Here is a 56,301-nt window from a genome sequence, read left to right on the forward strand (position 1 = left end):
TGTCGCGGACGATCAGCAGCGCTCCGGCCGGGGCTCCGTTGTGATCGGTGAGATGGCGCCCAGCGAAGGCGAACGCGCGTCGGCGGCCGTCGGCGAGCGCGAACCACAGGACGACGTCGTCGAACGACTCGTGGCGCTGCAGACGCACCAGCGGATGCTGCTGAGGATCGAGCGGCACCAGCTTCTCGTCGGTGACGGCATCCTCACCGCCGCTGCCGGGAAGGAATCCGGGGATGCGGCCGAAGCGGAGGAGCGCATCGTTCTCGAGGACGACCTCACCCGCGGCGGAGAGGCGAATGACTCCGAAGTCGACCGTGTCGAGCACCTCGCTGACCAGCTGCTCCTGACGCAGCGCCTCGCGGTGCGCCGCCGACACGCGCACCGCCTGACGGTCCAGCAGCATCCGTTGCGCGCGGAAGCGACGGGAGGACGTGTAGCTGGCGACGGCGACGGCGACGATGACGACCGGAAGGAGGACCACCGCGTACGTCCCCGCCGGCGAAGCGCCGGTCGCAAGGATGAACCAGTATGTGAGCGGGATGCCGACCACCGAGATCGCGAACCCCGCCCGCCCGATGGCCGACAGCCACATCGCCGGAAACACCCACAGCAACCCGAACGCGGCGTTCGGCTCGGCGATGCGCATCAGGGCGATCGCCACGATGTCGACAATCGGGATGACCGTCACCGCGTACAGCGGCAAGCGGGACCAGGGCACTGCGAGGCCCGCCACTCCCCCGAGGACGACGAGCAGCACCGCGATGCCGAAGAGGCCGCCGTCGGTGAGGGATGCCGTGGCGATGCCGAGGAAGAACAGCACGCCGACCACGGCGCACAGCACGAGCTGATTACTGGCCGCGGCGCGGTCGCGCAGCTGGCCGCGGATGCGGCCGTCTGCGGGCGCGGTGGGGCTCGGGGGGCTCGCCATGGGACGACGTTACAGCCGGGGAGCCCGCGACGGCAGGAGGTGACGGCACAGGGCCGCCGCCCGGACGAATCCGGGGCGACGGCCCTGTGCGAACGCGGTGCGGCTCAGCGGCCCGACAGCTTCTCGCGGAGAGCCGCGAGAGCCTCGTCGTCGGCGAGGGTTCCGCCGCCGTTCGAGGAGTCGGACGAGAACGACGACGTGCCGGTCTCGATCGGAGCGGCGGCCTCGGCCTCGAGCGTCTTGGCGACGGCGAGCTTGTGCGCCTCCCAGCGCGCCTGGGCAGCGGCGTACTCCTGCTCCCACTTCTCGCGCTGAGCGTCGAAGCCCTCGAGCCAGGCACCCGACTCGGGGTCGAAGCCCTCGGGGTACTTGTACTCGCCGTTCTCGTCGTACTCGGTCGCCATGCCGTACAGCGCCGGGTCGAACTCGGTGCCGTTGGGGTCGACCGACTCGTTCGCCTGCTTGAGCGAGAGCGAGATGCGACGACGCTCGAGGTCGATGTCGATGATCTTGACGAAGACTTCCTCGCCGACCGACACGACCTGCTCGGCGAGCTCGACGTGCTTGCCCGACAGCTCGGAGATGTGCACGAGACCCTCGATGCCGTCCGCGACGCGGACGAAGGCACCGAACGGAACCAGCTTGGTGACCTTGCCCGGCGCGACCTGACCGATCGCGTGCGTGCGGGCGAAGACCTGCCACGGGTCCTCCTGCGTCGCCTTCAGCGACAGGGAGACGCGCTCGCGGTCGAGGTCGACCTCGAGGATCTCGACGGTGACCTCCTGGCCCACCTCGACGACCTCGGAGGCGTGCTCGATGTGCTTCCAGGACAGCTCCGAGACGTGGACGAGACCGTCGACACCGCCGAGGTCGACGAACGCACCGAAGTTGACGATCGACGAGACGACGCCCTTGCGGACCTGGCCCTTGTGCAGGTTGTTGAGGAACGTGGTGCGCGACTCGGACTGCGTCTGCTCGAGCAGGGCGCGGCGCGAGAGAACGACGTTGTTGCGGTTCTTGTCGAGCTCGAGGATCTTGGCCTCGATCTCCTGGCCGAGGTACGGCGTGAGGTCGCGGACGCGGCGCAGCTCGATGAGCGATGCGGGCAGGAAGCCACGCAGGCCGATGTCGACGATGAGACCACCCTTGACGACCTCGATCACGGAACCGGTGACGACACCGTCGTTCTCCTTGATCTTCTCGACGTCACCCCAGGCACGCTCGTACTGCGCGCGCTTCTTGGAGAGGATGAGGCGTCCTTCCTTGTCCTCCTTCTGGAGAACGAGGGCTTCGACCTCGTCGCCGACCTTGACGACCTCGTTGGGGTCGACGTCGTGCTTGATGGAGAGCTCGCGCGAGGGGATGACGCCCTCGGTCTTGTACCCGACGTCGAGGAGGACCTCGTCGCGGTCGATCTTCACCACGGTGCCTTCGATGAGGTCGCCGTCGTTGAAGAACTTGAGGGTCTTCTCGACCGCGGCCAGGAAGTCCTCAGCAGATCCGATGTCGTTGATGGCGACCTGCTTGGTGGCCGGGGCGGTCGTTGCGGTAGTCATGTAGTGGGTTGTCCTTGTTGGGTTGGATATCGGGCTCCGGCGCGAGATGATCGCGCAGCGGCAGACGGACGAAGACGAACGAATGCCCCGCCGGAGCGGTCGGTCAGGGATTGCGTGCCATGAGAGCGCGGCGTGGCGCCACACGAATGACACTCCAGGGTATCAGAATCACCGGCTCGCCGTCAGGGGCATCCCGCGCGGCGGCGGGCCCGCCGGCTAGCCCCGCAGCGGATCGGCGGGGTCGGCCGGATCCAACGCCGGAGCCCCAGGCCGCGAGAGCGTGAGCACCGCCCACGCGACGCGGGCGCTCGCGGCGAGTCGGTCTTCGACGGCGTTCAGTTGAGCGGCGACCGCATGCTCGGGGATGTCGCCGACGAGATCGACGGCGGCGACCACGAACACCCGCCCCGGTCCGACGTACTCGATGTGCAGATACGTGATCTGTGCGATCTCGGTCTGCTCGAGGAGGCGCTGCAGCGCGGCGGCCCGCACGCGGGGCTCGACCGCGACGCCCACCAGGAAGCGGCGGTTCTGGCGGATCAGCACGATCGCGACGACGGCCAAGAGCACGCCGACCAGAATCGATCCGATCGCGTCCGGGGCCGCAGATCCAGTGAGCTGATGCAGCAGGATGCCGAGGAAGGCGATCACCAGACCGATCAACGCCGCGGCATCCTCGAAGAAGACCGCACGCAGCGTGGGGTCAGACGTGTCCATGACGTACTCGAGCACGTCCTTCGCGCTCTCCCGTGCGCGACGACGCGACTGGCGCAGCGCCTGGAGGAACGAAACGCCCTCCAGGACGAACGCGACACCCAGGACGGCGTAGGAGACGCCGAACAGACCGGCCGGCTCAGGCGCGAACAGCTCCTGCACCCCGTGCATGATCGAGACGCCGGCGCCGACGGCGAACAGACCGAACGCCGCGAAGAGCGACCACACGTACGCTTCCCGTCCGTACCCGGTGGGATGCCGCGCATCGCGCGGACGTGCTGACCGGCGGGTCGCGACGAAGAGGAAGATCTCGTTGCCGGTGTCCGCCCACGAGTGCGCGGCCTCGGCGAGCATGCTCGCCGCACCGGTGAGCATCGCCGCGACGGTCTTCGCGACGGCGATGAGGAGGTTCGCTCCGAGCGCGACGAGAACCGTCAGCAGCGACTCCGCATCGCCGGCTGCGCCGTCCGGCGCAGGGAGCGCCGCGCGGCGGGACGATCGGGAGGGCGCCATGCTCACACGCTACGCGGGGTCGACGACGCCGTCGACGTACAGCCAGCGACCGTCGAGACGGCGGAAGCGACTGCGCTCGGTGAGCACGCCGCACGCGCCGGTGCCGCGCTCCCGCCACGACGCCCGGAAGGTGACCGTGGCGCGGACGTCGTCCACCCCTCCGTGGGTCTCATCGATATCGAGGCGCTCCCAGCACAGGTCGTCGTCGAGCTCCAGTCGATCGGGGCGGGTGGCCGGGTGCCACGACGCCAGAAGATGAGAGGCGTCGCCCAGCGCGAACGCCGTGAACCGTGAGCGCATGAGCTTCTCCGCCGTCGCGGCCGCGAGACCGTCGAGAACAGGACCGCAGCATGCGGCGAACGCGCCGCCGCCGCACGGGCACGGCGATGCCGCAGCAGGACGGCGGCCTCGTGGTGGGGAGGCGGCGCCGAAGGACATTCCCCGACTCTACGACGCGCCCACGCTCGCGCGCGCCGCGTGTGCGGCTGTGGAGAACCGCGGTGAGCGCACGGCGCGGTGGCTACCGTGAGGGACATGACGAGGCGAAGACACGTGCTGTCGGCAGTGGTGGCGTTCGCGCTGGCCGGGAGCATCGTCGGATGCACACCGCAGAGCACGCCGTCTCCCGCGCCGAGCTCCAGCTCTTCGACGTTCTCCTCGGATGCCGAGGCCTTCGCCGCCGCCGAGGCGACCTACCGCGCCTACGTCGACGCTACGAATGCGAGGCGAGCGGATCCGACATCCGTGCCCGACCCCAACGATTTTCTGAGCGGGCAGGCACTCGATGACGAGATTTCTACTGCCAGCACACTAAGCGAACGGGGTTGGCGCATTACCGGCAATACGGAGATCGCGTCGATCAGATATATCGCAAAGGAGTCGGACTCGCATCTGCTGCAGATCTGCCTGGATGCATCAGCTACGAGGGTGCTGGACAGTTCAGGCGCGGACGTCACGCCCACGAATAGAACGACCGTGCAGTCGCTCGCTGTGAGATTCGCGCCGCGAACTGCGGGTGTTCAGATCATCGACTCGGTGACAAGCACAGAACCATGTTGACGATACTTCTCCTCGCGGTCCTCACGAGCGCGACAGCCTGTAACTCGAATGCTCAGGCTGCCGGACTGTGCTCCATCTCCAACACCGGATCGTCGGTCGAGATCGGCGCGACGCGTCCGGGCGGATCTGGCGGTTCCGGGGGTTCCCGCGGCGATGGCGGCGATGCCGAGGCCGCACCGGCGCCACCCCCGCCGGCATGCACCGACAGCCTGTGCCGCGGCAATTACTCGGTCGTGGTGCTGCAGCCGACCCTCAGCGACGTGGCGTCGTTCGCTCCGGCATCCGCACCCTTCGTCGATGAACCCGATGGGGTCGGCATCGTCGGCATGCCGATGAACTTCGTCGCGACGGCCGGGGTCCATGAACAGGCGGGGACGCTCTTCGATCTTCCGGTCACGGTCCGCTTCACGCCGACGTCGTACCGCTTCATCTACGGCGACGGCACGTCGCGCGACAGTCCCACGGGCGGCCGGACCTGGGCCGCGCTCGGACGCGCGCAGTTCAGCGCCACCGACACCAGCCACGCCTATGCCGCACGCGGCACCTACACGGCGACGGCGACCGTGCGCTATGCGGCGCAGGCCAACTTCGGCAACGGATGGATCGCTGTGCCCGGCCTCCTCGACATCCCCGCCGGCACGACGACGCTGCAGATCGTCGACGTCAAGACCGCCCTGGTCGACAAGACCTGTCTCGAGAATCCGCGCGGGCCCGGCTGCTGACCCCGCGCCGTCGCACCGTCGTGACAGGATGAGCGCGTGGCCGATCGCCTGATGCTCCTCGACACCGCGTCCCTCTACTTCCGTGCGTTCTACGGCGTGCCGGACACGGTCACAGCGCCCGACGGCACCTCGGTCAACGCAGCACGCGGACTGCTCGACATGATCGCCAAGCTCGTGTCGACCTACGAGCCGACCCACGTGATCGCCTGTTGGGATGACGACTGGCGTCCGCAGTGGCGGGTCGACCTCATCCCCACGTACAAGACCCACCGCGTCGCCGAGGTCGTCGCCGACGACACCGACATCGAAGAGGTCCCCGATCCGCTTACGGCCCAGATCCCTGTCATCCGTGACGAGTTGGCAGTTCTCGGCATCCCCGTGGTCGGTCGGGCCGATCACGAAGCCGACGATGTCATCGCCAGCTACGCGACTCAGCACGCCGGTGCCGTCGATGTCGTGACGGGCGACCGCGACCTGTTCCAACTCGTCGACGACGCCCGGTCGGTGCGCGTGATCTACACCGGACGCGGCATGAGCAAGCTCGAAGTCCTCGACGAAGCTGCCGTCATCGAGAAGTACGGAGTGCGGGCCAGCCAGTACTCCGACTTCGCCGTCCTGCGCGGTGACGCCTCGGACGGGCTGCCCGGCGTCGCCGGGATCGGCGAGAAGACGGCTGCGGCCCTGCTCGCCAGTCACGGCGACCTCGCCGGCATCATCGCCGAGGCAGCCCGCGGGGGCCTCGCGGCGGGCGTTCGGGCGAAGATCGTCGCCGCGACCGACTACCTCGCCGTCGCCCCGCGGGTCGTCGAGGTCGTCCGCACGCTCGACCTTCCCGCCGTCGACGCACCGCTGCGTTCCCCCGACCCCGACGCGGCCGCCCGGCTGGATGCCGAGTGGAACCTCGGGGCACCGCTCGCCCGCGCGATCGCCGCCATCACCGCCCGCGCCTGACGATCAGCGCGCGAGCCAATCGCGCAAGCGGTCCAGCGGCCACGTGGTGATGATCCGCTCCGGCGGGACGCCGGTTCGCTCCGCACGCGCCGCCCCCTCATCGATCAGACCGAGTTGACCGGGAGCGTGCGCATCGGAGTCGAGGGAGAAGAGGCACCCCTCCGCCAGCGCGAGAGCGATGAGCCCCGACGGCGGATCCTCACGCTCGGGTCGCGCGTTGATCTCGACGGCCACGTCATGAGCCGCGCAGGCCGCGAACACGGCGCGCGCATCGAAGGTGGAAGCCGGCCGGGTGCCCCGCTCGCCCCGCACGAGCTGGCCCGTCACGTGGCCGAGCACGTGCGCCTGACCCGAAGAGACCGCCGCCACCAGACGGCGGGTCATCGCCGAGGATTCCATTCGCAGCTTCGAGTGCACCGAGGCGACGACCACGTCCAGCCGCGCCAGCAGCATCCGCTCCTGATCGAGACGCCCGTCGTCGAGGATGTCCACCTCGATACCGCTGAGCAGTGTGAAGCGATCGTCGCTGAACGACGGTACTTCGTCGAGCTGCGCACGCAGTCGTTGCGCGCTCAGACCGTTGGCCACGCGCAGACGCGGCGAGTGATCCGTCAGCGCGAGGTATTCGTGACCAAGGGCGCGCCCCGCGTCGACCATCTCGCCGATCGAGGTCGTGCCGTCCGACCAGTTCGAGTGACAGTGCAGGTCGCCGCGCAGCTTCGCTCGCAGCGTCGAACGTGCAGGGGCGAATCGGTCACGCAGCTCCGCGAGATACGCGGGCACCTCGCCGGCCAGCGCCTCGTGGATCACACGGAACGACGAGTCCCCGATGCCCGCGCGCCTGCGGAGGCTCGCGTCATCACGCAGCTCGTTGTCCGAGAGATCCTCGATCGCTGCCGCCGCCCTGCGGAAGGCGGCAGAGCGGTATCGCGACGCCCGCTCGCGCTCGAGCAGCGTCGCGATCTCCCGCAGCGCGTCGATCGGCTTCATCTGCACGCCATCATGACAGCGAAACGGGCCCGCGCGGCGCGCGAGCCCGTTCCCGGGGGGACGATGTGCGGGACGTCAGGACCGGATCACGGCCGACCGTCGCACGACGACCGGCACCGAGGCCAGCCGCGTGAGAGCCGCGCCGAAGAGGATGGACAGGATTCCCATGCCCATCGCGAAGGCCGCGACCCCGAAGGAGACGACGGAGGTGAACAGCGAGGCGCGCAGGAACGACGCGTTCATCATCGTCGCGCGCACCGGGTCGTCCTTGTCGAGCTCGGCGTAGGTCTTGCCGCCCGACGCCTTCAGCGCGTGGTGCTGGATGATGTCGGCCTGCACGTACGCGGTGAACGGGCCCTGGACGGTCTGCCCCTGGAACGCCATCGCATCGTCGGGCACGGTGATGTTCTCTGCACGCAGCTGGCTGGAGACCGTGAGCCAGACGACCAGACCCACCACGATGAGCGCGATGCCGCCGAGGATGCCGAGAATGCCGGCGATCTTGACGAAGCCGACCTTCTTCTGCGGGGGTTCAAGGGTGTCGGCGGTGGCGATGTTCTCTGACATGGCGGGTCCTCTCTTCGGTGCCGTGCTGTTGCCTCACGGTATCGCTCTCACGAGAGCGGGGACCAGGGGAACGGGCCGGAGAAAACCCTGTGGTCAGTCCACAGTGCGAGTCGTTGCCTCGACCCAACGGTCGAGGACACCGCGAGCCGAGCCGTCGTCGATCGCCGCCGCTGCCCTGTCGCGAGCGTCGGCGAGACGCTCGACGATCGGCAGCTGCACCTGCGTGGCATCGCGGAACAGGTCATACGAGACGACCCCCGCGGCCGCGTTGAGCAGGACGATGTCGCGTACGGCGCCCTTTTCGCCGTCGAGCACCCGTCGCACGACCTCGGCGTTGTGCTGCGCATCGCCGCCGAGCAGGTCGTCGATCTCCGCCAGAGGGATGCCGAGGTCTCGCGGATCGAGGTCGTGCTCGTGGATGTCACCTCGGCTGATCTCCCAGACACGGCTGTGGCCGGTGGTCGTGAGCTCGTCCAGGCCGTCATCGCCGCGGAACACCAACGCCGTGGCTCCGCGTGTCTGGAAGACGCCGGTGATCAGAGGAACGCGATCGAGAGCGGCGACCCCCACGGCGTTGGCTTCTGCACGAGCAGGATTGCAGAGCGGCCCGAGGAAGTTGAAGACGGTGGGCACACCCAGTTCCGCTCGCGTCGGCCCCGCGTGACGAAAGCCCGGATGGAACGCGGACGCGAAGGCGAAGGTGATGCCGGCCTCGGCGAGCACCTCGGCGACTCGCTCCGGCGGCAGCGCCAGATCGATGCCGAGCGCACCGAGCACGTCGGAGGATCCTGAGGCGGAGCTGGCGGCGCGGTTGCCGTGCTTGACGACCGGGATTCCGGTCGCCGCGGCCACGATCGCCGACATCGTCGAGATGTTGACGGTGCCGAAGCGGTCTCCCCCGGTGCCGACGATGTCGAGCACATCGGCGGAGACGGGCAGCGGCAGCGCGGCCTCGAGGATCGCGTCGCGGAAGCCCACGATCTCGTCGACGGTCTCGCCTTTCGCGCGCAGTGCGAGGAGGAATCCGCCCAGCTGCGACGGCGTTGCCGTGCCCCGCATCACCTGCCGCATGGCCCAGGTCGACTCGGACACGCTGAGGTCGCGCCGCTCGAGCACCGCAGTGAGGATTTCGGGCCAGGAATAGAGCTCCGCCATGAGCCCCGATCCTATCGGCACTCTGCCAGCCAACTCCCGGCGCGCCCGAAGGGCCCTCCAATCCCCCCGAAAGTCGAACGCACCTTCAGTGATGCGAAAACCGGCTGTGAAATCAGCCATAATGGGGAGCGTGACGACCACTCCAGCGACCTATTCCCAAGCCTTGCGTTCCGTCAAGCGGCCGGATCCGGTCGCCGTCGGCACCATCGTGTGGCTCGGCAGCGAGGTCATGTTCTTCGCGGGTCTCTTCGCGATCTACTTCACGCTGCGCAACGCCTCCCCTGACCTGTGGGCTGCCAGCACCGGCGACTTGAACGTGCCGTTCGCAGCCGTGAACACCGGCATCCTGGTGCTCTCCTCGTTCACCGCCCAGGCCGGTGTGTTCGCCGCCGAGCGCTTCCAGCCGTATCGTCGCGGCTCCATCTGGCAGTTCCGCCAGTGGGGAATGGTGGAGTGGTTCTTCCTCACGTTCGTGATGGGCGCCGTCTTCGTCTCCGGCCAGGTGTGGGAGTACGCGACGCTCGTCGCAGAGGGCATGCCGATCAGCGCGAGCTCGTACGCGTCGGCCTTCTACATCACCACCGGTTTCCACGCGCTGCACGTGACGGGCGGCCTCCTGGCCTTCCTTCTCGTGATCGGCCGCGCCTACGCCGTCAAGAACTTCGGACGCAAGGAGATGACGTCCGCGATCGTCGTCTCGTACTACTGGCACTTCGTCGACGTGGTGTGGATCGTCCTGTTCTTCGTCATCTACGTCGTCAAGTAAGAAGCGGAGCTGAGTTCCTCCATGGCAACCAAGACCACCCGGCAGAAGACCGGTCGTCGCAGCAAGTGGGCTGCCGCCGCGCTCATCGGCATCGGCCTTCTCGTCACCGGCGGCGTCTACGCCGGCGCGTCGGCGGCGATGGCCGCGACGGAGCCCGCGTCCGCCTCGTCCACCACGCTGACCGTCGAAGACGGCAAGAAGCTCTTCCAGGCCAACTGCGCCACGTGCCACGGCCTCAACATGGAGGGCACCGCTGACGGGCCCTCGCTCTACGGGGTCGGAGAGCTGGCCGTCGAGTTCCAGATGTCGACGGGACGCATGCCACTGCAGATGCAGGGGCCGCAGGCACCTCAGAAGCCGGTGCAGTTCACCGAGGACCAGATCCGTGCGATCGCGGCCTGGGCACAGTCGGTCGCGCCCGGCCCGACCTACCCGGATGCGCGCATCCTCGACGGCAAGGGCGATGTCGCCAACGGCGCCGAGCTCTTCCGCGTCAACTGCGCCATGTGCCACAACGTCGCCGCCGCCGGTGGTGCACTCACCGAGGGCAAGTACGCCCCGGCACTGACCAAGACCAGCCCCCTGCACATCTACGCGGCGATGGTCACCGGCCCGCAGAACATGCCGGTCTTCAACAACATGACCATCACTCCGGACGAGAAGCGCGACATCATCTCGTCGCTGATGTACCTGCAGGAGAACGAGTCCGCCGGCGGTTTCAACCTCGGCTCGCTCGGCCCGGTCTCGGAGGGTCTGTTCATCTGGATCTTCGGCATCGGCGCGCTCATCGGCATCACCGTGTGGATCACGGCGAAGTCGAACTGATCGGGCACACGTGGACAACGGCACTGACGTAGGGAACGGACGAGACATGGCACACGAGGAAGACGCACTCGAGCACGAGAGGGCTTCATGGAAGCCCTCCCCCGGGCTCGCCGTCGCCGTCCCCGACCCCGTGCAGAACCCGGGCCTCCCGCCCCACCGGGAGCGCATCACCGACAAGGACCCGGCGGCCATGCAGCGCGCCGTTCGCACGGTCTACACGCTGTTCTACCTCTCCCTCGCGGGCAGCATCTGGGCCGTCGCCGCCTACATGCTCTTCCCGATCGAGAGCGGTCAGATCGTCGACATCCGCCACAACAACCTGTTCATCGGGTTGGGCATCGCGCTCGCGCTCCTCGCAATCGGCATCGGTGCGATCCACTGGTCCAAGGCCGTGATGAGCGACAAGGAGCACATCGAGCCGCGTCACGCCACGCGCGGACGCGACGTGACGCGAGAGGGCGCCGTCGCCGTCTTCCGCGAGGCGAACGAGGAGTCCGGGTTCGGACGCCGCACCGCCATCCGCGGATCGCTGATCGCCGCTCTTGTCGCCTCGGTGCTTCCCGGCATCACCCTGTTCCGCGGTCTGGCTCCCGAGTCCAGCCCCGAGAACCCGATCGCCGGCGACCCGGTCGCCCTCCTCAGCCACACGATGTGGAAGAAGGGTGAGCGTCTCGCGCACGACCCCACCGGCGAGCCGATCCGTGCCGCCGACCTCACTCTGGGCTCCGCGGTGCACGTGATCCCCCAGTCTCTCGCCGAGCTCAGCCACAGCGATGGCTACCTCGAGGAGAAGGCGAAGGCGATCGTCCTGCTGATGAGGATGCTGCCCGAGCAGATCGTCGAAGCCGAAGACCGCAAGAGCTGGTCGTACAACGGCATCGTGGCGTACTCGAAGGTCTGCACGCACGTCGGCTGCCCGGTCGCGCTGTACGAGCAGCAGACCCACCACCTGCTCTGCCCCTGCCACCAGTCGCAGTTCGACGTGACCCACGGCGCCGCGGTGATCTTCGGACCGGCCGCTCGTCCGCTGCCGCAGCTGCCGATCACCGTTGACTCCGAGGGGTACCTGATCGCGCAGAGCGACTTCACCGAACCCGTCGGCCCGAGCTTCTGGGAGCGCCATTGAGCACCGCGACTGTCACCGAGACAGGCCCTGACACCACGCCTCAGACCTCCCGCGACGAGAAGCCGCTGGGCGGCCGCTTCGTCGCCGGCGCGGCGAACTACCTCGACGAGCGCACCAGCATCTCCGGTCTGGTCAAGGAGCTCGGTCGCAAGATCTTCCCGGACCACTGGTCCTTCATGCTCGGCGAGATCGCGCTGTGGAGTTTCGTCGTCGTCCTGCTGTCGGGAACGTTCCTGACGTTCTTCTTCCAGGCATCCATGGTCGAAACGCACTACGACGGGGCGTTCGTCCCGCTGCGCGGCGTCGAGATGTCTGCGGCTCTCGACTCGGCGCTGCGCCTGTCGTTCGACATCCGCGGCGGCCTGCTGGTGCGTCAGATCCACCACTGGGCTGCGCTGGTGTTCGTTGCCGGCATCGGTGTGCACATGCTCCGCGTGTTCTTCACGGGTGCGTTCCGCAAGCCGCGCGAGCTCAACTGGGTGATCGGCTTCATCCTCTTCATCCTCGCCATGGCCGAAGGCTTCACCGGCTACTCGCTGCCGGACGACCTGCTCTCGGGCAATGGCCTGCGCATCATCGACGGCATGGTCAAGGGCATTCCGGTGATCGGAACGTGGACCTCCTTCCTGCTGTTCGGCGGCGAGTTCCCGGGGACTCAGATCGTCGGGCGCCTCTACACGCTGCACATCCTGCTGCTTCCGGCCATCCTGGTGGCGCTGCTCGCAGTGCACCTCATGCTCATGATCGTGAACAAGCACACCCAGTTCGCCGGTCCCGGCCGCACGAACAGCAATGTCGTGGGCTTCCCCATGGTCCCGGTCTACATGTCGAAGATGGGCGGCTTCTTCTTCATCACGTTCGGCGTGATCGTCCTGATCGCCTCCCTGTTCACGATCAACCCGATCTGGAACTACGGTCCGTACGACCCGTCGCCGGTCTCGGCCGGTACGCAGCCCGACTGGTACATCGGGTTCGCCGACGGCGCGCTGCGTCTCGTGCCGCCGCACCTCGAGTTCGTCCTGTGGGACCGCACGTGGTCGTTCAACATCCTCATCCCGCTGACGGCTCTGGGCCTGTTCATCGTGATCGTGATGCTGTACCCGTTCATCGAGGCCTGGATCACGGGCGACAAGCGCGAGCACCACATCGCCCAGCGTCCGCGCAACGCCGCGACGCGCACCGCGATCGGTGCCGCCGGTGTGACGTTCTACGCGGTGCTGTGGGCCGCGGCATCCTCGGACATCATCGCCACCCACTTCTGGCTCACGATGGAAGGCGTCATCCACACGCTGCAGGCGCTGTTGTTCGTCGGACCGGTTCTCGCGTACTTCATCACGAAGCGTCTGTGCATCGCGCTCCAGAAGAAGGACCGCGAGATCGCCCTGCACGGCTACGAGTCCGGCCGCATCGTCCGTCTTCCGGGCGGCGAGTACATCGAGGTCCATCAGCCGGTCGACCAGTACGAGATCGTCAAGCTCGTCGACTTCGAGACCAACCAGCCTCTCGTGGTGCGTCCGAACGATCAGGGTCGCATCCCCTGGCACGAGAACTTCCGCGCCTCGCTGTCGCGCTGGTTCTTCGAGGACCGCCTCGCTCCGGTCACTCAGGCGGAGCTGGAGGAAGCGCGTGCCCACCAGCATCACACGCTGGATCACATCGCCGCTGAGGAAGATGCCGAGATCCAGGGCATGCACGAGCGGGCGGGAGTCGGCGACGCGCCGCACCACCCGATCGACGATGGTCACCAGAGCGAGACCGCCGTCCGCCCGTCGAATGTGATCGTCCCGGATGGCGACACGAAGGACGCGAAAGACAAGGACTGACAACCCGCTCAGGCTGGCAGTCAAGCGGCGAGGAGTGACCGTCCCGGTCCTCCTCGCCGCTTCGTCGTTCGCGTAGCGTCGAGCCATGACTGACGCCCTCTCCTACTTCACCGGCAAACTCGCACACGAGACCGACGCCTCAGACGTGTACGCGGCTCAGCGCGACGGACAAGCCTTCGTACTCGTCGACGTGCGCGGCGCCGACGCCTGGGCCCAGGGCCACCCGGTGGGCGCCGTCCACATCCCCTACCGCGAGATCGCTGAGCGGGCTCCGACGGAGATCCCCCTGACGACGCCGGTGGTCGTGTACTGCTGGAGCCCCGGCTGCAATGCCGGCGCGAAGGGCGCCGTAGAGTTCGCTCGCCTGGGCTACTCCGTGAAGGAGATGATCGGAGGATACGAGTACTGGGTGCGCGAAGGGCTGCCCACCGAGAACGCTCAGGGTGCGCTCCCCCGCGTGTTCGACCCTCAGGTCATGTATGTGCGCCCGTGATCACTCCGCCTGCGCGGCAGCGTGACACCGGGGCTTCAGCCGGCGATCGGTTGCGCGCCTTCGCTGAAGCGCTCGGTGGCCGCTCCCGCGAAGACAACCCCACCGGCCGACGGAACCCCCGCGGCGACGTCTGCGACGACGGCGGTCACATTGTCGCGTGAGCCGGCCTGCAGGGCCGCCGCGACGATGATCTCCGCGGCATCCTGTTGCCCGTCGACGTCTCGCAGGATCTCACCGATCGCGTCGTCCGGCAGGTAGTCGCTGACACCGTCGCTGCACAGCAGCCAGCGATCCCCGGCCACCGGCGTGTGCGCGGTCACGCTGACCGTATCGGACGGCTCGCCGCGAAGCGAGGCGGTGATGATGTTGCGGCGCGGATGCGTCATCGCGTGGATTCCGTCACCAGCCCCTGATCGACGAGCACCTGGACGAACGAGTCGTCACGGGTCTGACGCAGCAGTCGTCCCGAACGAAGAAGATAGCCTCGAGAGTCTCCGGTGTGCGCAAGAAGCACGGTCCCGCCATCACCGAACCAGATCCCCGTGAACGTGGTCGCCATACCCGCCAGCGAGGGATCCCGCCGCACGTGCGCGCCCAGATCCCAGTTGGCCACCCGCAGCCGAGTGGTCAGCTCTGCGGCATCGCCCGCTCGCCAGCCTCCTGCGACCAACCGATGGACGAGAGCCGCCGATGCGAGATCGCCAGCGGGGCCGCCGCCGACACCGTCCGCCACGCCCGCGCCCCACGATGCGATGAACGCCGCATCCTGATTGACATCGCGAAACGGGCCGACGTCGCTGGAGACGCCGGCCCGAATCGAATGAGCCATCACCGCAGAACCGGCACCGCTCAGCGCGCGAAGTACCCGCGGTAGTACTCGAAGACCCACCCGACGATGGCGACGACGAACACGCCGAGGCCGATCGGCAGCAGGAAGGTGCCGACCGCGAGACCCAGGATGCCGAGAGCCGCGGAGAACGCGAGCACCAGCGGCCACCACGACCACGGGCTGAACTCGCCCATCTCGGGATCGCCGTCATCGATGTCGGCCGTCAGGGAGTCCTCCGGCAGCTCGCCGCCCTGGGCGCGGTGCACGCGGTCGACGTAGAAGCCGATCATCGCGGCCATGAACACCGTGAACAGCAGCGCGACGCTGCCGACCCACTCGATCGCGTGGAACCACTGCCGGTCGGAGTGCTCGATGATGTTCCACCCCGTGTACAGGGCGAAGCAGAGGAAGAAGAACCCGGACAGGATCCACCAGAGGTTGACGTTGGTCTTCACTTACTTGACCTTCCCCTCGGCCGTGTCCATGACGGGAGCATCGGGAGCGTCCTTCGCCGGACCGACACCGACCGGGAGCGCTGCTTCGGGGTGGTTGAGGTCGAAGGCAGGGCGCTCACTGCGAATGCGCGGAATCGAGGTGAAGTTGTGACGCGGGGGCGGGCAGCTGGTGGCCCACTCGAGCGATCCGCCATAGCCCCAGGGGTCGTTGACCGTGACCCGCGGCGCCTTGCGCGAGGTGATCCAGACGTTCAGGAAGAACGGGATCATCGAGGCGCCCAGGATCATCGCTCCGATCGTGGACACCTGGTTCTGCCAGGTCCAGCCGTCCGCGGCCGAGTAGTCGGCGTAGCGGCGCACCATGCCGTCGACGCCCAACCAGTGCTGGATGAGGAACGTCATGTGGAAGCCGATGAACAGCATCCAGAAGTGCACCATGCCGAGGCGCTCGTTGAGCATGCGCCCGGTCCACTTGGGCCACCAGAAGTAGAAGCCCGCGAACATCGCGAACACGACCGTGCCGAAGACCACGTAGTGGAAGTGGGCGACGACGAAGTACGAGTCGGAGAGATGGAAGTCCAGCGGCGGCGACGCGAGGATGACACCGGTCAGACCACCGAAGACGAACGAGACCAGGAAGCCGAGCGAGAACACCATCGGGGTCTCGAACGTGACCGACCCGCGCCACAGGGTTCCGATCCAGTTGAAGATCTTCACACCCGTCGGCACAGCGATGAGCATCGTCATGAGGGCGAAGAACGGCAACAGTACCGAGCCCGTCACGTACATGTGGTGAGCCCACACCGACACCGACAACGCCGCGATGGCGATGGTCGCGTAGACGAGCGTCTTGTATCCGAAGATCGGCTTGCGGCTGAACACCGGGAAGATCTCGGAGACGATGCCGAAGAACGGCAGCGCGATGATGTAGACCTCCGGGTGTCCGAAGAACCAGAAGAGGTGCTGCCACAGGAGCACACCGCCGTTGGCGGGGTCGTAGATGTGGGCACCGAGAACGCGATCGGCGGCGGCGGCCAGGATGGCCGCGGCGAGCACGGGGAACGCCATCAGGATCAGGATGCTGGTGACGAGCGTGTTCCACGAGAAGATCGGGAGGCGCCACATCGTCATGCCCGGCGCACGCATCGTGATGATCGTGGTGATGAAGTTCACCGCGCCGAGGATGGTGCCGAAACCGGACATGCCGAGTCCCAGCATCCAGAGGTTGCCACCGGCGCCGGGCGAGAACGACGCTCCCGCCAGGGGCTGATAGGCGAACCAACCGAACGCGGCCGCGCCCTGAGGAGTCAGGAAGCCGGCGACCGCGATCACCGATCCGAAGATGAACAGCCACAGCGCGAACGCGTTCAGACGCGGGAACGCGACGTCCGGCGCGCCGATCTGCAACGGAAGGATCGCGTTGGCGAAGCCGGCGAACAGCGGAGTCGCGAACATCAGCAGCATGATCGTGCCGTGCATCGTGAAGAGCTGGTTGTACTGCTCCTTCGTCGGAAGGATCTGCATTCCCGGCTCGAACAGCTCGGCGCGAATGATCAGCGCCATGACGCCGCCGAGCAGGAAGAAGATCACCGACGCGATGAGGTACATGTACCCGATCGTCTTGTGGTCCGTGGAGGTGATCCACTTGACGATGATGTTGCCCTTCTGTCCCACGCGCGTCGAGCTCATGAGAGCCGCCTGACGCGGGGGCAGCGTGGTCGGGCGCGCGGAAGTCTCGCCCTGGAGAGGAAGCGTGGTCGCCATCAGTGTTGTCCCTCAGATTCGACGGGGGCTCCCGTGCCCGGGAAGTTCTGCAGCCGGTCGTAGGCCTTGTTGATGTCACCGGTCTGACCGGCGGCGCGCAGGCCTGCGAGGTACTGCTGGTACTCGGCCGGCTCGACGACCTTGACCTTGAAGAGCATCATCGAGTGGTACTGGCCGCAGAGCTCGGCGCACTTGCCGTCGTATTCACCCACGCGTGTCGGGATGAACGACCAGTAGTTGTCCTTCCCGATGTACATGTCCTTCTTGTAGAGGAAGTCGACGATCCAGAAGGAGTGGATGACATCGCGGGAGGTCAGCTTGATCTTGACCTTCTCGTTGACCGGCAGAACCAGCGTCGGCAGGTCGCTGGTGATGTTTCCCTGGGCGTCGGTCTGGGCCTGAACACCCATGGTCCAGACGGCGTTGTCGCCGGCCTGGCAGTCGGCCTGGTCGTCGTTGTACTGGAAGTCCCAAGCCCACTGCTTGCCGATCGCCGTCACGCAGACGTCGGGGTTGTCGTACTGGGTCTCGAGCACCGCCTGATCGCGCGCCGTGAAGGCGAAGAAACCGAGCACCAGGATCAACGGGACAACCGTGTAGAAGATCTCGACGGGCATGTTGTAACGAAGCTGCACCGGCAGGCCGCGCTGGCCGCGACGACGACGGTAGGCGATGGCAGCCCAGCCCATGAGCGCCCACGTGATCACACCGACGGCGAGCAGGACGATCCAGGAGTTGACCCAGAGACCCGACACCATCTCGGTGTGGTTGGTAGCCTGCGTGCCGTCGTCGGTGAAGCCCGGCAAGAAGCCGTTCAGCTCGGTGGGAGTGCATCCCGCGAGGGTGATCGCCGAGGCGATCCCGATCGGGATGACGGCGAGCCGGAGTCGGCGTTTGACGCGCACGGTGCACCTTTCGGGGTCATGAAGGTCGAACACCGTTCAGTCTAAGGCAAGCTCCCACCCGATTCAGGCCATCCGCCCAGGATGTCTGCCACTATCGGAGGGGTTTTTCCCGCCTGATCAGCGACGCCCGTCTCAGTGGAAGCTGTCGCCGCACGCGCAGCTGCCCGCGGCGTTCGGGTTGTCGATCGTGAAGCCCTGCTCGGAGATCGTGTCCTTGAAGTCGATCGTCGCGCCATCCAGGTACGGCACCGACATGTCGTCGACGATGACCTCGACGCCGTCGAAGTCCACGGCCTGATCGCCGTCGAGGAAGCGCTCGTCGAAGTACAGCTGGTAGATCAGGCCCGAGCACCCACCGGGCTGCACCGCGACACGGAGGCGCAGGTCGTCGCGCCCCTCCTGCTGGAGCAGGTTCTTCACCTTCTCGGCCGCAGCGTCCGTGAGGAGAACGCCGTGCGCAGCCGTGGTGGCCTCGACGGGGGTGTTGGTGGCGATGTCGGTCATGGCACTCTCCGGAACCTCGTTGCGATCGAAGCCGTTATCAGACGGCGGGTCGTGCTCGATTCTACGCGGCAGCGGGCGCCCCGGGCCGATGACGCCCGCGCGCCGACACGGCGGCGAGCCGTGTCACCCGCGATCGAGCTCCTCGAGCAGCAGAGCTTCGGACACGAGTGCGCGGCGGAACGTGTCCAGGTGGAGCGACTCGTTCGGGCTGTGCGCCCGCGCATGCGGATCCTCCACGCCGGTCACCAGGATCTGCGCCCCCGGGAACTCGCGCACGAGATCCGCGATGAATGGGATAGATCCTCCGACGCCGATGTCGACCGGTTCGACGCCGTATCCCTCGCGCAGCGCGTCGCGCGCCGACGTCACCGCGGCCCCGGTGGTGTCGACCAGGAACGCATCGCCGCAGTCGACATCGCGGAAGGTCAGCTCCGCGCCGAACGGGGCGTGTGCGCGAAGGTGAGCCTCCAGCGCGGCGTAGGCCTCGCGGGCGGGCTGGCCGGGGGCCACCCGCATGCTGATCACGACGGAGACCTCGGGAGAGAGCGTGTTCGAGGCGTTCTTCACGCTTGGCGCATCGATGCCGGTGACGGTGATGGAGGGCTTGTTCCAGATGCGGCTGAGGATCGAGCCGCGTCCGATCGGGCTCACACCCTCGGGAAGTCCGGCCTCATCACGCAGGGTCTCCTCGGAGTAGTCGGGAGTCGATGCCTCGCGCTCGGTGAGCCCGGCGACGCAGACCGCACCATCGTCGTCCCACATCGTGGCGAGCAGCTTCACGGTCGCCATCATCGCATCGGGCACGGCACCGCCGAACATGCCGGAGTGGGAGGCGTGCTCCAGTGTGCGCACGGTCATCGTGAAGCGTGCGTTGCCGCGCAGCGACACCGTGAGGGCCGGAGTTGTCGCATCCCAGTTGCCGGAATCGGCGACGACGATGACGTCCGCGCGCAGCGCGTCGGCGTTGTCGCTGAGGAACTGCGCGAAGGATGCCGAACCGGCTTCCTCTTCACCCTCGATGAAGAGGTTCACACCGAGGTCGACGTCGCCGCCGCACGCGTGGACGAGAGCGCGGAGGGCGCCGATGTGCGCCATGATCCCGGCCTTGTCGTCGGCGGCTCCGCGTCCGTAGAGGCGTCCACCGCGCACCGTCGGCTCGAAGGGCGGCGTCTCCCAGAGCGACTCGTCACCGACGGGCTGAACGTCGTGGTGGGCGTACAGCAGAATCGTCGGACGCCCGTTGCGCGCTGCGCGCGTGGCGAGCACCGCGGGCATCCCCTCCGCTCCCGTCTCGGGCACGATCGCGGTCTTCACCTCGACGCGCTCGAAGATGCCGAGCTGCTCGAGAAGCTCAGCCACCGTATCGGCGCTGCGTGCGACCTCGGCCCGATCGAAGCCGGGGAACGCCACCGACGGAATGCGCACGAGTCGCCCCAGATCGGCGAGGGCGGCGGGGACGGCCGCTTCGGCGGCATCGCGGACGGCGGTACGACGGGACAGCTCCGAGCTCATGCGGGTAATCTTAGAGCGCAGCTGCCGCGCGTTCCCGCGCGTGCGCACCACCCGTGATGACAACGAGGATCCACACCGTGGCCAAGAACCCCGCCGCTCCCGACGCCGACGCCACCGTCCCGACCGGACCCGGCAAGCACCGTCCGACGCCGTCGCGAGCCGAGCAGGAGGCCGCCCGCAAGCGTCCTCTCGTCGCCGACACGAAGGAGGCGCGGGCCCGCGCGAAAGCCGAGCTGGCCTCGCAGCGCGAGCGTGCCCGCATCGGCATGGCGAACGGCGAGGAGAAGTACCTGCCGGTTCGCGACCGTGGCCCGCAGCGCCGGTTCGTCCGCGACGTCGTCGACGGTGGGTGGCACCCGGGCGAGCTGCTCATGCCGCTCATGCTGATCGTGATCCTGCTGAGCCTCATTCCGAACACCGCCATCGTCTACTACGGGTTCGCCGCACTCTGGCTCTACATCCTCGTGGTCGTCGTCGACATGATCATCACGAGCGTGCGGGTGAAGAAGCTCGCGCGCGAGAAGTTCGCGGACCGCACGGAGAAGGGCCTCGGCTGGTACGCCGGCATGCGCACGATCCAGATGCGTTTCATGAGGCTGCCCAAGCCGCAGGTCAAGCGCGGCGGCCGACCCGTCTGAGGTCATCGTTCCGATGGGCGGCGCCGATGCCGCGGACACCGACGGCGCGACGACGAGTCGGAGGCCGACGGAGCAATCCACTCCTCGCGCCGCGCACCAGTGGCGGATCTGGTTCGTCGTCGTGCCCGCACTCATCGGCGTCGCGCTCTGCGCCGCGGGCGCACTGCTCGTCACTCCGACGAGCGACGGCGGATTCCCGGCCTACCTCTGCGTCATCATCGGCGGCTGGGCAGTCGGTTTCGCCCTCGTCAATGCGCTGAGCGCCTGGCCAGAACGGTGGCAGTGGGGAGGGCACGTCGCACTCGCCCTCGGGGCCATCGCGCTGCTGGCATCGACCACTCCCCTCATCCGGACCCTCGGATCGCTGCCGGAACCGTGGCCTCGCTCACTCTCCGTCGTCGCGCTCGGCATCCCACCGGCCGGTGGATGGGTGCTGATCACCCTCCTCGGTCGAATCTCCGGACGGTTCGACCGCGCCGCTGAGCGACGCGCGGCGGCCCTGGCGGAGCCCACGTGGAGCGGGGCGGATCGTCGTCCCGAAGTCACGGTGAACGCCGCGCGCTTCACGACAGCGGCGGTGACGGCTCTCGCCGTCGGAGCGGTGGTCGTCGTCGGCGCGCTCAGTGCGGTGGTCGTGATCGTCACCGAACGCTGGCTCCTCCGCCTGCCCCCGCTCATGATCGTCGTCGCTTTGGGCCTCTTCGTCGGGATGCCGGTGTACGCGGCGATCTGGGGAGTCGTCAACAGTCGGCGCCTCCCCGTGACGCTTCGGTGGCACACCGGAGCGCTCGTCGTGGATGCCGAAGACCGCTGGACCGTTCCGTACCCGATGATCCAGAGCGTGATCTGGCGCTCGCAAGGCGATACTGCGCGCTTCGAGGTGCACACCGCGACCCGCAGCGAGACATTCCTCGTGGGCATGGTGCGCCAGCAGAACGGTAAAGCTTCGCAGCTGCCGCCGCTCATGCACCGGATGCGCCGGGTACTCGAGGAGTCTGGACTGCGCCCCCACGAGCGGCGCGGCACTCTGCGCTACACGCGGAGCGCGCCGACGAACACGGTCAGCGGGTCCGGCGCGCCGCCATCAGCCCTCGGTTGATCTGACGCGCCCAGAGAGGCCCGCGGTAGATGAAGCCGGTGTATCCCTGCACGAGAGTGGCCCCGGCATCCAGCCGCTGCTGCACGTCGTCGGCGTCTTCCACGCCTCCGGCGGAGATGACGCAGAACCCCTCAGGCACGACCGCGCGCACGATCTTCAACACCTCCAGCGCCCGACCGCGCAGCGGGGCACCGGAGAGGCCGCCCGCACCCATCGCCGCAACAGCGGAGGCGTCCGCCGTGAGGCCTTCGCGTGAGATCGTCGTATTGGTCGCGACGAGCCCGGCCAGGCCGAGGTCGACCGCCAGGCGCGCCACCGCCTCGACCTCGTCGTCCGGGAGGTCAGGGGCGATCTTCACGAGCAGGGGGGTGGCGCCTGCGGCATCCCGAACCGCCTCCAGGAGGGGGCGCAACGTCTCTACGGCCTGCAGTCCGCGCAGCCCGGGAGTGTTGGGCGAGGAGACATTGACGACGAGGTAGTCCGCCACCGGAGCGACCAGCTTCGTGCTGGTGACGTAGTCGGCCGTGGCGTGCTCGACATCGACGATGCGACTCTTGCCGATGTTCGCACCGAGCACGGCGCGGCGGCCTCGACGGCGCGATCGGCCGAGCCTGCGGGCAGCCGCCGAGGCGCCCGCGTTGTTGAAGCCCATGCGGTTGATCAGGCCTCTGTCGGCGATGAGGCGGAAGAGGCGTGGACGCGGGTTTCCCTCCTGCGGCACCGCCGTCACGGTGCCCACTTCGACATGACCGAAGCCGAGCGCGAACAGGCCCTCGCTCATCACGGCGTTCTTGTCGAAGCCGGCGGCGACACCGAACGGCGAGTCGAAGTCGATCCCGAGGGCGCGCGTGCGCAGGGACGGGTCCGGCGCCGTCAGCGCCCGCACGATCGGACGCAGCGGCCAGATGCCGAATGCACGGATGACGGGGATGACGAGGTGGTGGGCCCGCTCGGGGTCCATGTGCGCGAAGACGGTGCGGAAGATGAAGGCGTACATCGGATCTCAGCCTAGGGCGCGCCCAGGGTCGTCCCGCGCGCGACGGCCGTGACTACTCCGTCGCCTCCGCCGCGTGGTCGGCACGCAGCTGCGCGATCGACGCCTCGAAGTCCTCCAGCGAGTCGAAAGCCTGGTACACGCTGGCGAAGCGCAGATAGGCCACCTCGTCGAGGTCGCGCAGCGGGCCGAGGATGGTCAGACCGATCTCGTTCGTGTCGATCTGCGACGCGCCGGTCTGGCGCACCGCCTCCTCCACCGCTTGAGCGAGCATCGCCAGATCGCCTTCGGTCACCGGGCGCCCCTGGCAGGCTTTGCGAACGCCGGACATCACCTTCTCGCGACTGAACGGCTCGATGACGCCGGAGCGCTTGATGACGTTGAGACTGGCGGTCTCAACGGTCGTGAACCGGCCTCCGCACTGCGGGCATTGGCGGCGACGGCGGATGCTGAGACCGTCATCGCTGGTACGGGAATCGATCACGCGCGAATCGGCGTGACGGCAGAACGGGCAATGCACGCGTCACTCCCCCGCCGAAAGGTCCGCGAACCGCGCCGTGACCGCTTCGCCGTGCGCCGGCAGCGCCTCGGCGACCGCCAGCGCGACGATGTCGTCGTGGGCCGCCCGCAGCGCTTCGCGGTCGTACACGATGACCTGCTGCGGACGCAGAAACGTCGCCGCCGACAGGCCCGCCGCGTACCGCGGCTGCCCGCCCGTCGGGAGCACGTGGTTGCTCCCGGCCAGGTAGTCCCCGAGACTCACGGGCGAGTACGCACCGACGAACACCGCACCGGCATTGACGAAGTCCTCCGGACGAGGGTCGCGCAGGTGCAGTTCGAGATGCTCCGGTGCGTACGCGTTGCTGAAGGCCGTGGCTGCCGCGAGATCATCGACCAGGACGACCGCCGACTGCGGACCGTTGAGCGCTTCGGTCGCGCGGGCCGCGTTGCGGGTGCGTGAGACCCGCTCCACGACCTCAGCACGCACACGATCCGCCAACTCCTGCGACCAGGTGACGAGCACCGCCGATGCCTGCTCGTCGTGCTCGGCCTGACTGATGAGATCGACGGCGACCAGTGCAGCATCGGCGTGCTCATCGGCGACGATCAGGATCTCCGTCGCGCCGGCTTCGGAATCCGTTCCGACGAGCCCGCCGACAGCGCGCTTGGCCGCTGCGACGAAGTTGTTGCCAGGGCCGGTGACGACGTCGACGGGCTCCAGGCCGATGCTGTCCACGCCGTACGCGTAGGCGCCGACCGCGCCGGCCCCGCCCATCGCGTAGACCTCCGTCACACCGAGAAGTCGCGCGGCGGCGAGGATGTCGGGATGCACCCTGCCGCCGGCATCGGCTTGGGGCGGCGACGCGAGCGCGACCTCGCCGACGCCGGCGACCTGAGCGGGAACGACGTTCATGACGACGCTCGACGGATACACCGCCTTGCCGCCGGGCACGTAGACACCCGCGCGGCGAACGGGCTGCCAGCGCTGTTCGACGCGGCCGCCGGGGACGATCTCGGTCATCGCCGCAGCGGGAACCTGGGCGGCAGAGGCCAGCCGCACGCGGCGGATCATCTCCTCGATCGCTCGCCGTACCCCCGAGTCGAGACGCTCGAGCGCGTCGTCGAGGTGCGCGGCGGGAACGCGAATGGCGTGATCCTCGACGCGATCGAAGCGCGCCGCCTGCTCCCGCAACGCCGCTTCTCCGCGCAGGCGCACGTCGTCGACGATCTCAAAGGCCGCCTGAAGGGCTTCGGCGCGGGCGGCTTGAGCACGGGGCACAGCAGCAATCCACTGCGCGGTCGTCAACTCGCGACCGCGCACATCAATGGTGCGGAGCATCGTTCCAGGCTACCCGCGTGTGACGCCGGAGACGTCCGTGAGGTAGCCGATGCGGCCGTCTTCGTGACGGACGACGAAGCGATCACCGCGATCCTCGATGACCAATGCCCATGCCGTCGGTCCGATGCGGAACAGCGGTGTGCCGTGTTCATCGACGACGTCGCGCTCGACCGGAACGAGGGCCCAGAAGGCCTGCGACGGGCTGGGGGCGAGCACCGTCTCGTCCAAGACGGTGGTCTCCGACGTCGGCTCCGCGACGGGTGTGGCGCCATCGCTCTGGGCCCCGTCAGCGTGGGCGTCGGTCAGCGGCGTCGCGACGGGGCCCGCGTACGGCGCCCGCTGCGTCGCAGGACGGGCTACGACAGGGCGAGCGGGGCTCGCATACCGGTGGGCGGGCACCTCCGAGCGATGCTGGAAGTCCTCGCCGATGGTCGGCAGAAGCGGCGCGAAGACGGTGAGCACGACGCCGGCCAGCATGAGGATGAACTCCGCCCAGACGACCCAGGTCGCGAGGAAGACGCTTCCTCCGCCCACCGAGACGAACGAGCTCCAGAGGATGCCGAGCCAGATGATCGACGAGACCGAGAAAGCGACCGAGGCGAACTGATCGATTCCGAGCGAGCCGACGCGGCGGATGCCCTGTGGCGAGAGTCGACGCAGGCCGATCAGGAACACGGCGACTGTCGGCACGCCGATCGTGAGCAGCCAGTCGATACCCGTCCAGACCGACGTCCCCCAACCGCGGTTGCCGTAGCTGTAGATCGGGAAGAACGAGACGACGAATGCGACGAGCCAGACCGCGCCGAGCGAGACCTCGCGAATCGAGAACGGGCCCACCCCGTACTGCGCGGGAGCGGACTCATCGACGCCGTCCGGTCCGTCGGTCATCGCCTCGAACGCCTCGGCGAAGGTGACGGTCGAGACGTCCGGCGCGGAGGTCGCGGCGGGCTCATCGACCTCGGTAGTGCCGGCGGCGGCATCCGAAACCGGAGTCTCGTCGGCGGCATGCTCTTGACCGCTCGATGACTCTGCGGCAACGGCGACGTCGTGCTCCTCGCCGGTGCTCTCATCGGCGCTGTCGGGGGTGGGCTTCTCGTCGGTCACGTCACGCATCCTTCCGGAACAGAACTCGACTGGGATCCTACCTGGCCGATCACAGGCTCAGCCCAGACACTGCGGACCGAGCAGGCCTTTCAACTCGCCGTAGAGGTCGACGGTGACACGCACCTGGGCCGGCACTTCGAACACCTTCGCGACACCGCTCTTATGCAGCTTGAGGGTGACCTCTGTGTCGCCGGGGTGACGGGAGAACACCTGAGCCAACTGCGTGACCGTCGACTCCGTGGCGCGATGCTCGGGCATGAGGAGCACCAAGGAGCCGGTGGCATCGACCGAACCGAGGTCGGGCGAGAACGCCGACTGCCCGTGCAGGTTCAGCCCGTCATCGCGCCGGGAGACACGACCGCGCACCACCAGGATGCTGTCGGCGACCAGCATCGACTGGAACTCCGTGTAGGTCTTGCCCATGAACATCACGGTCACTTCTCCGTCGAAGTCTTCGACCGTGATCATGCCGTAGGGGTTGCCGCTCTGTTTTGCCACGCGGTGCTGCACGCTCGTGACGAGGCCGGCCACCGTGACGATGTCGCCGTCGTTGACGTCATCCGAGGCCAGGAGGTCGTGGATGGACGTGGACGCGTGTTTGGCCAAGGGGATCTCGAGCCCGGCCAGCGGGTGATCGGACACGTACAACCCGAGCATCTCCCGCTCGAAGGCGAGCTTGTCCTTCTTGGTCCACTCCGGCCGGGGCGGCACCTTCGGAGGCACCGCTTCCTCGGCGGCGTCGTAGAGGGAGTCGAAATCGAAGCCGATCGCGCCTTGAGCCTCGTTGCGCTTGCGGTCCACCGCCGCCTCGACCGCGTCTTCGTGCACCTCCAGCAGGGCCCGCCGAGTGTCGCCCATAGAGTCGAACGCGCCGGCCTTGATGAGCGACTCGACGGTGCGCTTGTTGGCGACGTGCATCGGCACTGTGTCGAGGAAGTGGTGGAAGCTGGAGAATCCCTCGTCGCCGCGGGCCTCGACGATGCCGTCGACGACGTTCGCCCCGACGTTGCGGACGGCGCCCAGCCCGAAGCGGATATCTTCGCCCACGGCCGCGAAGTAGCGGATCGACTCGCTGACATCGGGCGGGAGCACCCGGATACCCATTCGCCGACACTCGTTGAGGTACACGGCCATCTTGTCCTTGGAGTCACCGACGCTCGTGAGCAGCGCCGCCATGTACTCGGCGGGATAGTGGGCCTTCAGGTACGCCGTCCAGTAGGAAACCAGACCGTAGGCGGCGGAGTGGGCCTTGTTGAAGGCGTAGTCGGAGAAAGGCAGCAGGATGTCCCAGAGCGCCTGAACGGCACCTTCGCCATAACCGCGTTCCTTCATGCCTCCGGAGAAGCCCTCGTACTGCTTGTCGAGCTCGGACTTCTTCTTCTTCCCCATCGCGCGACGCAGGATGTCGGCCTGTCCGAGGGAGAACCCGGCGACCTTCTGCGCGATCGCCATGACCTGCTCCTGATAGATGATCAGGCCGTAGGTGGTGTCGAGGATGTCGCGCAGCGGCTCTTCGAGCTCGGGATGGATGGGAGTGATCGGCTGCTGACCGTTCTTGCGCAGCGCGTAGTTGGTGTGCGAGTTCGCGCCCATCGGGCCGGGACGGTAGAGGGCGATGACGGCGGAGATGTCCTCGAAGTTGTCCGGTTTCATCAACCGCAGCAGGGCACGCATGGGGCCACCGTCGAGCTGGAAGACACCGAGGGTGTCTCCTCGCGTGAGCAGGTCGTACGCCGCGCGATCGTCGAGCGTCAGGTGCTCCAGGTCGAGTTCCTCCCCACGGTTCATCCGGATGTTGTCGAGCGCGTCCGAGATGATCGTGAGGTTGCGAAGCCCGAGGAAGTCCATCTTGATGAGGCCGAGCGCCTCGCACGACGGATAGTCGAACTGGGTGACGATCTGGCCGTCCTGCTCGCGGCGCATGATCGGGATGATGTCCAACAGCGGCTCGCTGGACATGATCACGCCGGCAGCATGCACGCCCCACTGCCTCTTCAGGCCTTCCAGGCCCAGCGCGCGGTCGAAAACGGTCTTGGCGTCGGGGTCGGTCTCGATGAGCGAGCGGAACTCGCTCGCTTCCTTGAAGCGCGGATGAGCGGTGTCGAACATGCCCGACAGCGGCATGTCCTTGCCCATCACAGCGGGCGGCATCGCCTTGGTCAGACGCTCCCCCATGCTGAACGGGAAGCCGAGCACGCGACCGGCATCCTTGAGCGCCTGCTTCGACTTGATCGTGCCGTAGGTCACGATCTGCGCGACCCGCTCGGACCCGTACTTTTCGGTGACGTAGTCGATCACCTCGCCGCGGCGACGGTCATCGAAGTCGACGTCGAAGTCGGGCATGGACACGCGGTCGGGATTGAGGAAGCGCTCGAAGATGAGACCGTGCTCGAGCGGGTCGAGGTCGGTGATGCGCATGGCGTACGCCACCATCGAGCCGGCTCCCGATCCGCGCCCCGGACCGACACGGATGCCGTTGTCCTTCGCCCAGTTGATGAAGTCGGCGACGACGAGGAAGTACCCCGGAAAGCCCATCTGAAGGATGATGCCGGTCTCGTACTCGGCCTGCGTGCGGACCTTGTCGGGGATGCCCCCCGGGTAGCGGTAGTGCAGGCCCGCCTCGACCTCTTTGATCAGCCAGCTGTCCTCGGTCTCGCCCTGGGGCACCGGGAAACGCGGCATGTAGTTCGCCGAGGTGTTGAACTCCACCTCGCACCGCTCCGCGATGAGCAATGTGTTGTCGCAGGCCTCGGGGTGGTCGCGGAAGAGCTGGCGCATCTCCGCAGCGGTCTTGATGTAGTAGCCGTCGCCATCGAACTTGAACCGGTTGGGATCGTCGAGCGTGGACCCGGACTGCACACACAGGAGCGCCTCGTGGGCGTCGGCCTCGTGCTGGTGGGTGTAATGCGAGTCGTTGGTGGCAACGAGCGGGATGCCGAGATCCTTCGCGAGGCGGATCAGATCGGTCATCACTCGTCGCTCGATCGACAGACCGTGGTCCATGATCTCGGCGAAGTAGTTCTCCTTGCCGAAGATATCCTGGAACTCTGCAGCGGCCGCACGGGCGGCGTCGTACTGCCCCAGCCGCAGACGCGTCTGCACCTCTCCCGACGGGCAGCCGGTCGTCGCGATGAGACCCCTCCCGTAGGTTTGCAGAAGCTCCCGGTCCATTCGTGGCTTGAAGTAGTACCCCTCCATGCTCGACAGCGAGCTCAGCCGGAAGAGGTTGTGCATCCCCTCCGTGCTCTGGCTCCACATCGTCATGTGGGTGTACGCGCCCGATCCCGAGACGTCATCACTCTTCTGATCGGGCGAGCCCCAGGCGACCCGCGACTTGTCGCTGCGGTGCGTGCCCGGCGTCACGTAGGCCTCCAGGCCGATGATGGGCTTGACGCCCGCGGCCTTCGCCGCGTTGTAGAACTCGAACGCCGCGAAGGTGTTGCCGTGGTCGGTGACGGCGATCGCCGGCATCCCGTACTCGGCCGCGGCCTGGGTCATCGCCCCGATCTTGGCTGCTCCGTCGAGCATCGAGTACTCGCTGTGCACGTGCAGATGAACGAAGGAGTCGGTTGCCACGTATCGAGTCTACGAAGGCCTCCGACATCGTCGGGCAGACGCCCCGTCGGCGGCGTCGAGCCCGCCTCACCCTCAGCCTGAGGGTGAGGCGCTTAGGCTGAGGCCATGGCCACTCCAGAGTTCGTCCTGTCGCTGCGCGAGAAGATCGGCACTGCGCCTCTGCCGCTGGTCGGTGTGACCGCCGTCGTGTTCAAGGACGAGAAGGTGCTCCTCGGCAGGCGTGCCGACAACGGGGCCTGGCAGTGCGTGTCCGGCATCGTCGATCCGGGTGAAGAGCCCGCCGACGCGGCCGTGCGCGAGTGCCGGGAGGAAGCGGGCATCGACGTGCGCGCCGTGCGGCTCGCTCTCATCCAGCAGCTGCCTCGGACGACGTACGCCAACGGCGACCAGGTCGACTACCTCGACCTGGTCTTTCGCTGCGACTGGGTGACGGGCGACCCGTTCCCCGCCGACGGCGAACTGACCGAGGTGGGCTGGTACGGACTCGGGGAGCTGACCGAGCTCGCTCAGTCCGACGTGCGCAAGATCGCGTTGGCCATCGCCGAGGACGATCCGGCCTCCTTCTCCGGCGGCCGCTGACGCGTCATCGTCCGCGGGTGGCGAGGATGTCCGCGCGCACCTGACGGCGGATGACTTTGCCGACCAGCGAGCGCGGCATCGCCGGCACGCGCACGACCGATCGTGGAACCTTGTACGCCGCCAGATGGATCCGTGCGAACGAGCGCAGCTCCTCGGCATCGAACACCGCTCCGTCGCGCATCACCACGGCCGCCGTCACCGTCTCCGATCCGTCCGAACGCGGGATGCCGACGACAGCCGCATCCGCGACGTCGGGATGCAGCAGCAGCGCGTTCTCGACCTCACTCGGGCTGATGTTGAACCCGCCGCTGATGATCAGCTCCTTGAGGCGGTCCACGACGGTCACGAAGCCTTCGGCATCCACCGTCACGATGTCGCCGGTGCGCAGCCATCCGCCCGCCAGCAGCGTGCTGGCGGTCTCTTCCGGTCGGTTCCAGTAACCCTGGAAGACCTGCGGTCCGCGCACGAGAAGCTCGCCCTCGGCGCCGTCGACGACGTCACGGGTCGGATCCGCGGGGTCCACCACGCGGATCTCGGTGCTGGGGAACGGCACACCGACCGTACCCGGCCTGCGCAGCGGCCCCATCGGATTGCCGACGCTGATCGGCGACGACTCGGTCATGCCGTAGCCCTCGACGATGATGCCGTGGGTCGCCTCCTCCCACCGCAGCACGGTCGACGGCGGCAGCGCCATGGCACCGGAGATCGCGTTGCGCAGGCTCGAGAGGTCGATGCCCGCGCGCACGGCGGCCCGTGCCAGGGCGTCGTAGATGGGCGGAACGGCGGCGAGGAAGGTCGGCGGCGTACGGCGTATCGCGTCGAGGGTGAGGGTGACGTCGAACGTCGGAAACAGCACGATGCGGGCTCCGAGCGACAGTGCCGTGGTCAGGCAGAGCGTCAGTCCGTAGGCGTGGAAGAGCGGGAGGACGGCGTAGAAGACCTCGCGTCCGGGTACCAGATCGGGCACCCAGGCGGCCGACTGCGCCGCGTTCGAGCGGAGGTTGCGGTGCGTGAGCATGGCCGCTTTGGGCGTACCCGTGGTGCCGCTCGTCAGCTGCAGCGCGGCGAGATCGTCGAGGTGGGGACGGGGCGTGCGTCTGCGCACCGGGCGATGCGACGCCACCCGTGACCACGAGAGAACGTCCTTCGCCTCGGGTGTCACCGTCAGCGCCGCCCGCGACGCACGCGCCTTCGCGAGCGGAAGGCGCAGCGCGGCCCGCATGCGGGCCGGCATCGCGTCGGTCATTCGCACCGCGATGACGTGGCGGGGACGGATGTCGGAGGGAAACTCCGCGATGGTGTCGGCGACGGCATCCCACACGATCGCCACTCGAGCGTGATGCACCTCGAACTGATGTCGAAGCTCCGGTGCCGTGTATCTCGGATTGTGCTCGACGACGATCGCACCGAGCCGCAGCACGGCATAGAAGGCGACGACATGCTGCGGGCAGTTCGGGAGGATCAGCGCGACGCGGTCGCCGGGCGCGACGCCCAGGCGTCTCAAGCCCTCGGCTGCCCTGGCGACCCGGTCCCCGAGCTCGCGATACGTGGTGACGGCGCCGAAGAATTCGAGAGCGGGTCGACGAGGATAGCGCCGTACGGACTCGTCGAGCATGTCGACCAGGGTCTGTGTTACCGGTTCGATCTCGGCGGGCACCCCGGGCGCGTAGGACGTGAGCCACGGGCGGTCGATGAGCGGCATGCTTCCAGGCTAGGCACCCTCATGTACGTCCGCCGGCATGGGTCTCGGGTCAGGTCCGGAGCACCTCGAGCGCGTGTGCGAGATCGGCCGGATAGTCGCTCGTGAACGTGACCCACGCGGTCGTGGTCGGGTGCGCGAACGAGAGTTCGTGCGCGTGCAACCATTGCCGAGTCAGCCCCAGACGTGCCGACAGGGTCGGATCGGCACCGTACAGCGGGTCGCCCACGCACGGGTGACGATGAGCAGCCATGTGCACGCGGATCTGGTGGGTGCGTCCGGTCTCCAGATGGATCTCGAGGAGGGATGCCGAGGGGAACGCCTCGAGCGTTTCGTAGTGGGTGACCGAGTCCTTGCCGTCAGGCGTGACGGCGAACTTCCACGAATGCGAGGGGTGGCGTCCGATGGGAGCATCGATCGTTCCGGCCGACGGATCGGGATGCCCCTGCACGACCGCGTGGTAGATCTTCTCGACCTCGCGCTCCTTGAATGCCCGCTTGAGTGCGGTGTACGCACGCTCCGATTTGGCGACGACCATGAGTCCGCTGGTACCGACATCCAGTCTGTGCACGACGCCCTGGCGCTCGGCTGCTCCCGTGGTGGCGATGCGGAAGCCGGCGGCGGCCAGCGCGCCGAGCACCGTCGGGCCTTCCCATCCGAGAGACGGGTGCGCGGCGACGCCCGCGGGCTTGTCGACGACCACGATGTCGTCGTCGTCGTAGACGATGGCGAGATCCGGAACGGCGACGGGCACGATCTCCGGTTCGCGCCGCTCCTCCCACTCCACCTCGAGCCAGCCGGCTGCACGCAGGCGGTCGGACTTGCCCAGCGCACGGCCGTCCATCCGCACGCCGCCGGCTTCGGCGACCTCCGCGGCGAACGAACGCGAGAACCCCAGCATCTTGGCCAGAGCGGCATCCACACGGGCACCGTCGAGGCCGTCGGGCACGGGGAGGACGCGGGAGGGCATCAGGACTCGCGCGTCGTGGTCGTCGTGTCGTCCTCGCCGGGCGCAGCCGAGGCCGTCACGGTGGATTCGCCGGCTGACCCGCGCTCGCGGCTGCCGTCGAGGCGAACGCCGATCAGCACCAGCAGGGCGACGCCGATCATCATCGTCACGATGAACATGTCGGCGACGTTGTAGATCGCCGGATTCATGCCCAGCCACATCCAGGGCGTGTTGATGAAGTCGACGACGTGGCCGACCAGGAAGCCGGGGTCGCGGAAGAGCCGGTCGCTGAGGTTTCCGAGGATTCCGCCGAGGAGCAGACCCAGCACGATCGCCCACACGCGCGCACGCACACGCGTCGCGGTCAGAACGACGATGACGACCGCGGCGACCGTCATGACGATCGTGAAGATCCACGTCTGCCCTTCGAGGAGGGAGAACGCGGCGCCGGGGTTGCGTGTCAGATAGAACTGGAGCGCGTCGCCCCAGACCTGCACGGGCTGCTGGAACGGCAGGGTGGTGAGGGCAAGATACTTGGCGAACTGGTCAGCGGCCAGCACCAGCGCCGCGAGAATCGCGACGATGGCACCGGCCGCTGCCCTGTTCAGGCTCCGACGGGGAGCACTGCGCTCTGGGGTGTGGTCCGCCACCGGGCTCAGGAAGCCGAAACCGAGGAGGCACCCGAGGTCGCGCCCGCGACGTCGAGGTCGCGGAGCTTCTCCTCGATGAACCCACGCAGCTGCGAACGGTAGTCGCGCTCGAACTGGCGGAGCTCGCTGATGCGTCCCTCGAGCGTCACGCGCTCGCTCTCGAGACGAGCCATCTCGTCGCGTCCCTTGGCCTCGGCCTCGGCGAGGATCGAGGCGGCCTTGGCCTGTGCCTCGGAGATGAGCTTGTCGCGCTGCGCCTGTCCTTCGGCCACGTGCTCGTCGTGCAGACGCTGTGCCAGCTCGATGATGCCGGCGGAAGCGGCCACGCCGCCGGCGGCGGGAGCCTCGACAGCGGGGGCGGGGACGGACTCGACGACGGCCGGGGCGGCCTCCTCGACGACGGCCGCCTCGACGACCTCGGCGGGAGCAGACTCACCGGACTCGTACGCAGCGAGCTTGGCCTTCAGCTCTTCGTTCTCGGCGATCGTCTTGCGCCACTCGACGACGATCTCGTCGAGGAAGTCGTCGACCTCATCCGGGTCGAAACCCTCCTTGAACCGCACGTGCTGGAACTGCTTCGTGACGACGTCTTCCGGGGTCAAAGCCATGGTGTTTCCTCTTTCGGGGCTCACGACGCGGGCCGATTCGGTCGGCCCGCCACCGGCGAGCCGTACTGACCAAGCATAGTCGCGGCTGGTGGGACGTGCGACGGGGGGCTAGAGGCGCTCGATGACGCGGACGATCGTCAGAAGAACGAAACAGGCCAACATCGTGATCGGAAAGCCCAGGTCGAGCGCAATGGGACCGATCCGCAACGGAGGAATCAGCCGGCGGAAGAAGCGCAGCGGCGGATCGGTGAGGGTGAAGACAGCCTCGGCGAAGACGAGGCCGAATCCCCGCGGACGCCACTGACGATTGAACATCGGGATGTACTCGAGAACGAGTCTCGCCAGCAGCACGAGGATGTAGAGCAGGAGAAGGACGTCGACGACGAATGCCGCCAGGCGCACGAACTCCACGACTACTGGCTGAAGGGCGCGGACTCGGGGTCGGCCTGAGCCACCGTGCCGTCACCGGAGATCGCGACGTTCTCGGGCGAGAGGAGGAAGACCTTGCTCGTCACGCGCTCGATGCGACCGTACAGCCCCAACGACAGGCCGCTCGCGAAGTCGATGAGACGCCGGGCATCGGCGTCGCTCATCTGCGAGAGGTTGATGATGACCGGGATGCCGTCGCGGAAGTTCTCCGCGATGATCTGCGCGTCGCGGTACTGCTTGGGGTGCACCGTGAGGATCTCGCTGACGGTGCCCGCGGTCGGCTGACGCACGACGGTGGGACGGTGGAGCGGGGTCACAGGGGCCGCCTTCTCGATCGGGCGCTCGCTCGAGCGCTCACGGCGTGCAGGCGTCTCGGCAGCGGGCTCTTCGTAGACCTCTTCCTCATCGGCGAGGCCCAGGTACACCATGGTCTTCTTGAGCGGGTTCGACATCGCATTCCTCCGTTTGCTCGTCTGTTCTGAGGCTAGCCGCGGTCAGGGCGCGGTCCCGTGATTGCGGTGCCGATCCGCAGGTGTGTCGCGCCGGCGGCGATCGCCTCGGCGAAATCGCCGGACATGCCCGCCGACATCCACGTGGCATCCGGAACGACCCGTCGCACCGTCGCCGCGGCCGCGGCGAGGCGCTCGAACGCCTCCGCAGGCGCCTGCGCGAGCGGGGCGACGGCCATGACACCACGAAGTCGCAGCGACGCGCACCGTGCAGCGATGTGCGTCGCCAGAGCCTCGACGTCGTCGGGCGCCGCTCCCCCGCGCGCGGGGTCGTCCGTGAGATTGACCTGGAGGAAGACGTCGAGCGGACTGCCCTCGGGATCGGCGGCATGCAGGGCGTCGGCGACGCGATCGCGGTCGACGGAATGCACGCAGTCGGATGCCGCGCGCACCGCCTTCGCCTTCTTGCTCTGCAGCTGTCCGATGAAGTGCCATCGCACGTCGTGGACTCTGCCGGCGGTCTCGGCCCGCTTGGCGCTCAACTCCTGCTGCCGACTCTCGCCCACGTCGTGCACGCCGAGCGCGGCGAGATCGTCGATCAGCCGCGCGGGGTGGAACTTGGTGACGACGATGCGCGTCAGCTCACCGGGGTCGCGGCCGACCGCCCTGGCCGCATCCGCGATGCGGGCGTCCAGGGCGGCGAGTCGTTCGGCCAGTGCGGTCACTTCAGGAAGTCGGGAATGTCCAGGTCGTCGTCGCCGTACACCGAGTCGTAGGACTCCGCCACGGGGGCCGACACGGTGACAGCCTGCTTGTCCTCGACCGCCGCACCCTCTCGTGCGGCCTCTTCGGCCGGCACGGCCGGCACCAGGGGCGCCGCCGGGCGCGCCGCGGTGATGGGCTCGATGCGCGCCTGCGGCTCTCCACCGTCGAAGCCCGCGGCGATCACCGTGACCCGCACCTCATCGCCCAGCGTGTCGTCGATGACGGTGCCGAAGATGATGTTGGCCTCGGGGTGCGCAGCCTCCTTGACGAGCTGCGCGGCGTCATTGATCTCGAAGATTCCCAGGTTGGATCCACCCTGGATCGACAGCAGGACGCCGTGCGCGCCTTCGATGGACGCTTCCAGCAGCGGGGACTCGACCGCGAGCTCGGCGGCCTTGATAGCGCGGTCCGCGCCGCGGGCCGAGCCGATGCCCATGAGGGCGGAGCCGGCGCCCTGCATGACGCTCTTGACGTCGGCGAAGTCGAGGTTGATCAGACCCGGTGTGGTGATCAGATCGGTGATGCCCTGCACACCCGCGAGCAGAACCTGGTCGGCGGTCGCGAAGGCCTCGATCATCGAAATGCCGCGGTCGCTGATCTCGAGCAGTCGATCGTTGGGCACGACGATGAGAGTGTCGACCTCTTCCTTGAGCTTCGCGACACCCGCCTCGGCCTGACTCTGCCGACGGCGTCCCTCGAAGCTGAACGGCTTGGTGACGACACCGATGGTCAGCGCGCCGATCGACTTCGCGATGCGCGCGACGACGGGGGCGCCTCCGGTACCCGTGCCACCGCCCTCTCCCGCGGTGACGAAGACCATGTCGGCGCCCGCAAGGGCCTCCTCGATCTCCTCCGCGTGATCCTCGGCAGCCCGACGGCCCACCTCGGGATCGGCGCCGGCGCCGAGTCCGCGCGTCAGCTCGCGGCCCACGTCCAGCTTGACGTCGGCGTCGCTCATCAGCAGAGCCTGGGCGTCGGTGTTCACCGCGATGAACTCGACACCCCGCAGCCCGAGCTCGATCATCCGATTGACGGCGTTCACGCCGCCGCCACCCACACCCACGACTTTGATCACCGCGAGGTAGTTCTGGTTCTGGCTCATGCCGGCCTCCATTGTGTCCCGAACCCTGACTGCTAAACCTTGAACCTCTAGTTGAGGTTTAAAGAATTGCTCAGTATGCAATTCCTTGATTGAAGGTATGCGGCAGCCCTCCCGCCGACCGAGAGGCTCGGGGCGTGTCGCGCAGAAAACCCGTGTCGAGCGCTACCGGACGACGATCGCGCTCGGCGACGACACGTCGTAGCTGCGGGCTCCGGGGCGCGCCGCCATGATCGCCGCGAGGTTCTTGGCCTTCAGCGCGGAATCGTCGGCATTGCCCCAGACCACCGCGGTCCCCCCGGAGCCGAGGGTCAGGGTGACATCGTTCGCAGAGGTCGCCGAGATCGCGGTGACCTGCGCACGGATGTCGTCGGGGAGGGCCCGGAAGACGGTTCCGACCGCGGCGAAGGCGGGCGAGGAGAGTCCGCCGGTCACGGTGAGCACAGGGTGGCCCGCGGCCGGCTGCGGCGCGGTCGACAGGGCGACACCCGCGGCATCCACCAGGGTGAAGCCGGCGGCCGTCTGAATGGATCCGATCGGGGTGCGCTCGACGATGCGCACCACGAGCTCGTGCGGTGGGCGGGCCTCGAGTGCGTAGGACTCCACGAGCGGGAACTTCACGAGGGCGGCTTTGACGGCGGAGGAGTCGACCAACGGCAGCGGAGTCCCCAGCTGCCCTTCCAGCGCGGTCTCGACGGACGCCGGGTCCAGCGTGGACGTGCCGACGACGGTGATCTGCTGCACCGCGAAGAGCGGGCTGTACGCGACGCCGAGCGTGCCCAGCACGAGCAGCAGCAGCGCCGAGCCCGCGACGATCCAGGTCATCCGCCGTCGCCGCTGACGCGCGGTGAAACGCCGCACCTCCGCGCGCAACGCGCGTCGTCGCGCGCGCGCCGCCGCCCACACTTCGCGCACGCCGACGGGCGCCGCCTCCTCCCCGATCGGGGAGTCCGTCGGCTCGTCGAGGCGCCGTGGCGACGACGACACCCACAGCGGCGTCAACGGGGCGGTGAGCTGGTCATCACGCTCCGCGACCTTCTTCTCGACAGCGGCATCCGCTCGGCGGGGCGGACCCACGTGGCGCACCGGCGGCTCGACACGACGATCCTGCGCCGACTCACGGTCGGGCGCCGCCTGATCCGGCGCCGGGAGGGGCGTCGGCCGCCGCATGGACTATGCCTCCACCGTCGGCGTCGACAGCGCCTCGAGCACCTGCGGGATGATCTGGTACACGTTGCCGCACCCGAGCGTGATGACGTAATCGCCCTCCCGCGCGACGGCCGCGGTGTACTCGGCCGCCGCCTGCCAATCGGCCACGTAATGCACCTTGGAGGGGTCGCGGAAGGCTCCGCTGACCAGCTCACCGGTGACGCCGGGCACGGGGTCTTCGCGCGCACCGTAGACGTCGAGCATGACGGTGTGATCTGCGTACGACTCCAGCACGTCTGCGAACTCGCGGTACATCTCCTGCGTGCGCGAGTACGTGTGCGGCTGCTGGATCGCGATGATGCGACCGTCGCCGACGACGCTGCGCGCCGCGGCGAGCGCGGCGGCCACCTCGGTGGGATGGTGCGCGTAGTCGTCGTAGACGCTCACGCCGCGCTCGACGCCGTGGAGCTCGAAGCGCCGCACCGTACCCCCGAACTCCTCCACCGCACGCAGGGCCGGCTCGAGGGCGTAACCGAGCGTGAGCAGCACCGCCACGGCCCCCGCCGCATTGACCGCGTTGTGGGCTCCCGGAACCGCAAGCCGCCCGGTCACGGTCTCGCCGTCATGCGTGAGCGCGAAGGAGACGGGGCCTTCGGTCACGATGTCGCTCAGACGCACATCGGCGTCGGCGTCCTCGCCGAACGTCACGATCCGCTGATGGCGAAGCGTCCCCGCGACACGCCGCGCCCCGGCGTCATCGGCGGAGATGACGACAGCCTCTCGAGCGGCGTCGCCGAAGCGGACGAAACCGTCGTAGAAGGCGTCGCGCGACTCCCAGTGGTCGAGGTGGTCGGGGTCGACGTTGGTGATCAATGCGACTGACGTGTCGTACAGCAGGAACGTTCCGTCGGACTCGTCGGCTTCGATGACGAACAGCTCATCTCCGCCCGTGCCGCTGGAGACACCGAGATCGGCGATGACGCCTCCGTTCACGAACGTCGGCGCCGTTCCGAGTGCACGCAGCGCCGTCACGAGCATGCCGGTGGACGTGGTCTTGCCGTGAGCACCCGCGACGCTCACGAGCCTGCGCCCTCCGATCAGCCAGTACAGCGCCTGGGAGCGGTGGATCACGGGCAGCCCGCGCTCCTTCGCGAGCACGTACTCCGGGTTCTGCGGCCAGATGGCGCCGGTGTGGATCACGGCGTCGACATCGTCGGGGAGATTGGCCGCATCGTGCCCGACATGCACCATGGCGCCCCGCGCAGCGAGAGCGCGCAGGGCGGCGCTGTCGGCACGGTCGGAGCCCGAGACGCGGATGCCCCGATCGAGGAACATGCCGGCCAGCCCCGACATGCCCGATCCACCGATCCCGATGAAGTGGGCGGCGGTGATGTCGTCGGGGATGGGCAGGCTCAGGTCGGGTCGAATCATGGCTCGTCAAGTCTAGGTCGACGCCGCCTGAGCGGATGCTGCGGCGCGCGGCGCACGAACGCGCCGCCGCCACCGCGTCTGGACTCCCTGATACGAATGGTGATACAAAAGGCCTCATGGATCCGCAGACCGCGCTGACGATGAATGTCGTCATCGTCACCCTCAGCGGGGTGCTGGCGGGCTGCTACCTCGCGTGGGCCCTCCTGCCCTCAAGCAGCGAACGCCGAGCGCTCAGATGGTCGGAGAACGCCGACCTGCCATTGCAGGAGTCGCCTATCGCCGATCGGATCGTCGCCCGCCTGCGCCGGGATGCGATCACAGCCGCCGCCGGTGCCGCGGTCGGCGTCGCGCTGTGCGCGCTGGCCCTGCTGTCACCAGTCGGCAAGGATCCCAACTTCCCGATCACGTTCCTGCTGCCGAGCATGCTGACCGTCTCTGCTCTGGTCAGCGCTGCCGTCGGCGTGCGCGCACACCTTTTCGCTCCGGACCCGCTCTCGCGTCGGGTCGCCCGACCGCGGGCACTCACCTCCGCCGACTACCTCGGGTTTACGCGCCGGACGCTCTGGCTGGCGACCGCGATTCTGTCCCTCTGCGCAGTGATCTGGGCCTCGTGGCTTCTCCTGCACCCCGCGCCCTCGTTCACCCCCGGTCTCGCCGTAGCTGCTCTCGTCATCGGCCTGCTTGGTGTGGGCGGCGTGCCCCTCGTGAACCGATTCGAGCGAGCGCTGCTCGAACGCGCGCAGCCGGCGTCCACCCCCATCGAGCTCGCCTGGGACGATCTCTTCCGGATCGCGACCCTGCACAGTGTCCGCATTGCGTGCGCAGCCCCCGGCGTGACCAGCGCCGCCCTCCTCATCGCGGCGATCACCGGAGACCGTTTCCTCGCGTCACAGATCATCGTGTGGTCTCTGCTCGCCCTTCAGCTCGTCTTCCCCACGACGAGCCCTGGGCTGCCCACTCGTCTGAGGCCGCGTCTTCAGTCAGCGCCCGCAGGAAACTCCCTCGCATGATCGTCATCGACCCGGCATCCGCAGTCCCTCCGTTCGAGCAGCTGCGGCGACAGCTCATCGACGACGTCTCGACCGGCGCGCTCGCACCGGGCACCCGTATGCCGACCGTGCGCCGACTGGCCGAGGATCTCGGCCTCGCGCCCGGCACCGTCGCTCGCGCGTATCGCGAGCTCGAATCGGCCGGCATCATCGAGACGCGCGGGCGCAACGGCACCTTCGTCTCACCTCAGGGCGACGCCGCGATGCGCGAGGCGCAGCGGGCGGCGACGAGCTTCGCCGAGCAGGTCCGCATGCTGCGCGTCGATCCCGAGCAGGCGCTCGCGCTCGTTCAGGCGGCGTTGCGCAGCGCGCCCACCGCTTCCTGACCACTCATCCGTGCGCACGTGTCGCGAAGGGGCACGCCGAGCGACCGCACGCGACCGACGAACCCGGTCATCGGCTCGGCCGTCCGCGCTCAGCGCGCCAGCGCCCGGTCGAGCATCGCCATCACGGATGCGGTGCCGGTACGCGCCGCAGCGGTTCGCGCCTGCGCGGCGGCACGCATCGCCGACAGCGCCGTCTCATCGCGCAGCAGCGGCACGATCTGCTCCCGCACGCGGTCGGGCGTGAAGGCAGCATCCTCGATCTGCTGCGCGGCGCCGGCGGCCACGGCGCCGCGCGCGTTGAGCGCCTGCTCGCCGTTGCCGACGGCGTACGGCACGTAAACCGCGGGGATGCCGAGGGCCGACACCTCGCTCACGGTGGCCGCACCCGAGCGCGAGACCACGAGATCCGCCACCGCGAGCGCAAGGTCCATTCGATCGAGGTAGGCGACGATGCGGTAGTCAGGGTGTCCCGGGTCGACGATCGGGTCGCGCTCCCCCGCCGCGTGCAGCAGCTGCCACCCGGCGTCGACGACCGCAGGCCACGCGTCGGCGAACGTCTCGTTCAGTCGCCGCGCTCCCAGCGATCCGCCGAAGACGAGAAGCACGGGGCGCGCCGGATCGAGACCGAAGAATCGTGCCGCGTCGTCTCGCGTCGATGCGCGGTCGAGGTCGACGATCTCTGCGCGGAGCGGCATGCCGACCGTCTCGGCACCGCGCAGCGGGGTGTCGGGGAAGGCGACCCCGACGCCCGCCGCGCGCCGGGCACCCAAGATGTTCGCCAGTCCAGGGCGCGCGTTGGCCTCGTGCACGACGTACGGCACGCCTTCGCGGCGGGCGGCCACATACGCGGGAGCCGAGGCGTAGCCGCCGAAACCGGCGACCACATCGACCCGGCGGTCACGGATGTGCCGCCGCACCTGCCCGACGGCGCGATGCCACGCCAGCGGGAACCGGAGCGCGGCGAGGTTCGGCCGACGCGGAAAGGGGACCTTGTCGACGATCAGCAGCTCGTATCCGCGTTCGGGCACGAGACGGGCTTCGAGCCCTTCGCGCGTGCCGAGGACGAGCACGGATGCCGCGGCATCCCTCGCCCGCAACCCGTCGGCGACCGCGAGCAGCGGATTCACGTGCCCGGCGGTGCCGCCGCCGGCGAGGAGGTAGGTCGTCGAGGAAGCCGGCGTCGTCACCCGAGAGAGCCTACCGGCGGCGGGGCAGCGGCTCAGCGGCGACCGCGGTCGAGGCGGGGCCGACGGGGATCGTCCGCGCGAAGGACAGCAGCACACCGCAGGCGAACAGGACCGACAGCAGCGAGGTACCGCCCTGTGACATGAACGGCAGCGGCACCCCCAGCACCGGCAGCAGACGCAGGACGACACCGATGTTGACGAGGGCCTGTCCGACGATCCAGACGATGATGCCGCCCGTGACGATGCGGATGAAGGGGTCGCGGGTCTTACGGATGATCTGGAAGGCGGCGACCGCGAACACCGTGAACAGCAGGAGCACCACGGCGCAGCCGACGAGTCCGAGCTCCTCACCGAGGATCGCGAAGATGTAGTCGTTCGACCGGGCCGGCAGCCAGCCGTACTTCTCGCGGGAGTTTCCGAGCCCGAGTCCGAACAGTCCCCCGTTGGCGAGGGCCCACACCCCGTGCACCGCCTGATAGCAGTCACCGACGGCCGCGTTGTAGCAGTCCATCGAGTCGAAGTTGACGAAGCTGCTCATGATGCGCGCCATGCGGTTCGAGTTGGTCACCGCGAAGAACACGGCGGAGACCACCACGACGATCAGCGGGATGATGAAGATGCGCAGCTTCACACCGGAGAAGAACAGGCAGCCCAGCAGGATCGCCATGAGGATCATTCCCGTGCCCAGGTCCTCGCTGCCGACCGCGACCAGTCCGATGACGAGACCGCCGACGGGAACGACCGGGATGAACACGTGGGCCCAGGACCCCAGCAGCGTCTGCTTGCGAAACAGCACGTAGCCGAGCCAGAGCGCGAGGGCGAGCTTGAGGAACTCGGAGGGCTGCGCCTGAATGCCGCCGATCTGGATCCAGTTCTGGTTGCCGTCGTTGGCCACGCCGAGGCCCGGGACGAACACGAGCATCTGGAAGCAGGTGGCCGCGATCAGAGCGGGCCAGGCGATCCGCTTCCAGAACGTGACGGGCAGCCTGCTCGCGATGAACATGAGCGGGATGCCGATGACGGCGAAGATCGCCTGCTTCATGACGACCTCGAACGGGCTCTGACCGGCGGCCATGGCCGAGGCCATCGTCGCGGACAGGACCATCATCAGTCCGAACCCCGTCAGCAGCAGAGCGGTCGAGGCGACGAGCAGGAACTCGCTGGACACCGGCGCGAACACGCGTCCCAGGGAGACGCGTGCGGCGAAGCCCGACGTCGCGGCGTCGTCGGGCCCGTCAGCGGCGGGACGGGTCGGCGGGGTCGTCGTGGTCATCGGCTCCCCCTCCGTCTGTCGCGCCGGTCTCGTTCGGTGTCTGCGGGGCGGACGAGGAGGTCCATTCCCGCACGGCCATCGCGAAGCGGCGACCGCGGTCGGCGTACGAGTCGAATTGATCGAAGGATGCCGCGGCGGGGGCGAGGAGAACCACGTCACCGTCACGGGCGATCCGTGCCGCCGCAGCGACCACGTCTGCCATGACGTCTTCAGTCTGAGCGTGGTCGACTTCGATGACGGGAATCCCCGGCGCGTGTCGCGCGAACGCCTCCGTGATCGGCGCACGTTCGACGCCGATGACGATGACCGCCTTGACACTCGGACCACGTGCGGCGACGAGATCGCCGATGTCCACGCCCTTCATATCACCGCCGACGACCCAGACCGCTCCTGGGAACGCCGCCAGCGATGACGCGGCCGCGTGCGGGTTGGTCGCCTTGGAGTCGTCGATCCACGTGATGCCGCCTGCGGTGGCGACGACCTCGATGCGGTGGGCATCGAGCCGGAAGCTGCGCAGGGCCTCCGCGATGCGCGCGGGCGGCACATCCAGCGCGCGGGCCAGCGCGGACGCGGCGAGGATGTTCGCGACGATGTGTGGAGCGATCAGACCCTGAGCGGCGAGCTCGTCGAGCGTGGTGATCTCCAGCGCGCTGGTGCGTCGATCCTCCAGGAAGGCGCGGTCGACGACGATCCCGTCGACGATGCCGAGATCGCTCGGACCTGGAACCCCGAGATCGAAGCCGATCGCGCGACACCCGTCGACGACATCGGCTTCTTCGACCATGATGCGGGTCGCGACGTCGGACTTGTTGTAGACACAGGCGACGCGCGTGTGCTGGTACACGACCGCCTTCGCATCGCGGTACGCGGCGAATGAGCCGTGCCACTGCAGGTGGTCATCGGCGAGGTTCAGGCACACGCTCGCGAAAGGCGACACCGGCTCCGATCCCTCCTGCAGTGAGAGGTACCACAGCTGATGACTGGAGACCTCGACGACGAGCACGTCGAACCCGCTCGGGTCACGCACGGCGTCCAGGATCGGTACGCCGATGTTGCCGCACGGCGCGGCACGCAGTCCGCCAGCGACGAGCATCGTCGCGGTGAGCTGGGTCGTCGTCGTCTTGCCGTTGGTACCGGTGATCAGCACCCAATCCGCCGGCGTGCCGTCCGGGCGCAGAACCTTGTCGCGAACGCGCCAGGCGAGCTCGATGTCTCCCCACAGGGCCGTGCCCCGCTCGCGTGTCCAGGCGATGACCGGATGGTGGGGCGCGAAGCCGGGCGAGGCGACGACCACTTCGGGGTCGAAGTCGACGAGCTCGGCCGGAACGGAACTGAGCGCACCCACGTGCAGGCGCGCTCCGATCACGGGCAGAAGCCGTGCGTACTCCTCGCTCGCCGACTCGCTGAGCACGAGGACCTCCGCGCCGAGTTCCGCGAGGGTGTCGGCGACGGAGAACCCGGTCATCGACAGACCGAGGACGGCGACGCGCAGTCCGCGCCAGTGCGCATTCCAGCTGCGCAGGGCGTCGAGGTCGCGGGTACCCGTCACAGCGCCGACAGCCATTCGACGTAGAACAGGGCGACGCCGGTCACCGCGAGCATGCCGGCGATGATCCACATGCGCACCACGATCGTGATCTCGGGCCAGCCGCGCATCTCGAGGTGGTGGTGGAACGGGCTCATCAAGAAGAGACGCTTGCCGCCGGTGGCCTTGAAGTAGATGCGCTGCAGGATCACCGACCCCGGCCCGATGATGAAGACGCCGGCGATGATGACGGAGAGCAGCTCGGCGCGCGCGAGGATCGCCATTGCGGCGATCACACCTCCGATGGCCATCGAACCGACGTCTCCCATGAAGATCTTCGCCTTGGGCGCGTTCCACCAGAGGAAGCCCACAAGGGCACCCACGAAGGATGCCGCGATGATCGTGAGGTCCATCGGGTCGGGCGTGGCATAGCAGCCGCCGACGTAGGCGTTCACGAGCGCCTCACTGGCACAGCGCTGCTGGAACTGCCAGAAGGTCACGAGACTCAGCGCGGAAACGGTGAAGATGCCGGATCCGGTCGCGAGGCCGTCGAGTCCGTCGGTGAGATTGGTCGAATTCGACCACGCGACAGAGATGAACGTGATCCAGATCAGATACACGATCCAGCCGACGACCGCTCCCAGGGCGAAGAACGACAGCATGGGGATGTCGCGGAAGAAGGAGACGTACGGGGACGCCGGCGTCTCCCCCCGTGCGTCGGGGAAGTTCAGCGCCATGATGCCGAAGGGCACCGCGACGAGCACCTGGCCGACGATCTTGCGCCACCCCGACAGACCGAGGCTGCGCTGCTGGCGCACCTTCATGAAGTCGTCGATGAAACCGACGATGCCGAATCCGACCATCATCCAGATCACGAGCAGGCCCGAGATCGACGGCGGCGCTCCTCCCGTCAGCGTGCCGACGACGTAGCCGACGATCGAGCCCACGATGAAGACGATCCCGCCCATCGTGGGTGTTCCGCGCTTCGTCTGATGGCTGGGGTTGTGCGCGTTCTCGGGGGTGCGGATGACCTGACCCCAGCCGAGCTTCTCGAACAGCCGGATGAACAGCGGCGTGAGAAAGAGGGTGAACGCGAGCGAGATCGTCGCAGCCGCCAGCAGTGATCTCACGAGAACGATTCTCCCAGACGATCGCCGAGGTGCCGCAGGCCCGCGGAGTTGGACGACTTCACGAGCACCCGGTCGCCGTCGCGGAGCTCACCGCGAAGATAGTCGAAAGCCTCGTCCGCCGTCTCGAAGAAGACCGCTTCGCCGTCCCACGAGCCCTCGCCGATGGCGGCGAGGTACAGACGGCGGGCGTCGCGTCCGACCACGACGATGCGCTCGATGCGCAGGCGCACCGCGAGCAGACCGACACGGTCGTGCTCTTCGCCCGCGAGGTCACCGAGCTCACTCATCGCGCCCAGCACGGCGACCTTGCGCTCGCCCGGGCCGGCGATCTGCGCGAGCGTGCGCAGAGCCGCGGCCATCGAGTCGGGACTCGCGTTGTACGCGTCGTTGATGATGCGGACCCGGTCCGAGCCCATCGGCTGCATCCGCCAGCGCTCGGCGATCTCGAGCGTCTCCAATCGCGCGATCGCCGCGTCGGGGGCGACCCCGAGCTCGCGCGCCGCGGCCAGCGCGGCCAGCGCGTTCATGACGTGGTGCTCGCCGAGTACGCGCAGTCGCAACGGCCATCGTCCCTCAGGGGTCACGACGGTGCAGGTCGTGCCCGCGGCGGTGACCTCGACGTCCTCCGCGCGCACCTCCGCTGCGGATCCTCGCCCGAACCACCGCACGTCAACACCTCGGGATGCCGCGACGTCGGCCATCGTGACGACACGCGCGTCATCGCGGTTGAGGACGGCGACTCCACCGGGGCGCACCGCCTGGACGAGCTCGGTCTTCGCCTTCAGCGTCGCCTCGACTCCGCCGAAGCCTCCCGCGTGGGCCAAGCCCACCATCAGGACGACGCCGACGTCGGGCGTGACGAGTCCGGCGAGCTTCGCGATCTCGCCGGGGCCCGACGCGCCGAACTCGCTGACCAGGAAGCGGGTGTCCGCGCCGACACGGAGCATCGTCAACGGTGCGCCGACCTCGTTGTTGAACGAGCCGCGCGGAGCGATGGTCTCGCCCTCGCCCTCGAGGATGCGGGCGAGCATGTTCTTCGTCGTGGTCTTGCCGTTCGACCCCGTGATGCCGACGATCCTGAGCCGACCGTGCTCGCGCACGGCGGCGACGACCGCGCGCGCCAGGTGCGACAGGGCCGCCACGGCGTCTGCGACGACGATCTGACTGACCGGCGCGTCGACGAGCCGCTCGACGATCGCGAGGACGGCTCCGGAGGCGACGGCACCGGCGACGAAGTTGTGGCCGTCGGTGACTTCTCCGGGCTTGGCCACGAAGATGTCACCGACGCGGATCTCGCGGGAGTCGGTGTCGACGTTGCCGTCGACCACCGTGTCGGGGGTGTCATCGGCGGCCAGGTGCAGGGTGCCCGCCACAGCGGCGGCGACCTCGGCGAGCGTCATCCGGATCATAGGCTTTGTTCCTCACGCGCGGTGGCGCGTCACGGTGTCGTCATTGTGTCACGGGCAGCAGCGGGGTGTCCGAGCCCGAGGGCATCACCCGGTAGTGCGTCAGCACCTGGGTCATGGCCTTCTTGAAGACCGAGCGGTTGGCCGAAGACATCGTGTTGGTCTTCGGCTCGTTGAAAAGGGTCAACACAACGTACTGCGGATCATCGGCGGGTGCGTAACCGGCCAGCGAGGTCATGAAGAGGTTGTCTTTGTAGCCGCCGTGTCCGTCCGGCACCTGTGCCGTTCCCGTCTTGACGGCCAGCCGGTAGCCGGGGATCTTGATGTCGTCGGCAAGCGTGCCCTGGGCGTAGACGTTCTCGAGCATCTGGGAGACTTCGGCGGCGGTCTGCGGCTTGATCACCTGCACCGGTGCCGGCAGGTCGGGGGTGACGACCGTCCCGTCGGGCTTCGTGCAGGACTCCACCAGCTGTGCCGGCATGCGCACCCCGCCGTTGGCGATGGTCTGGAACAGGCTCGTGACCTGCGTCGGCGTGACGGTGAAGGCCTGCCCGAAGGTGGTCGTGTAGAAGGTCTGGTTGTCCCAGGTCGACGCGTCCCGGATCTCTCCCGTGGGCTCGCCCGACCAGTTCAGGGCCGTGCCATCGCCCACGCCGAAACGCTTCAGGTAGTCGTAGCGCGTTTCGGCGGGCACCTGCGCGCCGAACTGCGACATGGCGACGTTCGAGGACTGCACGAGACCGCCGGTGAGGGTCAAATTCTCGGTGGGGTGGCTCTCGGAGTCGTTGATGACCGCGCCGTTGGGGAACTGGATGCGATCGGGCGTCTCGACCGTGGAGGTCGGCGTGAGACCGCCCTGCTCGATGACGGTGGCGGCCGTCACGGGCTTGAACGTCGATCCCGGCTCGTAGGAGACGCGAAGCAGGCGCGAGCCACGGTTGTCGGGATCGGAGGCGCCGGGATCGTTGGGGTCTACCGTGTTGGTCTCGGCGAGGGCGCGGATCTTGCCGGTCTTCGCCTCCATGACGATGATGCCGCCCCAGTCGGCCTGATAGCGCGCCGTCTCCTCGGAGATCAGCTGCTGCATGAACCACTGCAGATCGCTGTCGATCGTGAGCTTGAGCGTGCCGCCGTTGACGGCCGGCTTCTCGACCTCGGTGCCGGGGATGATCACGCCGTCGGCACCGCGCTGGTAGGTCAGCGAGCCGTCCGTTGCCTGGAGGCACGAGTTCTGCAGAGACTCCAGTCCCTCCAGCGGGTCGCCGTCGGAGCCGACGAAGCCGATGAGGTTGCCGGCGACCGCACCGTCGGGGTAGGTCCGGGCGGGGTGGAGGGGGAAGGTGAGGAACGGGAGCTTCAGCGCCGCGAGCGCGCGGTACTCCTCGGTGGAGACGTACCGCTTCACATACGCGAAGCGCGACGCCGAGTTCTCGGCCAGCGCGTCGGACACGATCTTCTCGACGTCGGCGGTCGACTGGCCCGTGATCGCGGCGATCTTGGGGGCCACGTCGGTCCACGGAGTCATGATGTTCTTGCCGTCGGCATCCGTCATCGCGTTGCCGCTGGCATCGGTCTGCACGGCTCCCTGCGCCGCGAGCATGGGGTCGATCTGCACGTCGTAGAGCGTCGTGCTGCTGGCGAGGACGACGCCGTTGTCGTCGACGATCTCGCCGCGCGCTCCGTAGAGCGTGGTCTTGGCCCCGGTCGCGAACTGCTCGGAATCGTCGACGTGCTCGCGCGCATTGACCACCTGGATGTCCACCAGACGCACGACGAAGGCGGACAGCACCACCAGGACGACGGCGAGGGCGACGACGGTGCGGCGCCGCGGGCTGCGAGTTGCTCGTGTCGTCATGGATTCAGTGTGTGGCGGGGACGGGCAGACCGTCGGCGATGGCGGGGGGTGTCGGCGTATCAGGGATGGCCTTGTCGACCACGGAGCTGCCGCCGGCCGCGCCGAGGCTCGCCGCGGGGTCTCCGACGAGCGGACGCCCGCTGACGAGGGCGTTGCCGACGGCGGCCTTGCTCAGCGCGTTCACCGCGCTCGCACCGGTCAGGCCGGCGGCCGTGCCGATGACGGCGTTGTCGCTGAGCCGCAGATAGGTCGGCGCCTGGCCGGTGACCATGCCCATCGCCTCCGCATTCGCGGCGAGGTACTGCGGCGAGCTCAGGCCGGCGATGCTGTCCTGCAGCATCTGCTTCTGCCAGTCGAGACTGCGCTGCTGATCGCTGAGCGTCGACAGCTCGTAGGAGGACTGCGTCGTCATGATCGACAGCCCCATCTGCGCGCCGCCGATCAGGAGCGCACCGCTGACCGCGACGATGCCGTAGACGAGCCGAGGACGCCGTCGCGGCGCGGGCTGCTCGACCGCGTGGAGGCGTCGCGCCGGCTCCCCGGGGGTGCGCAGCGGAAGGGGCGCAGCCCCCACGAACGGATCGAGGTTGCTCTCTGCCGGCACGCTCATGCCGCCTCCCGGATGCGTTCGGCCGCGCGCAGACGCACGGGTGCGGCCCGCGGGTTGCGCGCCTTCTCTTCTTCGGAGGCCAGCTCGGCGCCCTTGACCACGAGCCGGAATCGCGGAGCATGCTCGGGAAGCTCGACGGGCAGTCCCGCCGGTGCCGTGGATGCCGCGGCATCCGCGAACACGCGCTTGACGAGACGATCCTCGAGCGACTGGTAGCTCATGACGACGATGCGTCCGCCCACGTTCAACAGGTCCATGCTCGGCGGGAGGGCACGCTCCAGCACCGACAGTTCGGCGTTCACCTCGATGCGCAGAGCCTGGAAGACACGCTTGGCGGGGTGCCCTCGTCCCTCGCGCTGCACGGCGACCGGCGTCGCCGCGACGAGGATGTCGACCAGCTGCCCGGACCGCTCGATCGGAGCCTCGGCGCGCGCGGAGATGATGGCCCGTGCGTAGCGTCCGGCGAGCTTCTCTTCGCCGTAGCGCTCGAAGATGCGGCGAAGATCGCCTTCGCCGTAGGTCGCGACGATCTCCGCTGCCGTCGTGCCGGCTGTCTGGTCCATGCGCATGTCCAACGGCGCATCCTGTGCGTACGCGAACCCGCGATCGGCCTCGTCGAGCTGCAGCGAGGAGACACCGAGGTCGAAGAGGATGCCGTCGACGCGATCGACGCCGGCGGAGCGCACGGCCGATGCGATCCCGTCGTAGACGGTGTGCACCAGCGTGACGCGCTCGCCGAACCGCGCCAGCCGCTGCCCCGCGATGCGGAGGGCGTCGGTGTCGCGATCGAGCCCGATCAGGCGGATGTCGCCGAATCGCTCCAGCAGGGCCTCGGAGTGACCGCCCATGCCCTCGGTCGCGTCGACGAGAACGGCGCCCGGATGCGCGAGGGCCGGCGAGAGCAACTCGACGCAGCGCTCGAGCAGAACCGGGGTGTGGATGTCGGAGGTGCTCATGATGAGGGGGTGTGGGCCGGAGCCGTGATCCCCATCCGCCTGACCTGACACCGGGGAAGTGCGTCAGGGCGTGCGGCTGGGAGTCACGGCCACGGCTCAGAACAGACCCGGGATCACCTCCTGCTCCATGTCCGAGTAGCTGTCTTCGTTGCTGTCTGCGTAGGCGTTCCAGGCCTGCGCATCCCAGATCTCCGCGTGGGCCCCGACGCCCGTGACCACGAGTTCGCGGTCGAGGTTGGCATAGGCACGCAGGTGCGGCGGGATCGTGATGCGGCTCTGGCTGTCGGGCTTCTCGTCGCTGGCGCCCGAGAGGAACATGCGCTGGAAGTCGCGCGCCTGCTTGTTGGTGAGGGGCGCCTCGCGGATCTTCTCGTAGACCCGCTCGAACTCCTTCGTGCTGAACACGTAGAGGCAACGCTCCTGGCCTCGCGTCACGACGACCCCGTCACCCAGGTCGGTTCGGAACTTCGCCGGAAGGATGAGGCGGCCCTTGTCGTCGAGCTTGGGGGTGTAGGTGCCCAGCAGCATCGGCCACTCCCCCTTCCTCCGGCCCGATCAAGGTGCGCACCACTTTACTCCACTTTCCTCCACCTGACTATGGTTTCGTGGGCGCAACGCTCCCCTGGGCTCCCCCGCTGCGAATCGACGGGAGCGCCCGGCGCCGCGCAGCGCCGTCGCCGGGCACAAAAAAGAGCACCGACCTCGTGGTCGGTGCTCTTCGCGTCGTGCGCGGCGCTGCGGTCAGGATCCGTCTTGGCGGCGGTCCCAACGGTCGTTCATGCGGTCCATGAAGGACGAGGATCCGGTGCGGGACGGCTTGCGCTGCCCCTTGTGCTCCGGCGAGGTCTTGAGCGCAGCGAGCCCCTTGGCAGGGGTGGCGGCGAGCACGACGCCGGCCACCATGACAAGGAAGGCGATCACGCCGATGGCGATGATGCCGGTGGACACACCCGCGATCAAGCCTCCGAGACCCACGAGCACGAGGATGGTGCCGTAGACGATGTTGCGATAGCTGAGGGTGCGGCCGTCCCGGGACGCGCTCACGACGTCTGCGTCCTTATTCATGAGATGGCGCTCCATCTCATCGAGCAGACGCTGCTCCTGCTCTGACAGCGGCATGCTGCCCCCTCCTCGCCGTTTCGGACCGGCATCTCGTGCGGTCGATTCTACGCGTGCGGTCGAGAACTAGGCTAGGCCCGTGCACGCTTCCGCCGACCCGATCGAGGCCATTTCCCAGCGACTGGCAAGGTTCGTGACAGCGCAGCGCCTCGCGTGGGCGGATGCCGGCCCCGAAGCGCAGGTCTTCCTGGATGCCGCGACGCGCACCCTGGCCGGGGGAAAGCGTCTACGAGCGCGCTTCTGCGTCACGGGATGGCTGGCCGTGGCGGGCGTCGACACCGACGTCAAAGAGGTCCCCGACTCCGTGCTCGATGCGGCCGCCGCACTGGAGGTCTTCCACGCCGCGGCGCTCGTCCACGACGACATCATCGACAACTCCGACACGCGGCGCGGACAGCCCGCCGCACACCGTGCTCTCGAGGCGGCGCACGCGGGGTCCGGCTGGGTGGGCGACGGTTCGGCGTTCGGGCGATCGGCGGCGATCCTGCTCGGCGATCTCCTCGTCGCCTGGAGCGACGACCTGCTCGAGCAGGGACTGGCGCGTGCGCCGCACGCGGCATCCGCGCGGGAGGTCTACGCCCTGATGCGCCGGGAGGTCACCATCGGCCAGTTCCTCGACATCGCCGAGGAGGCGGCGTTCACGACGGCCCCCGACGAGGAACACGCCGAGCGCGCCCTCCGCGTCGCGTCACTGAAGTCCGCGCGCTACAGCATCCAGCACCCCCTCCTGCTGGGTGCGGCGCTCGCCGGAGCCGACGCCACGCAGTCGGCGGCTCTGGCCGCCTTCGGTCATCCGCTGGGACTGGCGTTCCAGCTGAGGGACGATGTTCTCGGCGTCTTCGGCGACACTGCCGTCACCGGTAAGCCCTCCGGCGACGACCTCCGCGAAGGCAAGCGCACGCTGCTCATCGCCTACACCCGCGAGGCGCTCGCCCCCGATGACCGTGCCGCGCTCGACGCCCTCATCGGCGATCCCACCCTCACTGCCGAGCAGATCGCCCAGATCCAGCAGAGCATCATCGACACCGACGCACTGGCGCGCGTCGAATCGGCGATCAGCGCCTACGCGGGCGAAGCGGAGCACGCCCTGCAGAGTGCACGACTGTCGTCGTCGGCGCTGGACCAGCTGAGAGAACTCGCCGACGCATCCATCAGCCGTACGGCGTGAGGCGGGTCGTGCTCGGTGTCAGGCCAGCGTCTGCGCGACGCGGCGGACCTCGCTCTTGCGCCCCTGACGGAGGGCAGAGATGGGCGCCTGGCCGATGGAGTCCTCCTCGCTGAGCAGCCAATCGATGGCCTCGTCGTCGGTGAACCCGGCGTCCTGAAGCACGATGATCGTGCCGCGCAGCGACGACAGCGGATGCCCGTCGACGATGAAGATCTCCGGCACGGCGAACGCGCCGCCGCGACGTGAGCCGATCAGGTGCTTGTCGTCGAGCAGCCGGCGCACGCGACCGAGCGGTTCATCGAGAACCTCGACGAGGTCGGGAAGAGTGAGCCAGCGGGTGGACGCGGGGACGATGTCGTCGGTCACCCTTCCACTATCGCATCTCGAGGCCGCAGCGTTGACGAGATCGAGCCTGTCGAAGCGGAAGTCACTTCTGTCACAGAAGTCACTTCTTATAGCACCCGTTGACATGAATTTACTTCCATGACACGGTGTCGTCGGTAGGAAACGGGTGCGAACAAGGAGAAGACCGTTGTCACGACTCGACCACCGCCCGAGCGCGGCGCGCGCGGCCACCACCGGTGTGATCGGCACGATCGGCACATTGGCGTTGACCCTGAGCGTCGCGCCGGCCTCGGCGGCGACGGCCGATCCGCGTCCGGCAGCCGGCGATCAGACGCGCATCGGCGCGCCGACGCGCCTCACTACCACCCGGCAGGCGGCCGCACCGGCGACCTACACCGTGGAGAGCGGCGACACGCTGTGGGATATCTCCCGACGGGTCGGAGTCGAGCTGTCCGCACTGCGTGCGGCGAACGGGCTCGAGGCCACCACGGTGATCCATCCCGGGCAAGTGCTGGTTCTTCCCGGCGGGATCGCCCCGGCCGCGGAGTCTTCGGCTCCGGTCGCGAGGGCCGATACATCGACCGGCGCGACCGCGGCCTACGGAGTGAACGCGGGTGACACCCTGTGGGCCATCGCCGACGCGCACGGCGTGAGCCTCGATGCCCTGTTGCAGGCCAACGGGCTCGGGCGGGATGCCATCATCTACCCCGGCCAGACCCTCGCGATCCCCGGGCCGGCCGCCGTGCTCCAGGCCACCCCCGCCGCGGTGGAAACACCCCTGCCCGCAACGGCGCCGGCCACCGATCTCGACGCGGAGCAGACCGCGAATGCGCGGACGATCATCCGGGTCGGGCGCGAACTGGGCGTCCCCGATCGCGGCATCGCGATCGCTCTGGCCACGGCGATGGTCGAGTCGTGGATCCGCAATCTGGACTGGGGTGACCGCGACTCGCTCGGGCTGTTCCAGCAACGCCCGAGCACCGGATGGGGCACTCCCGATCAGGTGCGCGACCCCGTGCGCTCGACCACCGCGTTCTTCGAAGGCGTCTCGGGCCCGGACGGCCTCATCACGCGCGGACTGTTGGACGTGCCCGGATGGGAGTCGATGGACTTCGGCGCCGCCGCCCAGTCCGTGCAGGTCTCGGCGTATCCGGAGCGCTACGGGCCGTGGGAGCAGACCGCCTACGCGTGGCTCGCGGCACTCGACTGAGAGCGAGTGCGTCGTGGCATTGCCTGCGCACATGCCGTGAGGGGTGAGCCGCTCCCGGGCCCGAGCGCTCCGGCTCCCTAGAATCGCAGGGTGAGCACGAGCCAGCAGACCGACCCGCTGATCGGCCGCCTGGTCGACGGGCGGTATCGCGTCCGCGCTCGCATTGCGCGCGGCGGGATGGCAACCGTGTACGTCGCGACCGATCTGCGCCTCGAGCGCCGCGTCGCCCTGAAGGTGATGCACAGCCATCTCTCCGATGACACGGTCTTCCAGAGCCGCTTCATCCAGGAGGCGCGCGCGGCGGCGCGCCTTGCCGACCCCCACGTGGTCAACGTCTTCGACCAGGGCCAGGACGGCGAGATGGCGTACCTGGTGATGGAGTACCTCCCCGGCATCACCATGCGCGAGCTGTTGCGAGAGCAGAAGCGCCTCAGCATCCCTCAGACGATCACGATCATGGATGCCGTCCTGTCCGGCCTCGCGGCCGCGCACCGCGCGGGCATCGTCCACCGCGACGTGAAGCCCGAGAACGTCCTGCTCGCTGAGGACGGGCGGATCAAGATCGGCGACTTCGGCCTCGCGCGCGCGACCAGTGCGAACACGGCCACCGGACAGATGCTCCTGGGAACGATCGCGTACCTCGCGCCCGAGCTCGTCACCCGCGGAACCGCCGACGCCCGCAGTGACATCTACGCCCTCGGCATCATGCTCTACGAGATGCTCGTCGGCGAGCAGCCCTATAAGGGCGAGCAGCCGATGCAGATCGCCTATCAGCACGCGACCGACTCCGTCCCGCGCCCGAGCGCGCGCAACCCCGGCGTCCCGGAGCAGTTCGACGAACTCGTGATGTGGGCGACCGAGCGCAATCCCGACGAACGTCCGGTCGACGCGCGCGCGATGCTCGACCGCCTGCGCGAGATCGAGAAGGAACTCGGCGTCTACCCTCACGTGGTCCGAACGCCGACCGCCGGCGTGGTCGCGGTCGATGACGGAGTCGACTCGGGCGAGCTCACCAAGGTGATGCCGGGGACCTTCACGGCCCCGACGGTCACCGAGACGGTGGACAACTCCACGCGACTGCGACTGCGCAGCCGCCGCCGAGCGCGACGCGGCGGATGGCTGGTCGTGCTCGTGCTGCTGCTCGCCGTGCTCGCGGGCGGCACGGGTTGGTGGTTCGGATCCGGACCCGGTTCGCAGGTCGGCGTGCCCGACGTGGCGGGGAGCACTCTGGACGCCGCGACGGCCACCCTCGCTGCTGAGGGGCTGACCGCAACGCCGGCGCAGGATCACAGCCGCGACGTGCCCGTCGATCTCGTCATCCGCACCGACCCCGGCGCCGGCTCCCGCGTCGACAAGAACAGCGCCGTGATCGTCGTGGTCTCGCTGGGCCCGGCATCCCACGACATCCCCGCCCTGGCGGGACAGAGCGTGGATGCGGCCACCGCCGCGCTCGGCACCTTCTACATCACCCCGTCGGGAGATCCGACTCAGATCTTCACCGATTCCGCCGCAGGCACCGTGGTGAGCGCATCGATCACCCCGCCCGGCGGCGCCGCCGCGGTGGACTGCTCGAAGGGCTGCACCGCGCTGGAGGGCTCGAGCGTCGCTTTCGAGACCTCTGCGGGGCCGGTGCCCGACGTCTCGGGCCAAACGGTCGACGCCGCCACGTCGGCGCTGAAGGCCGTGGGGCTGGGCGCGACGACGACGCAGGCCTACGACGACGAGGTCGCCGAGGGCCGTGTGATCCGGATCGCGGACAAGGACGGCGGCGCGCCGTTCCGACCGGGCGACACCGTCACCCTGGTCGTCTCGAAGGGACCGCAGCCGATCGCCGTCCCCGACGTCACCGGCAAGACGGTCGCGCAGGCCATGGACCAGCTGAAGCAGGCGGGATTCGAACCGGGCACCGCCCTCCCCGAGATCGTGT

At 68.3% G+C, this 56,301-nt stretch carries 56 protein-coding genes (2 of these 56 running past the window's edge); 16 read left to right on the forward strand and 40 right to left on the reverse strand.

Annotated features, from left to right (window positions below; all coding sequences use genetic code 11):
- From ACT53O_RS08295 to ACT53O_RS08310, 4 genes are all read right to left on the reverse strand, one after another.
- On the reverse strand, positions 1-928 hold the 5' portion of the coding sequence (locus tag ACT53O_RS08295) for a sensor histidine kinase (RefSeq protein WP_476151780.1). It extends 767 nt beyond the left edge of the window; only the first 928 of its 1,695 coding nucleotides appear in the window; its start codon is at positions 926-928; the stop codon falls past the left edge of the window.
- Positions 929-1,032: 104 nt separating this feature from the next.
- Positions 1,033-2,484, reverse strand: a complete 1,452-nt coding sequence (gene rpsA, locus ACT53O_RS08300) for a 30S ribosomal protein S1 (RefSeq protein ID WP_476151782.1) — start codon at positions 2,482-2,484, stop codon at positions 1,033-1,035.
- A 216-nt stretch (positions 2,485-2,700) separates the two neighbouring features.
- Entirely contained in the window at positions 2,701-3,711 is a 1,011-nt protein-coding gene (locus tag ACT53O_RS08305; RefSeq protein WP_476151784.1) for a cation diffusion facilitator family transporter, read from the reverse strand.
- Between the two features lie 9 nt (positions 3,712-3,720).
- On the reverse strand, positions 3,721-4,149 hold the full coding sequence (locus ACT53O_RS08310) for a YchJ family protein (RefSeq protein ID WP_476151786.1): 429 nt from the start codon (positions 4,147-4,149) through the stop codon (positions 3,721-3,723).
- A gap of 114 nt (positions 4,150-4,263) precedes the next feature.
- Here ACT53O_RS08310 and ACT53O_RS08315 point away from each other — a divergent pair, with 114 nt between their 5' ends.
- Genes ACT53O_RS08315 through ACT53O_RS08325 form a run of 3 tightly spaced genes read left to right on the forward strand, consistent with a single transcriptional unit; the run spans position 4,264 to position 6,443 of the window.
- Positions 4,264-4,770, forward strand: coding sequence for a hypothetical protein (locus ACT53O_RS08315; RefSeq protein ID WP_294980640.1), 507 nt, complete (start codon positions 4,264-4,266; stop codon positions 4,768-4,770).
- Positions 4,764-5,492: a hypothetical protein gene (locus ACT53O_RS08320; RefSeq protein WP_476151788.1), complete on the forward strand. Its 729-nt coding sequence runs from the start codon at positions 4,764-4,766 to the stop codon at positions 5,490-5,492. The genes ACT53O_RS08315 and ACT53O_RS08320 overlap by 7 nt, the downstream gene beginning before the upstream one ends.
- Before the next feature lie 36 nt (positions 5,493-5,528).
- Positions 5,529-6,443, forward strand: coding sequence for a 5'-3' exonuclease (locus tag ACT53O_RS08325; RefSeq protein WP_476151790.1), 915 nt, complete (start codon positions 5,529-5,531; stop codon positions 6,441-6,443).
- Positions 6,444-6,446: 3 nt separating this feature from the next.
- On the opposite strand, the gene ACT53O_RS08330 is transcribed toward ACT53O_RS08325, so the two are convergent.
- The 3 genes from ACT53O_RS08330 to trpD all read right to left on the reverse strand — a co-directional run bounded on the left by ACT53O_RS08330 (position 6,447) and on the right by trpD (position 9,155).
- Positions 6,447-7,433 (reverse strand): PHP domain-containing protein, encoded by a 987-nt coding sequence (locus tag ACT53O_RS08330; RefSeq protein WP_476151792.1) that lies wholly within the window; start codon positions 7,431-7,433, stop codon positions 6,447-6,449.
- Between the two features lie 75 nt (positions 7,434-7,508).
- Positions 7,509-8,000 (reverse strand): aromatic ring-opening dioxygenase LigA, encoded by a 492-nt coding sequence (locus tag ACT53O_RS08335; RefSeq protein WP_135949299.1) that lies wholly within the window; start codon positions 7,998-8,000, stop codon positions 7,509-7,511.
- Between the two features lie 93 nt (positions 8,001-8,093).
- The gene (gene trpD / locus ACT53O_RS08340) at positions 8,094-9,155 is read right to left on the reverse strand and encodes an anthranilate phosphoribosyltransferase (protein ID WP_476151794.1); all 1,062 of its coding nucleotides are present in this window, start codon (positions 9,153-9,155) and stop codon (positions 8,094-8,096) included.
- Positions 9,156-9,276: 121 nt separating this feature from the next.
- Here trpD and ctaE point away from each other — a divergent pair, with 121 nt between their 5' ends.
- From ctaE to ACT53O_RS08365, 5 genes are all read left to right on the forward strand, one after another.
- Positions 9,277-9,921, forward strand: coding sequence for an aa3-type cytochrome oxidase subunit III (ctaE, locus tag ACT53O_RS08345; protein WP_005049205.1), 645 nt, complete (start codon positions 9,277-9,279; stop codon positions 9,919-9,921).
- 21 nt (positions 9,922-9,942) lie between these two features.
- Positions 9,943-10,746: a cytochrome bc1 complex diheme cytochrome c subunit gene (gene qcrC / locus ACT53O_RS08350; protein WP_005049203.1), complete on the forward strand. Its 804-nt coding sequence runs from the start codon at positions 9,943-9,945 to the stop codon at positions 10,744-10,746.
- A 46-nt stretch (positions 10,747-10,792) separates the two neighbouring features.
- Complete coding sequence (gene qcrA / locus ACT53O_RS08355) at positions 10,793-11,872, forward strand: cytochrome bc1 complex Rieske iron-sulfur subunit (protein WP_036287972.1); 1,080 nt, start codon at positions 10,793-10,795, stop codon at positions 11,870-11,872.
- Positions 11,869-13,695, forward strand: a complete 1,827-nt coding sequence (gene qcrB / locus ACT53O_RS08360; protein ID WP_295820325.1) for a cytochrome bc1 complex cytochrome b subunit — start codon at positions 11,869-11,871, stop codon at positions 13,693-13,695. The genes qcrA and qcrB overlap by 4 nt, the downstream gene beginning before the upstream one ends.
- Before the next feature lie 85 nt (positions 13,696-13,780).
- On the forward strand, positions 13,781-14,188 hold the full coding sequence (locus ACT53O_RS08365; protein ID WP_005049195.1) for a rhodanese-like domain-containing protein: 408 nt from the start codon (positions 13,781-13,783) through the stop codon (positions 14,186-14,188).
- Between the two features lie 35 nt (positions 14,189-14,223).
- On the opposite strand, the gene ACT53O_RS08370 is transcribed toward ACT53O_RS08365, so the two are convergent.
- From ACT53O_RS08370 to ACT53O_RS08400, 7 genes are all read right to left on the reverse strand, one after another.
- Positions 14,224-14,574: a PP2C family protein-serine/threonine phosphatase gene (locus tag ACT53O_RS08370; RefSeq protein ID WP_476151798.1), complete on the reverse strand. Its 351-nt coding sequence runs from the start codon at positions 14,572-14,574 to the stop codon at positions 14,224-14,226.
- Positions 14,571-15,017, reverse strand: coding sequence for a PP2C family protein-serine/threonine phosphatase (locus ACT53O_RS08375; protein WP_476151800.1), 447 nt, complete (start codon positions 15,015-15,017; stop codon positions 14,571-14,573). Before ACT53O_RS08375 ends, ACT53O_RS08370 begins: the two co-directional genes overlap by 4 nt.
- A 20-nt stretch (positions 15,018-15,037) precedes the next feature.
- Positions 15,038-15,472 (reverse strand): cytochrome c oxidase subunit 4, encoded by a 435-nt coding sequence (locus ACT53O_RS08380; RefSeq protein WP_005049192.1) that lies wholly within the window; start codon positions 15,470-15,472, stop codon positions 15,038-15,040.
- Complete coding sequence (gene ctaD, locus ACT53O_RS08385) at positions 15,473-17,236, reverse strand: aa3-type cytochrome oxidase subunit I (protein WP_061681646.1); 1,764 nt, start codon at positions 17,234-17,236, stop codon at positions 15,473-15,475.
- Positions 17,236-18,141, reverse strand: coding sequence for an aa3-type cytochrome oxidase subunit II (ctaC, locus tag ACT53O_RS08390; protein WP_039416190.1), 906 nt, complete (start codon positions 18,139-18,141; stop codon positions 17,236-17,238). Before ctaC ends, ctaD begins: the two co-directional genes overlap by 1 nt.
- A gap of 132 nt (positions 18,142-18,273) precedes the next feature.
- Positions 18,274-18,645, reverse strand: a complete 372-nt coding sequence (erpA, locus tag ACT53O_RS08395; protein WP_036287992.1) for an iron-sulfur cluster insertion protein ErpA — start codon at positions 18,643-18,645, stop codon at positions 18,274-18,276.
- 123 nt (positions 18,646-18,768) lie between these two features.
- The gene (locus ACT53O_RS08400) at positions 18,769-20,157 is read right to left on the reverse strand and encodes a M20/M25/M40 family metallo-hydrolase (protein ID WP_476151803.1); all 1,389 of its coding nucleotides are present in this window, start codon (positions 20,155-20,157) and stop codon (positions 18,769-18,771) included.
- 77 nt (positions 20,158-20,234) lie between these two features.
- Here ACT53O_RS08400 and ACT53O_RS08405 point away from each other — a divergent pair, with 77 nt between their 5' ends.
- Together ACT53O_RS08405 and ACT53O_RS08410 are read left to right on the forward strand one after the other, a co-directional pair.
- On the forward strand, positions 20,235-20,795 hold the full coding sequence (locus tag ACT53O_RS08405) for a DUF3043 domain-containing protein (protein ID WP_036287998.1): 561 nt from the start codon (positions 20,235-20,237) through the stop codon (positions 20,793-20,795).
- A gap of 13 nt (positions 20,796-20,808) precedes the next feature.
- On the forward strand, positions 20,809-21,894 hold the full coding sequence (locus ACT53O_RS08410; protein ID WP_476151805.1) for a hypothetical protein: 1,086 nt from the start codon (positions 20,809-20,811) through the stop codon (positions 21,892-21,894).
- Here ACT53O_RS08410 and ACT53O_RS08415 read toward each other — a convergent pair.
- The 5 genes from ACT53O_RS08415 to dnaE are packed head-to-tail and all read right to left on the reverse strand — an operon-like array spanning position 21,857 to position 29,360.
- Entirely contained in the window at positions 21,857-22,891 is a 1,035-nt protein-coding gene (locus ACT53O_RS08415; RefSeq protein ID WP_476151807.1) for a quinone-dependent dihydroorotate dehydrogenase, read from the reverse strand. The genes ACT53O_RS08410 and ACT53O_RS08415 overlap by 38 nt on opposite strands.
- Positions 22,892-22,943: 52 nt before the next feature.
- Positions 22,944-23,408 (reverse strand): transcriptional regulator NrdR, encoded by a 465-nt coding sequence (gene nrdR / locus ACT53O_RS08420; RefSeq protein ID WP_036288013.1) that lies wholly within the window; start codon positions 23,406-23,408, stop codon positions 22,944-22,946.
- 3 nt (positions 23,409-23,411) lie between these two features.
- A complete protein-coding gene (gene hisD / locus ACT53O_RS08425; protein WP_476151809.1) occupies positions 23,412-24,728 on the reverse strand; it encodes a histidinol dehydrogenase in 1,317 nt (438 codons plus the stop codon).
- Positions 24,729-24,737: 9 nt separating this feature from the next.
- Positions 24,738-25,832 carry a hypothetical protein gene (locus ACT53O_RS08430; protein ID WP_378794809.1) on the reverse strand — a complete coding sequence of 365 codons (1,095 nt, stop codon included), beginning with the start codon at positions 25,830-25,832 and terminating at the stop codon, positions 24,738-24,740.
- A gap of 57 nt (positions 25,833-25,889) precedes the next feature.
- Positions 25,890-29,360 (reverse strand): DNA polymerase III subunit alpha, encoded by a 3,471-nt coding sequence (gene dnaE, locus ACT53O_RS08435; RefSeq protein ID WP_244295684.1) that lies wholly within the window; start codon positions 29,358-29,360, stop codon positions 25,890-25,892.
- Positions 29,361-29,513: 153 nt separating this feature from the next.
- On the opposite strand from dnaE, the gene ACT53O_RS08440 reads away from it, so the two are divergent.
- Positions 29,514-29,987, forward strand: a complete 474-nt coding sequence (locus tag ACT53O_RS08440; protein WP_378794807.1) for an NUDIX hydrolase — start codon at positions 29,514-29,516, stop codon at positions 29,985-29,987.
- Positions 29,988-29,991: 4 nt separating this feature from the next.
- Here ACT53O_RS08440 and ACT53O_RS08445 read toward each other — a convergent pair whose 3' ends face one another.
- The 10 genes from ACT53O_RS08445 to murC form a co-directional block, all read right to left on the reverse strand.
- Positions 29,992-31,689, reverse strand: a complete 1,698-nt coding sequence (locus tag ACT53O_RS08445) for a long-chain-fatty-acid--CoA ligase (RefSeq protein WP_476151812.1) — start codon at positions 31,687-31,689, stop codon at positions 29,992-29,994.
- A 49-nt stretch (positions 31,690-31,738) separates the two neighbouring features.
- Complete coding sequence (locus ACT53O_RS08450) at positions 31,739-32,656, reverse strand: RluA family pseudouridine synthase (protein WP_476151814.1); 918 nt, start codon at positions 32,654-32,656, stop codon at positions 31,739-31,741.
- Complete coding sequence (locus ACT53O_RS08455; protein ID WP_039416136.1) at positions 32,656-33,285, reverse strand: signal peptidase II; 630 nt, start codon at positions 33,283-33,285, stop codon at positions 32,656-32,658. The genes ACT53O_RS08450 and ACT53O_RS08455 overlap by 1 nt, the downstream gene beginning before the upstream one ends.
- A gap of 5 nt (positions 33,286-33,290) precedes the next feature.
- Positions 33,291-33,893 (reverse strand): DivIVA domain-containing protein, encoded by a 603-nt coding sequence (locus ACT53O_RS08460; protein WP_036318276.1) that lies wholly within the window; start codon positions 33,891-33,893, stop codon positions 33,291-33,293.
- Positions 33,894-34,001: 108 nt separating this feature from the next.
- Positions 34,002-34,304, reverse strand: coding sequence for a YggT family protein (locus tag ACT53O_RS08465; RefSeq protein WP_036318275.1), 303 nt, complete (start codon positions 34,302-34,304; stop codon positions 34,002-34,004).
- Positions 34,305-34,306: 2 nt separating this feature from the next.
- Positions 34,307-34,774 (reverse strand): cell division protein SepF, encoded by a 468-nt coding sequence (locus tag ACT53O_RS08470; RefSeq protein WP_036318274.1) that lies wholly within the window; start codon positions 34,772-34,774, stop codon positions 34,307-34,309.
- A 32-nt stretch (positions 34,775-34,806) separates the two neighbouring features.
- The gene (locus tag ACT53O_RS08475) at positions 34,807-35,496 is read right to left on the reverse strand and encodes a YggS family pyridoxal phosphate-dependent enzyme (RefSeq protein ID WP_112931657.1); all 690 of its coding nucleotides are present in this window, start codon (positions 35,494-35,496) and stop codon (positions 34,807-34,809) included.
- On the reverse strand, positions 35,493-36,638 hold the full coding sequence (gene ftsZ, locus ACT53O_RS08480; protein ID WP_036288033.1) for a cell division protein FtsZ: 1,146 nt from the start codon (positions 36,636-36,638) through the stop codon (positions 35,493-35,495). The genes ACT53O_RS08475 and ftsZ overlap by 4 nt, the downstream gene beginning before the upstream one ends.
- A 162-nt stretch (positions 36,639-36,800) precedes the next feature.
- Positions 36,801-37,805, reverse strand: coding sequence for an FtsQ-type POTRA domain-containing protein (locus ACT53O_RS08485; protein WP_476151818.1), 1,005 nt, complete (start codon positions 37,803-37,805; stop codon positions 36,801-36,803).
- A gap of 3 nt (positions 37,806-37,808) precedes the next feature.
- Complete coding sequence (gene murC, locus ACT53O_RS08490; RefSeq protein WP_476151820.1) at positions 37,809-39,215, reverse strand: UDP-N-acetylmuramate--L-alanine ligase; 1,407 nt, start codon at positions 39,213-39,215, stop codon at positions 37,809-37,811.
- A 116-nt stretch (positions 39,216-39,331) separates the two neighbouring features.
- Between murC and ACT53O_RS08495 the strand changes: the two genes are divergently transcribed.
- Both ACT53O_RS08495 and ACT53O_RS08500 read left to right on the forward strand, forming a co-directional pair.
- Positions 39,332-40,225 carry a hypothetical protein gene (locus tag ACT53O_RS08495; protein ID WP_476151822.1) on the forward strand — a complete coding sequence of 298 codons (894 nt, stop codon included), beginning with the start codon at positions 39,332-39,334 and terminating at the stop codon, positions 40,223-40,225.
- Positions 40,222-40,590 (forward strand): GntR family transcriptional regulator, encoded by a 369-nt coding sequence (locus ACT53O_RS08500; protein WP_476151824.1) that lies wholly within the window; start codon positions 40,222-40,224, stop codon positions 40,588-40,590. Before ACT53O_RS08495 ends, ACT53O_RS08500 begins: the two co-directional genes overlap by 4 nt.
- 89 nt (positions 40,591-40,679) lie before the next feature.
- Here ACT53O_RS08500 and ACT53O_RS08505 read toward each other — a convergent pair whose 3' ends face one another.
- The 10 genes from ACT53O_RS08505 to ACT53O_RS08550 form a co-directional block, all read right to left on the reverse strand.
- The gene (locus tag ACT53O_RS08505; RefSeq protein ID WP_476151826.1) at positions 40,680-41,777 is read right to left on the reverse strand and encodes a UDP-N-acetylglucosamine--N-acetylmuramyl-(pentapeptide) pyrophosphoryl-undecaprenol N-acetylglucosamine transferase; all 1,098 of its coding nucleotides are present in this window, start codon (positions 41,775-41,777) and stop codon (positions 40,680-40,682) included.
- A gap of 10 nt (positions 41,778-41,787) precedes the next feature.
- Positions 41,788-43,050, reverse strand: coding sequence for a putative lipid II flippase FtsW (gene ftsW / locus ACT53O_RS08510; RefSeq protein ID WP_476151828.1), 1,263 nt, complete (start codon positions 43,048-43,050; stop codon positions 41,788-41,790).
- Complete coding sequence (gene murD / locus ACT53O_RS08515) at positions 43,013-44,614, reverse strand: UDP-N-acetylmuramoyl-L-alanine--D-glutamate ligase (protein ID WP_476151830.1); 1,602 nt, start codon at positions 44,612-44,614, stop codon at positions 43,013-43,015. The genes ftsW and murD overlap by 38 nt, the downstream gene beginning before the upstream one ends.
- On the reverse strand, positions 44,596-45,705 hold the full coding sequence (gene mraY, locus ACT53O_RS08520) for a phospho-N-acetylmuramoyl-pentapeptide-transferase (RefSeq protein WP_036315383.1): 1,110 nt from the start codon (positions 45,703-45,705) through the stop codon (positions 44,596-44,598). Before mraY ends, murD begins: the two co-directional genes overlap by 19 nt.
- Positions 45,702-47,114 (reverse strand): UDP-N-acetylmuramoyl-tripeptide--D-alanyl-D-alanine ligase, encoded by a 1,413-nt coding sequence (locus tag ACT53O_RS08525; RefSeq protein ID WP_112931663.1) that lies wholly within the window; start codon positions 47,112-47,114, stop codon positions 45,702-45,704. Before ACT53O_RS08525 ends, mraY begins: the two co-directional genes overlap by 4 nt.
- Before the next feature lie 40 nt (positions 47,115-47,154).
- Complete coding sequence (locus tag ACT53O_RS08530) at positions 47,155-48,966, reverse strand: peptidoglycan D,D-transpeptidase FtsI family protein (protein ID WP_036316624.1); 1,812 nt, start codon at positions 48,964-48,966, stop codon at positions 47,155-47,157.
- A 4-nt stretch (positions 48,967-48,970) separates the two neighbouring features.
- Entirely contained in the window at positions 48,971-49,576 is a 606-nt protein-coding gene (gene ftsL / locus ACT53O_RS08535) for a cell division protein FtsL (protein WP_476151833.1), read from the reverse strand.
- The gene (rsmH, locus tag ACT53O_RS08540; protein WP_036316620.1) at positions 49,573-50,532 is read right to left on the reverse strand and encodes a 16S rRNA (cytosine(1402)-N(4))-methyltransferase RsmH; all 960 of its coding nucleotides are present in this window, start codon (positions 50,530-50,532) and stop codon (positions 49,573-49,575) included. The genes ftsL and rsmH overlap by 4 nt, the downstream gene beginning before the upstream one ends.
- A 96-nt stretch (positions 50,533-50,628) precedes the next feature.
- The gene (gene mraZ, locus ACT53O_RS08545; RefSeq protein WP_036316618.1) at positions 50,629-51,060 is read right to left on the reverse strand and encodes a division/cell wall cluster transcriptional repressor MraZ; all 432 of its coding nucleotides are present in this window, start codon (positions 51,058-51,060) and stop codon (positions 50,629-50,631) included.
- Between the two features lie 213 nt (positions 51,061-51,273).
- Entirely contained in the window at positions 51,274-51,651 is a 378-nt protein-coding gene (locus ACT53O_RS08550) for a DUF3040 domain-containing protein (protein ID WP_036316616.1), read from the reverse strand.
- 79 nt (positions 51,652-51,730) lie between these two features.
- On the opposite strand from ACT53O_RS08550, the gene ACT53O_RS08555 reads away from it, so the two are divergent.
- Positions 51,731-52,819: a polyprenyl synthetase family protein gene (locus ACT53O_RS08555; protein WP_476151836.1), complete on the forward strand. Its 1,089-nt coding sequence runs from the start codon at positions 51,731-51,733 to the stop codon at positions 52,817-52,819.
- Positions 52,820-52,837: 18 nt separating this feature from the next.
- Here ACT53O_RS08555 and ACT53O_RS08560 read toward each other — a convergent pair whose 3' ends face one another.
- The gene (locus tag ACT53O_RS08560) at positions 52,838-53,185 is read right to left on the reverse strand and encodes an Rv2175c family DNA-binding protein (protein WP_005049107.1); all 348 of its coding nucleotides are present in this window, start codon (positions 53,183-53,185) and stop codon (positions 52,838-52,840) included.
- A 166-nt stretch (positions 53,186-53,351) separates the two neighbouring features.
- On the opposite strand from ACT53O_RS08560, the gene ACT53O_RS08565 reads away from it, so the two are divergent.
- The gene (locus ACT53O_RS08565; RefSeq protein WP_476151839.1) at positions 53,352-54,374 is read left to right on the forward strand and encodes a LysM peptidoglycan-binding domain-containing protein; all 1,023 of its coding nucleotides are present in this window, start codon (positions 53,352-53,354) and stop codon (positions 54,372-54,374) included.
- A gap of 90 nt (positions 54,375-54,464) precedes the next feature.
- Positions 54,465-56,301 carry the 5' portion of a Stk1 family PASTA domain-containing Ser/Thr kinase gene (pknB, locus tag ACT53O_RS08570; RefSeq protein WP_476151841.1) on the forward strand. The gene runs 89 nt beyond the window's last position, so 1,837 of the gene's 1,926 nt are visible here — the first part of the coding sequence; it begins with the start codon at positions 54,465-54,467; the stop codon falls past the right edge of the window.

It is taken from the genome of Microbacterium sp. DMC48, from assembly GCF_056313825.1.

Bases quoted from the DNA above. Each gene is read 5' to 3' on its own strand.
- rpsA (WP_476151782.1), bottom strand. From the start codon at position 2,484: ATGACTACCGCAACGACCGCCCCGGCCACCAAGCAGGTCGCCATCAAC.
- ACT53O_RS08305 (WP_476151784.1), bottom strand. From the start codon at position 3,711: ATGGCGCCCTCCCGATCGTCCCGCCGCGCGGCGCTCCCTGCGCCGGAC.
- ACT53O_RS08310 (WP_476151786.1), bottom strand. From the start codon at position 4,149: ATGTCCTTCGGCGCCGCCTCCCCACCACGAGGCCGCCGTCCTGCTGCG.
- ACT53O_RS08320 (WP_476151788.1), top strand. From the start codon at position 4,764: ATGTTGACGATACTTCTCCTCGCGGTCCTCACGAGCGCGACAGCCTGT.
- ACT53O_RS08330 (WP_476151792.1), bottom strand. From the start codon at position 7,433: ATGAAGCCGATCGACGCGCTGCGGGAGATCGCGACGCTGCTCGAGCGC.
- ACT53O_RS08335 (WP_135949299.1), bottom strand. From the start codon at position 8,000: ATGTCAGAGAACATCGCCACCGCCGACACCCTTGAACCCCCGCAGAAG.
- trpD (WP_476151794.1), bottom strand. From the start codon at position 9,155: ATGGCGGAGCTCTATTCCTGGCCCGAAATCCTCACTGCGGTGCTCGAG.
- ctaE (WP_005049205.1), top strand. From the start codon at position 9,277: ATGGGGAGCGTGACGACCACTCCAGCGACCTATTCCCAAGCCTTGCGT.
- qcrC (WP_005049203.1), top strand. From the start codon at position 9,943: ATGGCAACCAAGACCACCCGGCAGAAGACCGGTCGTCGCAGCAAGTGG.
- qcrA (WP_036287972.1), top strand. From the start codon at position 10,793: ATGGCACACGAGGAAGACGCACTCGAGCACGAGAGGGCTTCATGGAAG.
- ACT53O_RS08365 (WP_005049195.1), top strand. From the start codon at position 13,781: ATGACTGACGCCCTCTCCTACTTCACCGGCAAACTCGCACACGAGACC.
- ACT53O_RS08370 (WP_476151798.1), bottom strand. From the start codon at position 14,574: ATGACGCATCCGCGCCGCAACATCATCACCGCCTCGCTTCGCGGCGAG.
- ACT53O_RS08375 (WP_476151800.1), bottom strand. From the start codon at position 15,017: ATGGCTCATTCGATTCGGGCCGGCGTCTCCAGCGACGTCGGCCCGTTT.
- ctaD (WP_061681646.1), bottom strand. From the start codon at position 17,236: ATGGCGACCACGCTTCCTCTCCAGGGCGAGACTTCCGCGCGCCCGACC.
- erpA (WP_036287992.1), bottom strand. From the start codon at position 18,645: ATGACCGACATCGCCACCAACACCCCCGTCGAGGCCACCACGGCTGCG.
- ACT53O_RS08400 (WP_476151803.1), bottom strand. From the start codon at position 20,157: ATGAGCTCGGAGCTGTCCCGTCGTACCGCCGTCCGCGATGCCGCCGAA.
- ACT53O_RS08410 (WP_476151805.1), top strand. From the start codon at position 20,809: ATGGGCGGCGCCGATGCCGCGGACACCGACGGCGCGACGACGAGTCGG.
- ACT53O_RS08415 (WP_476151807.1), bottom strand. From the start codon at position 22,891: ATGTACGCCTTCATCTTCCGCACCGTCTTCGCGCACATGGACCCCGAG.
- hisD (WP_476151809.1), bottom strand. From the start codon at position 24,728: ATGCTCCGCACCATTGATGTGCGCGGTCGCGAGTTGACGACCGCGCAG.
- dnaE (WP_244295684.1), bottom strand. From the start codon at position 29,360: ATGCTCGACGGAGCAGCCAAGATCGGGGCGATGACCCAGGCCGCGGCC.
- ACT53O_RS08440 (WP_378794807.1), top strand. From the start codon at position 29,514: ATGGCCACTCCAGAGTTCGTCCTGTCGCTGCGCGAGAAGATCGGCACT.
- ACT53O_RS08445 (WP_476151812.1), bottom strand. From the start codon at position 31,689: ATGCCGCTCATCGACCGCCCGTGGCTCACGTCCTACGCGCCCGGGGTG.
- ACT53O_RS08450 (WP_476151814.1), bottom strand. From the start codon at position 32,656: ATGCCCTCCCGCGTCCTCCCCGTGCCCGACGGCCTCGACGGTGCCCGT.
- ACT53O_RS08460 (WP_036318276.1), bottom strand. From the start codon at position 33,893: ATGGCTTTGACCCCGGAAGACGTCGTCACGAAGCAGTTCCAGCACGTG.
- ACT53O_RS08470 (WP_036318274.1), bottom strand. From the start codon at position 34,774: ATGTCGAACCCGCTCAAGAAGACCATGGTGTACCTGGGCCTCGCCGAT.
- ftsZ (WP_036288033.1), bottom strand. From the start codon at position 36,638: ATGAGCCAGAACCAGAACTACCTCGCGGTGATCAAAGTCGTGGGTGTG.
- ACT53O_RS08485 (WP_476151818.1), bottom strand. From the start codon at position 37,805: ATGCGGCGGCCGACGCCCCTCCCGGCGCCGGATCAGGCGGCGCCCGAC.
- murC (WP_476151820.1), bottom strand. From the start codon at position 39,215: ATGATTCGACCCGACCTGAGCCTGCCCATCCCCGACGACATCACCGCC.
- ACT53O_RS08495 (WP_476151822.1), top strand. From the start codon at position 39,332: ATGGATCCGCAGACCGCGCTGACGATGAATGTCGTCATCGTCACCCTC.
- ACT53O_RS08500 (WP_476151824.1), top strand. From the start codon at position 40,222: ATGATCGTCATCGACCCGGCATCCGCAGTCCCTCCGTTCGAGCAGCTG.
- ftsW (WP_476151828.1), bottom strand. From the start codon at position 43,050: ATGACCACGACGACCCCGCCGACCCGTCCCGCCGCTGACGGGCCCGAC.
- murD (WP_476151830.1), bottom strand. From the start codon at position 44,614: ATGGCTGTCGGCGCTGTGACGGGTACCCGCGACCTCGACGCCCTGCGC.
- ACT53O_RS08525 (WP_112931663.1), bottom strand. From the start codon at position 47,114: ATGATCCGGATGACGCTCGCCGAGGTCGCCGCCGCTGTGGCGGGCACC.
- ACT53O_RS08530 (WP_036316624.1), bottom strand. From the start codon at position 48,966: ATGACGACACGAGCAACTCGCAGCCCGCGGCGCCGCACCGTCGTCGCC.
- ftsL (WP_476151833.1), bottom strand. From the start codon at position 49,576: ATGAGCGTGCCGGCAGAGAGCAACCTCGATCCGTTCGTGGGGGCTGCG.
- rsmH (WP_036316620.1), bottom strand. From the start codon at position 50,532: ATGAGCACCTCCGACATCCACACCCCGGTTCTGCTCGAGCGCTGCGTC.
- mraZ (WP_036316618.1), bottom strand. From the start codon at position 51,060: ATGCTGCTGGGCACCTACACCCCCAAGCTCGACGACAAGGGCCGCCTC.
- ACT53O_RS08550 (WP_036316616.1), bottom strand. From the start codon at position 51,651: ATGCCGCTGTCAGAGCAGGAGCAGCGTCTGCTCGATGAGATGGAGCGC.